Here is a 52819-nt window from a genome sequence, read left to right as displayed (position 1 = left end):
CCAACAACGACGACCCGACACCGTTCGTATGGACCGCAACCGCCGAATCGATCCTGGCCAAGGTCACCCGAGCCCGCCACAAGCTCAACGAAGTAGTTAATCAATGACGAGACGGACCACTAGTGAGTGCCTGGTGCACTCGTGTCAAGACACCCGATCGATCACCAAAGGCACTGTCCCGCCCGCTGATTCACCGATCTCCCAGGATCCCTTCAACGCCTGCCTGGCCCGCTCGAACCGCTCCGGAGTGTCCGTGTGCAGCGTCAGCAGCGGCTGCCCCTCCGTCACCCGGTCGCCCGGCTTGGCGTGTATGACGACACCGGCGCCTGCCTGCACCGGGTCCTCCTTGCGAGCGCGTCCCGCCCCGAGCCGCCACGCCGCCACGCCGACCGCGAGCGCGTCCAGCCGCCGCAGGACGCCGCTGCGGTCCGCGGTGATCACCTCGTGCTCGGCCGCCACGGGCAGCGGTGCGTCGGGGTCACCACCTTGCGCCGAGATCATCCGGCGCCATACGTCCATCGCACGACCGTCCCGCAAGGCATCCGCCGGGTCGATGTCGGATCTGCCTGCTGCGGAAAGCAGCTCGCGCGCGAGCGCGACGGTCAGCTCGACCACGTCCGCAGGTCCGCCGCCGGCCAGCACGTCGACCGACTCCTGGACCTCGAGGGCGTTGCCGGCGGTCAGTCCGAGCGGCGTCGACATGTCGGTGAGCAGCGCGACCGTCGTGACGCCGGCGTCCGTGCCGAGGTCGACCATCGTCCGCGCGAGCTCACGCGCCTGCTCCGTGCTCTTCATGAACGCCCCGCTGCCCACCTTGACGTCGAGCACCAGCGAGCCGGTGCCTTCGGCGATCTTCTTGCTCATGATCGAGCTCGCGATGAGCGGGATCGACTCCACCGTGCCGGTGACGTCGCGCAGCGCGTAGAGCTTCTTGTCCGCCGGCGCCAGGCCGGTGCCGGCCGCGCAGATGACGGCGCCGATCTCATCGAGTTGCCGCAGCATCGCGTCGTTCGAGAGGGACGCCTGCCAGCCGGGGATCGACTCGAGCTTGTCGAGCGTGCCGCCGGTGTGCCCGAGGCCACGGCCGGACAATTGCGGCACGGCAACGTCATACACCGCCACGAGCGGAGCGAGCGGGAGGGTGATCTTGTCGCCCACTCCCCCGGTCGAGTGCTTGTCCGCCGTCGGGCGGGACAGCGAGCCGAAGTCCATCCGTTCCCCCGAGGCGATCATCGCCGCGGTCCAGTGACTGATCTCCTCGCGGGTCATCCCGTTGAGGAAGATCGCCATCGCGAGCGCCGACATCTGCTCCTCGGCCACGACGCCTCGCGTGTAGGCATCGATCACCCAGTCGATCTGCTCCTTGCCGAGGACCTGCCGGTCCCGCTTGGTCGCAATGACGTCGACGGCGTCGAATTTCTCGGTCATCCTGCAGATCCTGCCAGTCGGCCGGTCTCTGCACGCGCCGACCCGGAACCGTCCTCGTCAATCGCGCGTCAATGCTCCGGTGACCACACCACGCACAGCCCACCCCCCAGGGAGGAACACCCATGAAGACGATGACCCGCACCGCCGGAGCCGCTCTGCTGCTCAGCCTGCCGATGGCGCTCGGAGCATGCAGCAGCAGCGGTGGCAGCAAGCCGGCCAAGCCGGACGTCGAAGCCGGTTTCACCAAGGCCATGAAGCAGCAGAGCCAGGCAGCCAGCGTGCCGGACGCGATGCTGAAGAAGATGTCGAGCTGCACCATCGACAAGGTCTACGACAAGGTCAGCAACAAGACGTTGAACGCCATCAAGAGCGGTGACACGTCGAAGAAGATCAGCTCGGGCGACGAGTCGAAGCTGCAGGACGCGACGCAGAGCTGCAGCAAGTCGCTGGTCAGCGCAGCGGGCTGACCCCCGCTTCGGAGAGGACATCATGCGCTCGCTTCACGCCACACGCGCCGCGGCGGCGGCCGCACTGCTCGCCCTGCCCCTGAGCCTGGCTGCGTGCAGCTCCGGTTCGTCCGCCCGGGCGACGAGTTCCGCTCCGAGCTCCACCAGCGTGGCGACGTCGACGGCTGCGCCGTCGACCGGCACCAGCAGCTCGTCCGGCAGCGAGACCGGGAAGCCGACCAAGGCGCAGGTGGCGGCCGGTATGACGAGCTACTTCGTGAGCAAGGGCGTGCCGCGATCGCTCGTCGGTGACGTGTCGAAGTGCGTTGCCGACAAAGGCTATTCGCAGTTCTCCGAGGCGACGCTGCGTGCGCTGAAGAACGGCCGGATCCAGGAGCTCAACCCGTTGGACACCGGCAAGCTCACGAAGGTGACGACCAGCTGCCTGGCGGGCGGCCACCTGCCGACCAGCGCCGGCTGAGCCGCCGCTGTCCGCGGTCAGGCTTCCGGTGCCGCCACGTGTTCCAGGTCGCCCAGGCCGAAGGCCTGTGGCAGCACGTCCTCCATGGTGCGCACGCCCCGGGGGGTCAGCAGCAGACAGGACGGCCCGCCGTGCTCCCAGAGCAACTGCCGGCACCGGCCGCACGGCATCAGTGACTCGCCCAGGGTGTTGACGCACGAGACCGCGACCAGCCGGCCGCCGCCGCTGCGGACCAGGTCGCTGACCATGCCGCACTCGGCGCACAGCGTGACGCCGTACGCGGCGTTCTCCACGTTGCAGCCCGACACGATCCGTCCGTCGTCGACGAGCCCGGCGACACCGACCGGGAACTTGCTGTAGGGCACGTAGGCGTGGCGCATCGCCTCCACCGCTTCCGCGGTCAGCATCTCCCAGTCCACCTGATCCATCCGGTCAGTCGCCCTTCACGTAGGGCTCGCCGTCGGCGGCGGGTGCCCGCACGCGGCCGACCAGTCCGGCGACCGCGAAGATGGTCGCGAGGTAGGGCAGCATCTGCAACAGATTGGAGTCGATCTTCACCGGGGTCGACAGCAGCGACAGGGCGGTCTGCAGAGCGCTGAAGAAGCCGAAGAAGAGCGACGCGCCGAGGGCGCCGCGCGGCGTCCACCGACCGAAGATCAGCGCCGCCAGCGCGATGAAGCCCTGCCCGGAGGTCATGTTCTTGTTGAACTGCCCCACGGACCCGATCGTCAGCGCCGCACCGGCCAGCCCGGCGATGCCGCCACCGATGATGACGTTCTTGTAGCGCAGCCGCAGCACGTTGATGCCGACCGTGTCCGCCGCCTTCGGGTGCTCGCCGACGGCGCGGGTCCGCAAACCCCAGCGGGAGCGCAGCAGCATGACGTCGATGATGATCACGATGGCGTACATCAGGTAGGTGATGATCGTCTGGTCGAACAGCAGCGAGCCGATCACCGGGATGTCGCCGAGCAACGGAATCTTGATCGCCGAGAAGATCGCCGGCTGGTTGGTGCCGGTGCCGTTGTTGGCCATGATCGCGTCATACAGATAGCCGGTGAGACCGAGCGCGAACGCGTTGATGACCACGCCCAGGATCACCTGGTTGACGGTGAACTTGATCGCGAAGACCGCCAGCAGCGCGCCGACCACCGCGCCGATCAGCACCGCCGCGGCCAGCCCGATCCAGCTGCTGGCGATCGTGCCGAACAGCGCGCCCGCGAACGCGCCGAAGAGCATCTGCCCCTCGATCGCCACGTTGATGACACCGGTCTTCTCACACATCACGCCGGCCATCGAGCCGAGGATCAGCGGGGTGGCCAGGAAGAGCGTCTGGTAGAGCAGCGAGCCCACCTGGACCGACTGTTTGCCCTCCGTGCCCGCCCAGGTGAGGAAGGCGACCAGGAAGAGCACGCCGGCGGCAATCCCGACCCAGCGCAGCGTGCGCCGGTTGAAGCCGCGCACCAGCTGGGCGGCACCGAGCAGCACGATGAGCACGCCGCACGCGACGATGACACCGACACCCGGCACCGAGAACTGCGGCACCGTGACACCCGGGTTGTTGCCGTTGACGTCGAAGCTGGTCGACTGCGAGCCGGCCGACATACCGAGCACGACTGCGGCGATCAGGCCCAGCAGCACGATCGCGGCCCCGGTGCCGATCCGCTTCGCGGTCGTCTGGCGCAGCTCGACGACGTGCTGCTCGACGACCTCCCCAGGAGCGACCTCGACCTTCGCGACCGACGAGTCGACCACGCCGACCGAGTCGTCGTTCAGCTCGGGGCTCATCCGTTCCATCCCTTCGCGAGAACCGCCGAGCCGGCGGACTTGCTGCGCCGCAGGCGGAAGATCAACCGGATCAGGCCGGGCGCCGCGATGAAGATGACGACGAGCGCCTGCAGCACCTGCACCAGGTCCGGCGGCGTCGGCGTCGACGCCTGCAACTGGCCGCTGCCCGCCGTCAGTGCACCGAACAGCAGACCCGCGGCGAACGTGCCCCACGCGGTGCCGCGACCCAGCAGCGCGACGGTGATGGCGGTGAAGCCCACACCGCCGTCCACACTGGCGGTGATCTGGTAATTGTTGGCGTCGCCGAGGACCTGCGCCGCACCGGCCAGACCACAGAGCGCCCCGACGATGACCATCACCCCGATGTACGTGGTGGCGACGCTCATCCCGGCGGTGCGCGCGGCGTCCTGATTGGCGCCGACCGCGCGGATGCGGAAGCCGAACGTGCCGTACTTCAGCAGCCACCACACGAAGACCGTCGCCGCGATGGCCAGGACGAAGGAGAAGTTGACCCGCAGGTTGGCCTCGAACCAGCCGAACAGATGCCAGAACTGTGCGTTGCCGTCGACGGTGCGCGACACCGCCTGGTTGTATGGCGGCGCCTGGAACCACGTCTCCGTGAGCAACCAGTTGATGAAGAACACGGCGACGTAGTTGAGCATGATCGTGGTGATGACCTCGTGCGCGCCGGTCTTCGCCTTCAGCACACCCGCGAGTGCCGCCCAGATGGCACCGCCGATGATGCCGCCGACGATCGCCACGATGATGTGGATGCCGGCCGGCAGGTGCCAGGCGAAACCGATGTAGCCGGCCAGCGCCGCCGACATCAGGATCTGGCCCTGCGCGCCGATGTTGAACAGGCCGGCGCGGAACGCCAGGGTGACCGACAGGCCGGCGAGGATCAACGGGGTCGCGTAGACGAGCGTCTCCGAGATCGGCGCCAGCGCCTGCTGTCCCTGCGGGTTGTAGATCGCACCCTCGAAGAGCGCGACGTAGGCGTTCTTGATGGCGCTCCACCCGGCGCTGAACGTGTCGCCCGGTGCGGCGGTGAAGTAGCTCGCCGCGTTGCGGGTGGCCGCGTCCGACGCGACGATCAGGATCGCGCCGACGATCATCGCGCAGATCACCGCGAGCAGCGTGACGACCGCGGGGTGGTCACTGCGCAGGATCTCGCCGAAGGTCTCGCGGGTCCGGTCGTTGCCGGTCTCCTGCTGCGCCAGCAGCGTGTCGCCCTCGGCGCCCGACTCGTGCGCGACCTCCGCGCGCTCCTCGCGCTTGCTCAGGTCGGGCTTGCCCTCATCAGGCGTCATGTGCTCTGTCGCTCCTCTGTCCTCGGCTCCGGGCCCCGCTTCGCTCGTGTCCTCGCCTCGGTCGGAGCTCATGATGCCGCTTCCTTCGTGTCCGAGGTCTGACCGGCCATCAGCAGGCCGAACTCCTCTGCTGTTGCGGTCGGAGGCAATTCGCCGATGATCTTGCCGGCATACATGACACCGACCCGGTCGGCGAGGCCGATGACCTCGTCGAGCTCCGTGCTCACCAGCAGCACGGCGGTGCCGCGGTCGCGCTCGGCGACGATCCGCTTGTGGACGAACTCCTGCGAGCCGACGTCCACGCCGCGGGTCGGCTGCGAGACGACGAGCAGACGCAGCGGCCGGCTCATCTCGCGCGCGAGCACGACCTTCTGCTGGTTGCCGCCGGACAGGGTGGACGCGGACGCCTCCGCGCTCTGCGTGCGGACGTCGAACTCGCTCACGCGCTCGTCGGCGTTGTGTGCGATGGCGGACAGGTTCAGCCACAGGGGGTTGCCGAACGGCGCCTCGTCATACGTGTCGAGCACGAGGTTCTCGGCGATGCTGAAGCTGCCGACCAGCCCGTCGTGCATCCGGTCCTCGGGCACATAGCCGACCCCGCGCGCCAGGATCGCGTCGGTGGTGGCGTCGGTGATGTCCGCGCCCTCCAGCCGGATCCGTCCGGCCGTCGGCTCGAGGAGTCCGACGATCGCCTCGGTCAGCTCCGACTGGCCGTTGCCCTGCACGCCGGCGATCGCGTAGATCTCGCCCGCGTGCACCTCGAGCGACACGTCGTCGACGAGCACCTGGCCGGTGGGCGCGGTCACGCTCAGCCCGTCGATGTCCAGCACGACGTCGCCCGGCTCGGCGGGCTCCTTGTCGACCTGCAACTGCACCGGGCGGCCGACCATCATGGCGGCGAGTTCGGCCGGGCTGGCGCTGGGCTCGGCCTGGCCGACGACCTTGCCACGCCGTATGACGGTGATGGTGTCGGCGATCGCGCGGACCTCGCGAAGCTTGTGGCTGATGAAGACGATCGACGTGCCGTTCTTCTTCAGGGACCGCATGACGTCCATCAGGTGGTCGGTCTCCTGCGGGGTCAGCACGGCCGTCGGCTCGTCGAGGATCAGCACCTTCGCTTCACGGGCGAGCGCCTTGAGGATCTCGACGCGTTGCTGGATGCCGACCGGCAACTCCTCCACCAGGACGTCGGGGTTGACCTCCAGGTGGTAGTCGCGCGAGAGATTGCGCACGACGTCGCGGGCCTTCTTCTGGTCCAGCATCCCGGCGGACCGGGTGTATTCGTCGCCGAGCATGACGTTCTCGGCAACGCTCAGCACGGGGACGAGCATGAAGTGCTGGTGGACCATGCCGATGCCGGCGCGCATGGCGTCCCCGGGGCCGTTGAACTTCTGCGGCTGTCCGTCGATGAGGATCTCGCCGGCCGTCGGCTCGTAGAGGCCGTAGAGCACATTCATCAGCGTCGACTTGCCCGCGCCGTTCTCACCGAGCAGAGCATGGATCTGCCCCGGCTCGACCACCAGGTCGATGTGATCGTTCGCTGTGAACGAGCCGAATTGCTTGGTGATTCCACGCAGTTCGAGCTTCACGCAGAGACTCCCTTGTCTTGTTGCGTCATACGCCGTCAGTAACTCTAGGCGTTGCTGAGGTCCCCCAACGACAGATTCGGGGTGGGCGGCCGTTGTGCGCCGCCCACCCCGTCCGTCGTTCGTGCGGTTACTTCGGCTGGCTCGGCGACGTGATCTTGATCTTGCCGGAGACGATGTCCGCCTTGACCTGCGTGATCTCGGTCTTCAGGGCCGCGGGGACCTTGGAGTCGAAGTCGTGGTAAGGCGCGATGCCAACACCGTTGTTCTTCAGCGTGCCGATGTAGTTGCCGGTCGGGAAGGTGCCGTCCGCTGCCTGCTTCAGGTAGGCCTGCACACCACCGGCGAGGTTCTTGGTGGCGCTGGAGATGAAGTACTTGCAGTAGTTGGCGGCGCTCTCGCAGCCGTCGGTGTCGACCCAGATCAGGTTGAGCTTGCCGCCCGAGGCCTGCGCCGCGGCGCCCGCACCGAGGCCCGACGCGCCGGCGACCGGGAAGACGATGTCGGCACCCTGGCTGACCATCGCCTGGGTGATCGACTTGCCCTTGTTCTGGTCGGTGAACGAGCCGGAGAAGGTGCCGCCCTTCTGGTTCTTCTCGTTCCAGCCGAGGACCTTGACGTTCTTGCCCTTGGCCTTGTTGTAGTACTGCACGCCCTCCCAGAAGCCGTCCATGTAGATGGTCACCGGCGGAATGGCGAGACCGCCCCAGGTGCCGACAGTGCCGGTCTTCGTCATACCAGCAGCGAGGTAGCCGGCCAGGAACGCGCCCTGCGCGGTGTTGAACTCGATGCCGTAGATGTTGGACGCGTTCTGGTTGCCGTTGTCGATCTCGGCGAAGTGCACCTTCGGGTACTGCTGCGCGACCTTCTTCAGCGCGTCACCCATCAGGCCGCCGACCGCGATCACCGTGTTGCAGTTGCCCTGCGCGTACTTGGTGAGGTTGGGGGTGTAGTCGCTGCCCGAGTTGGACGGGACGTACTTGATCGAGATGTTCGGGTTGGCCTTGTTGGCCGCCTGCATGCCCGCCCAGGAGTTCTCGTTGAACGACTTGTCGTCGACACCACCGGTGTCGAGCACCATGCACGCGCTGAACTTCTTGCCGGCCGCGGTGTTGCTCGCGGTCTGCGATCCGGTGCTGCCGTTGCCGGCGTTGCTCGAACTGTTGGTCTTGGCTGGCTTGCTGCCACAACCGGCCAGGGCCATCGCGGCAATGGCCGAAACGGCCGCAATCTTCATCACCGAACGCACGGTGTCTCCTTTTTGTTGTGCAACTTCTTGGAACTGAGTCGGGGTATGACGGGCTCCGCGGCTGCGGGTGCTCTTGGCATGACTTGCCAGGGGCGGGTGCACCCGGCTGTGGGGCAAGTCGGCAGCCTAGCGCCGCGTTGGTGGCTCCGCCCGCCGATCGCGGCGATGGGACCGAACCGTTACCTCCCGGTAGCGATCATTCCCCACGGAGTGCTGCTACGGCCAGCAGGCGCGCCCCGATTCCGATCGCCGCCTCGTCGACGACCAGGTCACCCTGGTGCAACTCGTAGGTCGCGCCGCCGGGCGTGCGAGTGCCGAGCCGGGCGAGGGCTCCTGGCGTCGTCTGCAGCAACCAGGAGAAGTCCTCGCCGCCCAGCGACTGCCGCGTCGGCACGATCGCGTGGTCACCCGCGGTGGCGCGGACGGCCAGGGCGAGGGTGGCGACACAATCGCGATCGTTGACCACCGGTGGCACACCGCGAACGTGGTTGACCTTGGCGGCCACTCGGTACGGCGCCACGACGTCGCGCACCGCCTGCTCGACCAGGCCGTCGACGCGCCGCCATTCGTCGGCGTCGAGCATGCGCAGGGTCCCGACCACCCGCCCGGTTGCGGGGATCACGTTGGCGGCATTGCCCGCCTCGACCTGCCCCCAGACGAGAGCGGCGCCGGCGCGCGGGTCGAGCCGTCGGCTGAGCACGGCGGGCACATCGGTGAGGACCTTGCCGAGCGCGAAGGTGAGGTCGGCGCTCAGGTGCGGACGAGACGTGTGGCCGCCGGGTCCGGTGAGTGTCACCTCGACGGCGTCGCAGGCTGCGGTGATCGGTCCGGCGGTCAGGCCGACGGTGCCGACGTCGATGCTCGGGTCGCAATGGACGGCGTAGGCACGGTCGACGCCGTCGACTGCGCCGGCGTCGAGCACCTCGTGCGCTCCGCCGGGCACGACCTCCTCGGCCGGTTGGAAGATGCAGCGCACGGCCAGTCCGCGCTCGACCAGTGCGGGCTCGACGGCCTTGAGCGCCAGCGCCGCCCCCAGCACGACGGTGGTGTGCACGTCATGCCCGCAGGCGTGACAGACGCCGGTGACGGTGGAGCTGAACGGCAGACCGCTGTGTTCCGGCACCGGCAGTGCGTCCAGGTCGGCGCGCAGGGCGATCCGCTGGGTCGGCCGGCCGGCGCCGATGTCGGCGATGAGGCCGGTGCGTGGGAGGGCGGTGACTCGCGCGCCGGCCGCGGAGAGGGTGTCGCGCAGGAAGCGCGTGGTGCGGTGTTCCTGCCAGGCGATCTCCGGGTGGGCGTGCAGGTCGCGACGCCAGGTGACCAGTTGGGGCAGCAGACGATCGATCTCTGCGACCGCGGGCGCGACGGGGTCGGCTGCGGTGCGCGATGCGGCTAGGTCACTCACAAGTCGTTCATGCTACGACCACCGCTCCGTGCGTCGCCGACCAGCACCAGGAAAGCGCCGAAACCGCGGCCGGCCTGCGCCGCTCGCCCGGCGAAGATCTCGGCCGCCGTCTCGCGGACGGTTGCCTCCAGCGTGCCTGCACCGCGCCAGAGGACGAGGGTCCCCGGCGTGTGGTCCACGTCGGTCAGGCTGTCGGCGAGAGCGTCCCAGTTCCGGCCGAACCAGTCCGGCAGGTCGAATGCGCGGCGGCATACCTCCAGGAAGTAGGGCTTGTCGGTGCCGTGGGAGCTGTCCAGCTCGACGATCCGCCACCCGTGCTCGCGCGCTGCGGCGCGCGCCCCCGGGAAGTCCTCGCTCGGGTGCAGGCCGGACCCGCCCTGCGCGATCAGGTTGGCGACTGAGGTCACACTTTCGGTCGCGTCACTGCCATCGGCGGCGCGCCTCGCTCGTACCTCGCTCGTGTGCTCGCCTCGGTCGGCGCTCATGAGACGATCCTCTGGAAGCTGTCGTAGTGGTCCGCTGTGTAGTACATGGTGCCGTCCCGCGCCCGGATGATGCGGCGTGCGCCCCGGTCCGGCGACCCGGGCGTCTCGACGGTGTATTCGTGGTAGAAGCCGGTCGGCTCACGCGGCAGCAGGTGCTCGCGGTTCTGGAAGACCACCCCGTCCTGTCGGTAGGGGAAAGGTCCGCCGGTCCGGATCAGCCCGATCGTGGTGCGTGCCTCGGGCGGCAGTTGCTGCACCGAGATCGTCGGTATGCCGTGGTCGGACTGCCTGATCGGCGGCGCACTGGTGCTGCCGCTCGCGGTGGAGGCGGCGACGGCCGGCGTGCCGGTGCTGCTTCCGCACCCGGCCAGCACACAGACGACCGTGATGACCACGAGCAACCCGAAGACGCCCGGGATGAACAGATCCCGAAACCGCCGCATCCGATCGAGCACCCCGCCAGGCTATCCGCGCGCGCGACGAACCTGATTGAGCGGCATACCTCCGCATTGAGCGGCGTAGCGAAACAGCCCGAATCCGGGTGCCGGTCAATCCGTCGGTATGCCGGTCAATCGAGGGCTGTGGATAACGCTAGCGGCGCGGTTGCGTTCCGGCAGGCTTCGATGGATGTCACTCGCATACTTCGTCACGTCGGACCCTCCTGTCGCCAGCCCTGCCGAGGTCGAGAGCGCACGTCAGGAACACCTGGCTCGCTGCGCCGAGAACGTTCGTCGTCTGCGCGAACAACTCGCAGCGACGTCCGCCGACCGGCTTAGGCTGATCGGTGCGTCCCCGGATCCATCGTGGGCACGACTCCGACAGGGAGCATTCGCGACCTGCGACCCCAACGCCCTGGACCGCGACGAGCGGCTCATCCTGATGGCTCTCGCCATGCAGAGCGTCGCAACGGCGCCACGCATCCATGTCCACGGTACGGCGAGGGCGATCTGGCAGCTGCCGTCGATCGGCCAGCAGACCGAGCTCGTCGAATTTGCCCGACCACCCGACGCAACCGGTCGATCACCGCAGGCGCGACGCCGGCGTACTGCAATCGCGCCCGATTCAGTGTATGTCGGTGGCCTGTCGGTCACCGGCCTGGACCGGACGATCGTCGACCGCGCTCGCTACGAGAGTCTGGAGTCGGCTGTTGCAATGTGCGATGCGGCGCTTCGACAAACTCTCGCTCGGGAAGGCGACATTCTTCAGCAAGTTCAGGCGCTACCGAAGCGAGCGCGGGGATGCCGGATGGCCGAGCTCGCCGTGCTGCTCTCCCACCCGGCGGCAGAGTCTCCACTTGAGTCGTTGAGTCGCGTACGCATGTTCCAGCTGGGACTCCCGATGCCTGAGCTTCAGGTCGAGTTCTACGACCACGATGGTTTCATCGGACGGGTGGACTTCTTCTGGCCGCAACTCGGCATCATCGGAGAAGCCGACGGCCGGCTCAAGTATCGCGTGCCCGACGGATCGTCGGGTAAGGAGGCCGAGGAGGCGCTGTGGAAGGAGAAGCGCCGGGAGGATCGGCTATGGCGTCACCCCGATGTCAAGCAGGTCGGTCATTGGTGCTGGAGTGAAGCGATCAGCACATTCCGATTCGCCTCGATCATGGCGAACCTCGGAGTACGAACCTTCCGGGACAATCTCGCCTGGCCAGTCCCGGACGGGCCGTTGCCTCGCAAGTCCCGCCATATCTCTCTGATCGAGCGGCATACCGGGTGATTGACCGGCATACGGATTCACCGCGATTCCGTATGCCGCTCAATGCGTGGGTATGCCGCTCGATCAGAAGGAGAGGGCGCGGTTGAGGTCGGCGACCAGCGCCGGGCCGCGGTAGATGAAACCGCTGTAGACCTGCACCAGCGACGCACCGGCATCGATCAGAGCGCGGCCGTCGTCCGCGGTCATCACTCCGCCGACCCCGATGACGGGCAACGGCGAACGCGCCGCGATGCGGGAGACGACATACCGGGCCCGGCGGGTCAGTGGGGCACCGCTCAGCCCACCGGCCTCCGCCGCGAGCGGCAGGTCGGCGGCGGCGATGCCCTCCCGCGACAGCGTGGTGTTGGTCGCGATCACGCCGCTGGCATCGGCGCGCTGCGCGACCTCCAGCACGTCGTCGATCGCGCCGTCGGTCAGGTCGGGCGCGATCTTGACGAAGATCGGCGTGCGGGACCGCTCGGCCGTCGCATTCACCAGTGACGCGAGCAATTCGGCGAGCGGCTCCTTGTCCTGCAGCGTGCGCAGACCCGGCGTGTTGGGGCTGGACACGTTGACCGCGAAGTAGTCGGCGTGCGCGTCGAGCGCTGCCAGACTGGCGAGGTAGTCACCGATCGCATCCTCGACGGGCGTCACCTTGGTCTTGCCGATGCTCACGCCGATGGGTATGCCGATCGGGACCGCCGCCTGGAGCCGGTCCGCGAGAGCCTGAGCACCGCTGTTGTTGAAGCCCATCCGGTTGATGATCCCCTCGCTGGCGCGCAGCCGGAAGAGTCGCGGTTGTGGGTTGCCGGGTTGTCCCTGCGCGGTGACGGTGCCGAGCTCGATGTGCCCGAACCCTAGGTGCTCCCAGGCCTTCACGCCGAGACCGTCTTTGTCGACACCCGCTGCCAGCCCGACACGACCGGGGAATCGAATCCCTGCGACGTCGACGGGAGCCGACGGCTTGGGCAGCGCCAGGCCAAGAACGTGTATGGCGCCCGGGTGCTCCCCCAGCCACGCCATCCGACGCAACGTGGCGTGGTGCGCGGCTTCCGCGTCACCGTTGCCGACACGGAACAGCAACGGGCGCAGGGCTTTTCGGTATCCGGCGTCGAGCGCCCAGGTCGGCAGAGCCATGATCAGGTGAGCTCGCTCCGGCCGCCCGTCTTCAGCCGCTCCACGACGCTCTTGACGTCCTGGGCGCGGTCCCGCGTCGTGACGAGCAGCGCGTCGGGCGTGTCCACGACGATGATGTCGCGTACGCCGAGGGTCACCACGACCCGTCCGGATCGTGGTGCGATCACCCCGCTGGTGTCCTCCGCCACGACATCTCCCGCGTTGCCGAGGACCTTGACCCCGTCCTCGCTGTCGGCGAGCAACGCGCCGAGCGAGTCGAAATCGCCGACGTCGTCCCAGTCGAATTCACCTGGTATGACGGCGACACGACCGTCGGCCGCTGCCGGCTCGGCCAGCGCGTTGTCGATCGAGATCTCGGTCAGCCGCGGCCACAGCTCCGTCAGCCGCAACGGGTTGTTGGCGATCGAGCGCAGATCGCCGGCCAGTCCGGGCTGGTAGAGGTCCAGCATGTCGAGCAGCACGCTGGCTCGAAAGACGAACATGCCAGCGTTCCAACGGTATTCGCCGCTCTCAAGGTACTTCCGCGCGGTTTCCGCGTCGGGTTTCTCGACGAAGGACTCGACACCCCGGGCGTTCGGCGCGCCTTCGACGTCCAGCGCCGAGCCGAGCTTGATGTAACCGAAACCCGTTGCGGGGCTTGTGGGCTCGATGCCAATGGTGACGAGCTGGCCGGTCCGCGCGACGGCGACCGCTTCCCGGACACTGCACCGGAAGGACTCGTCGTCGCGGATCACGTGGTCGGCAGCGAAGGAGCCGATGATCGCGTCGTGGTCACGCTGCTCCAGGATGGCGGCGGCCAGGCCGATGGCCGGCATGGACTCACGCGGCGACGGCTCGACCAGCAACGAGTCGATGCCGAGCTCGGGCAACTGCTGCCGCACCTCCGGCGCGTGCCGCAGGCCGGTGGCGATGAGCAATCGGTCCTCCGACAGCGGCGCCAGCCGGTCCACCGTCCCCTGGAGCAGCGACCAACCGGAACCGGTCAGGTCGTGGAGAAACTTCGGCGAGTCCGACCGGGAGAGCGGCCACAGCCGCGTCCCCGAGCCTCCCGCGGGAATGACCGTCCAGAACCCNCCTGGAGCAGCGACCAACCGGAACCGGTCAGGTCGTGGAGAAACTTCGGCGAGTCCGACCGGGAGAGCGGCCACAGCCGCGTCCCCGAGCCTCCCGCGGGAATGACCGTCCAGAACCCCTCAATGGGGCCGCTCTCCTGCCTCGACATGGGCCTGAGGCTAATGCACCAGGTTGGGGCCGGAGCCGCCACACCTCGAAACCGGCGTCATACCGGACGGGGCCGGCACGGGAGAACTCCCGTGCCGGCCCCGTTCAGGTGGGACGTCAGCGCTTGGCGTGCATGAAGTCCCGGTTGAGCTGGTTGATGACGTCCAGCGGGATCTCCTTGGGGCACGCCGCTGAGCACTCACCGAGGTTCTGGCACCCGCCGAAGTCCTCGGCATCGTGCTGGTTGAGCATCCGGACGACGCGGGCGTCGCGCTCGGCCTGGCCCTGTGGCAGCTCAGCCAGGTGGGTGATCTTCGCGCCCAGGAAGAGCATGCCGGAGGCGTTCGGGCACGCGGCGACGCAGGCCCCGCAGCTGATGCAGGTCGCCGCGTCGAAGGCCCGGTCGGCCTTGTGCTTCTGCACCTGCAGGTTGTTGGCCTCGGGAGCGGCACCGGTGTTGACCGAGATGTAGCCGCCGGCCTGGATGATCCGGTCGAACGCCGACCGGTCCACGATCAGGTCCCGGATCAGCGGGAACGCCTCGGCGCGCCACGGCTCGATGGTGATGGTGTCGCCGTCGGAGAAGGACCGCATGTGCAGCTGGCAGGTCGTGGTGACCTCGGGGCCGTGCGCCTGACCGTTGATCATCAGCGAGCACATGCCGCAGATGCCCTCACGACAGTCGGAGTCGAACGCGACCGGGTCCTCGCCATTGCCGATGAGCTGCTCGTTGAGCACGTCCAGCATCTCCAGGAACGACATGTCCTCGGAGATGTCCGTCACCGGGTAGGTCACCAGCTCGCCCTGAGTGTCGGGCCCGGCCTGGCGCCAGATTTTCAGTGTGAGATTCATTTACTTGTAGCTCCGTTGCTTGAGCTCGATGAAGTTGAAGATGAGGTCCTCCTTGTGCAGCACGGGCGGCTCGAAGCTGCCCTCGCTGCCGCCGGCGAACTCCCACGCGGCGACATACGCGAACTTCTCGTCGTCCCGCAGTGCCTCGCCGTCCTCGGTCTGCGACTCGGACCGGAAGTGGCAACCGCAGGACTCGGTGCGGTGCAGCGCGTCGATGCACATCAGCTCGGCCAGCTCGAAGAAGTCGGCCACCCGGCCGGCCTTCTCCAGCGACTGGTTGAGCGTCGCCGCGGAGCCCGGCACCCGCACGTTGCGCCAGAACTCCTCGCGCAGCGACCGGATCAGCCCGATGGCCTTGCGCAGCCCGGCGTCGTTGCGCTCCATGCCGCAGTACTCCCAGACGATCTGGCCGAGCTCCTTGTGGAAGGAGTCGACGGTCCGCTCCCCGTTGATCGACAGCAGCTTGTTGATGCGGTCCTCGACCGACTTGCGGGCCTCCAGCACCTCCGGTGCGTCCTCGGCGACCGGCTCGAACGGGCCGCGCGCGAGGTAGTCGCGGATCGTGTTGGGCAACACGAAGTAGCCGTCGGAGAGGCACTGCATCAGCGACGACGCACCCAGCCGGTTGGCGCCGTGGTCGGAGAAGTTGGCCTCACCGGCCGCGAACAGACCGGGGATCGTGGTCTCCAGGTCGTAGTCGACCCACAACCCGCCCATGGTGTAGTGCACCGCGGGGTAGATGCGCATCGGCACCTCGTAGGGGTTCTCCCCCGTGATCCGCTGGTACATGTCGAAGAGGTTGCCGTACTTGGCGGCCACCGCCTCGCGGCCCATCCGCTTGATGGCATCGGCGAAGTCCAGGTAGACGCCGCGGCGGAAGTCGCCGACCTTGGGGCCGACACCGCGGCCCTCGTCGCACACCACCTTGGCCTGCCGGCTGCCGATGTCACGCGGCACCAGGTTGCCGAAGGCGGGGTATTTGCGCTCCAGGTAGTAGTCCCGGTCCTCTTCGGGTATGTCGCGGGGGTCCTTCTCGACGTCGTCGCGGCTCTTGGGCACCCAGATGCGGCCGTCGTTGCGCAGCGATTCGCTCATCAGCGTCAGCTTCGACTGGTAGTCGCCCGAGACGGGAATGCACGTCGGGTGGATCTGCGTGTAGCACGGGTTGGCGAAGTAGGCGCCCTTGCGGTGCGCGCGCCAGGTCGCGGTGACGTTGCAGCCCATCGCGTTGGTCGACAGGTAGAACACGTTGCCGTAGCCGCCGCTCGCGAGCACCACCACGTCCGCGAGGTGGGTCTCGATCTCGCCGGTCACCATGTCGCGGGCGATGATGCCCCGCGCCTTGCCGTCCACGATGATCAGCTCGAGCATCTCGTGCCGGGTGAACTGCTCGACCGTGCCGGCCGCCACCTGCCGCTCCATCGCCTGGTAGGCGCCGATCAGCAGCTGCTGACCGGTCTGACCGCGTGCATAGAAGGTCCGGGCGACCTGCACACCACCGAACGAGCGGTTGTCGAGCAGACCGCCGTAGTCCCGGGCGAACGGCACGCCCTGCGCCACGCACTGGTCGATGATGTTGGCGCTGACCTCGGCCAGCCGGTAGGAGTTGGACTCCCGCGAGCGGTAGTCGCCGCCCTTCACCGTGTCGTAGAACAGCCGGTAGATCGAGTCGCCGTCGTCGTTGTAGTTCTTCGCGGCGTTGATGCCGCCCTGCGCGGCGACCGAGTGGGCGCGGCGCGGCGAGTCCTGGTAGCAGAACGACTTCACGTGGTAGCCGGCCTCGCCGAGCGTGGCAGCGGCCGCGCCACCGGCCAGGCCGGTGCCGACGATGATGATCGAGAGCTTGCGTCGGTTGGTCGGGTTGACCAGCTTGTTCTCGAACTTCGCCGTGGTCCACATCTCCGCGACGGGAACCTTGGGGGCCTTGGTGTCCTCGATCTGGTCGCCGACCGAGTAGAGGTTGTCGATGAGTTCAGGCATCTGGCAGTCCTTACTTGATTCCGCCGAAGGCGATCGCGAGCGGAGGTATGACGAAGCCGATCGCCACGATCAGTGCCACCACAATGGCCACGGTGTTGGCGATGACCCGGGCGCGGGGCGTCGGCGTGAAACCGAGCGTCTGGGACGCACTCCAGATGCCGTGCCGCAGGTGCATGCCCAGGGCGATCATCGCCAGCACGTAGATCAGGGTCAGCCACCAGACGTTGAAGGCGTGCACGGTCAGCTCATAGGGATCGTGCGTGATCGCCGCGCCCTGCCCGCCGCTGCCGACGTTGATCTTGACGATGGTGAACTCCAGCAGGTGCCAGATCACGAAGAGCAGCAGGAACACGCCGCCCCACCGCATCCACCGGCTCGAGAAAGACTGCGCGATCGACTTCTTCACGACATACCGCTGCGGGCGGGCCGCCTTCGCGCGCCTCCACAACGCCGCAGCGCTGTAGACGTGCAGCACCAGGCAGATCCCCAGCACGATCTCCATGATCGTGAGGAACCCGTGCCGCGGCAGGATCGGCGAACCGATCGTGCGCAGATGCTCGGAATACTCGTTGAAGGCGAGGTGCCCCGCGAAAAGCTTGTAGAGATTGCCGTACATGTGGGCAATCACGAAAAGCACGAAAATGAAGCCGGTCACAGCCATCAGGACCTTCAGGAAGATCGAGCTTCCTGGTTTGCCGGTGCGGGCTCGAGGCGGCTTGGAGACGGTTGAGGTAGCCACGGCCCTCAGGGTACGCCGCAAAGTACCTTGATATCGAAATAAGGTCTACCTAAGATCCGGTCAGCCGCCAGGCGAGGACCGAGCGCCATACCTGGTCGGCACCGTGCTCGTAGAGGTCGAAGCCGCCGACCTCGAAACTGCGCTCGTAAGACGAGAGCCCGTCGTACGCCTGGTCGAGCGACGCCTCCGGCACACCGTGCGCAATGGTGACGTGCGGGTGGTAGGGGAAGTCGAGCGTGCGTTCGACGGGGCCGGAGCGGACGGCGCGTTCGAGTTGCCCGCAGTTGGCGATGCCCTGCGCGATCGCGACGAAGACGACCGGTGAGATGGGCCGGAAGGTGCCGGTGCCGCGCAGTGTCATCCGGAACGGCGGCATCGAGCCGGCGACCTTGGCGAGGTGGTCGCGCAGGGCGGTCTCCGACTCCGGGTCGACCGGCGTGGGCGGCATCAGCGTCACGTGCGGCGGCACCGCTTGGGCGAGCGGGTCGCCGGCGTCCAGCCGCGCACGCTGCAGCTCCCCGGCATACGGCGACGGGATCGGGATGGAGACACCGATGGTCTTCATGACAGCTTGGCCGCCGAGGGGATGAATCCGACAGCGTCGTAAGCCTTTTCGAGCACCACGGAGGCGACCGACCGGGCGCGCTCGGCGCCGCGGGCAAGGATGCGGTCCAGCTCGGCGGGGTCGGCGAGCAGCTCGTCCACGCGCGCCTTGAACGGCGCCTGAACCTCGGCGACCAGCGCCGCGACGTCGGTCTTGAGCGCGCCGTACTTGTTCTCCCCGGCGTAACGCTCGACGAGCGTGTCGATCGAGTCACCCGAGAGCGCGGAGTGGATGCGCAACAGGTTGGCAATGCCCGGCTTGTTCTCGACGTCGTAGCGGACGGCGTTGTCGGTGTCCGTCACCGCTGACTTGATCTTCTTGGTGTTGACCTTGACCTCGTCGAGCATCATCAGGTTGCCGTTCTGATTGTCCGCCGACTTGCTCATCTTGGCGGTCGGCTCCTGCAAGGACATGACCTTGGCGGTGCCCTCGGGGATGTGCGCGTCGGGGACGACGAACGTCTCGCCATAGCGACTGTTGAAGCGCTGGGCGAGGTCGCGGGTCAGCTCCAGGTGCTGGCGCTGGTCCTCGCCGACCGGCACTGCGGTCGCGTCATACAGGAGGATGTCGGCGGCCATCAACATCGGGTAGGTGAAGAGGCCGACATTGGTGCCCTCGGAGCCGCGCTTGGCGGACTTGTCCTTGAACTGGGTCATCCGGGCCGCCTCGCCGTACCCGGTGATGCAGTTGAGCACCCAGGCCAGCTGCGAGTGCTCGGGCACGTGGGACTGCACGAAAACGGTCGACACCTCGGGGTCAATGCCGCCGGCGAGGTACTGCGCCGCGGTGACCCGGGTGCGGGCCCGCAGGTCCGCGGGCTCGGGGTTGACCGTCAGCGCGTGCTGGTCGACGACGCAGAAGAACGCGTCGAAGTCCTGCTGCATGCGTACCCAGTTGACCTGCGCGCCCAGGTAGTTCCCCAGATGCAGGGAGTCGTGCGTGGGCTGCATGCCGGACAGGATCCGGGGGGTGCGCGCGTTGTCGCTCATGGACGGAACGGGTGCCTTTCGTTGCACAGGGGCGGGATGGCGTGGTCGGCGGCCAGTCTCTCACCACCGATCGGTGGCTTCCCGGTCGGTCACCGCGATCGACAGCAGGCAGCAAGTGTTTGATCGTGTTTAGATATGATGGAAAGCTGGTTCCGAAGGGAGATGGGCGATGCTCGCGCGGCAACGGCAGGAGCTGATCGCGCACGCCGTGGAGGAACACGGCGGCATCCGGGTGTCCGAGCTGGTCGCCGAGTTGCACGTCAGCGACATGACGATCCGCCGCGACATCGAGGCGTTGGCGCGCAAGGGTGTGGTCCGCAAGGTGCACGGTGGCGCGACGCGTGCCGACCGCAGCGCCGACGAGCCCGGTTTCACCGCGAAGTCGGAGATGCATCCGCTCCAGAAGTCGGAGATCGCCCGCACGACCGCCGGCCTGATCGCCCCTGGGTCGTCGGTCGCCATCTCCGCCGGGACCACTGCGTATGCCGTGGCGCAGGAGCTGCGGACCGTTCAGCGGCTCACGGTGGTGACCAACTCGCCACGTGTCGCGGAGTTGCTCTTCGACCCCGAGGACAAGGACCGGCTGGTCGTGCTCACCGGCGGGGTCCGCACCCCCTCGGACGCCCTCGTCGGGCCGGTCGCCAACGAGATGCTGCGCACGGTCCACGTCGACACCCTCATCCTCGGCGTGCACGGCATCGACGTCGACGCGGGCCTGACGACGCCCAATCTGCAAGAAGCGCAAACCAATCGAGCGCTCATCCGGTCGGCGAAGCGCGTCGTGGTGGTCGCCGACCACAGCAAGTGGGGCATCGTCGGGTTGTCGACGATCGCCACCCTGGACAAGGTCCACACCCTGGTCACCGACGTTGAGCTGGACGAGCCGGCCCGACGGGCGATCAGCAAGCACGGCGTCAACCTGATCGTGGCGTCTCCGGACGGCGCGGCAGCCTCCGACTGAGCGTCAGCCGGCGTTCACCCGCCATACCTCGAAGATGTGCTGGGTCTCGGCGGCGCCGGCGTAGCTGGCGTACGCGATGTTGAGCTCCGGGTTGCGTGCCGCGATGCCGCGCTGCGACGTCGGGTCGGTCACCAGCATCACGAAGCCGATCTGGTCGGGGCCGAGGTAGCTGTCTTCGAAGATCAGGTCGCCGGGACGCGCATCGGCCGGACTGACCCGGGTGCCGTGCCCGGAAGCGAGCCAGCTGCGTTGCTCCTGAGCGGTGCGCGGCATGCTCACACCGGCGTGTGCGTATGCCGCCTGCACGAACGACGAGCTGTCCCAGGCATCCGGGCCGTTGGCGCCGAACCGGAACGCGCGCCCGACCCGGTCACGCGCCCAGCGCACCGCGCTCGCGGCCTGGGGCGTCGTCGTGGTCGCGGATGCGTCGGTGCACGCGACGCCGGTCGCTCCCCCGGCATACGCGGCCGCGTAGTGCAGCACGTCGTTGACGTACCAGTCCGCGTGGTTGTAGCTGTACAACGCCCGCCGCGCCCCGGCGGCACCGTTGCCCACGCCCCACGCCCGCAGCGCGTTGGCGGCCGAGTAGACGCTGTCGGCGTCGCTGCGTATGTCGATGCGGCCGTCCCCGTTGCCGTCGACGCCGTAGCGGGCGAAGGTGCTCGGCAGGAACTGCATGAGGCCCAGCGCCCCGGCCGACGACGTGTGGTTGTTACGGCCCTGCGCGGTCTCCTCCATGCCGACGCCGGCGAGCAGCGGCCAGGGCACGCCATACTTCGCGCTGGCCCCGAGGTAGAGCTTCATCAGGTCCGCGGGCACCGGCAGCGCGGCCTGCTTGACGCTGTCCTTGCGGGGCGAACCCGCAGCGGGCAGTGCGAAACCCGTCGACCTGGCCGGGACCTGACCGGTCAGCGGCGCGTCGTGGGCGGTCATGAACGGCACCGGATCGACCGGCGTGCCGTTGACGTGCACCTCGAAGTGCAGGTGCGGTCCGGTGCTGGCGCCGGTCGAGCCTTCCTCCCCCAGCACTTGACCGGCCTCGACGTGCGTACCGGGCGCGATGCCGGCGGCGATGTTCGCCATGTGCCCGTAGAGCGTCTGCACACCGTCGGCGTGCTGCAGGGTCACCTCGTTGCCGAGGCCACCGTAGGGGCCGGAACGCACCACGGTGCCGGCATCCGCGGCGACCACCGGTCCCGGACCGGGCAGCATGGCGAGGTCGACGCCCGCGTGCAGCCGGTAGACGTGGGTGATCGGGTCCGTGCGGTCGCCGAAGGGCGAGGTGATCGCATAGCGCTGTTCGACCGGAACACGCCAACCTGTGCCTCCCACGACGCAGCTGCTGCTCGACGAGCTGGTCGCCGCCGTCGCTGCCGGGGTCGGGATGAGGAAGACGAGCGCCGCCGCGGGCAGCATCGCGATTCGTCGTAACCACGACCGACCGGTCGTCAACCCTGCGCCCATGCCCTGTCCCGTTCTCCCGCAAATCATCGTAAGAGCACCGGGGACTGCTCCGCCCTGAAATTGCCGCGGCCGCTCGGTCGTGGAATTGCGCCGGCCGGGCCGAGCTGCGTCGCCGCTGACTAGCATCGGCTCGGTGAGCACCGAGTCGAAGACGCCTGCGACCGAACAACCGGAGTCAGCAACAACCCCGACCGACACCTTGGTCCGCCGATCGCACACGCTGTCGACGCCGTCCGGCCAGCTCAGTTACACCAGCGAAGCCGGCACCGTGGTGCTGCGCGCCGACGACCTGAAGGACGGGGTGTGGCAGGGCCGCAAGCCGGTCGCGGAGGTCGCCGTCACGGCGTACACGCTCGATGATGTCGACACACGCGAGCGGGCGGTGACCTTCGCGTTCAACGGCGGGCCGGGCAGTTCCAGCTTGTGGTTGCACCTCGGCCTGCTCGGACCGCGACGAGTCGAGATGGGCGATGCGGGTGACCTCCTGCCGCCGCCGTACGACCTGGTGGACAACCCGGAGACCTTGCTCGCGACCAGCGACCTGGTCTTCATCGACCCGGTGTCGACCGGACTGTCCCGGGTGGTCTCGGGCGGCAAGCCGAAGGACTTCCATGGATTCACCGCCGACATCGAGTCGGTCGGCGAGGTGATCCGTGCGTGGGTCACCCGTGAAAAGCGCTGGCTGTCCCCGAAGTTCGTCGCCGGGGAGTCGTACGGCACGACGCGTGCTGCTGCGCTCGCGCAGCATCTGCAGGAGAAGCTCGGCATGTATCTCAACGGACTGATCATGATCAGCAGCGTGCTCGACTTCGGCACTGCCAACTTCGAGCACGGCAACGATCGGGCGCACGCGCTCTACCTACCGTTCTACGCGCCGACCGCTCATTTCCACGGCAAGCACGGCGACCGGCCGTTGCGCGAGGTGCTGGACGACGCGGAGGACTACGCCGCGCGCGACTATCCCTGGGTGTTGTCGCGCGGGAACCGCCTCACCGAACCCGAACGCGCAGAAGCGGTTTCCCGCCTCGCGCGGCTGACCGGCCTGTCGGAGGAGTATGTCGAGCGCGCGGACCTGCGGATCGAGCACTGGCGCTTCTTCGGGGAACTGCTGCGCGATCAGGGTATGACGGTGGGGCGCCTCGACTCCCGGTTCACCGGTCTGGCCGCGAGCCGGATTGCCGAGCACATGGACGCGGACCCGTCGATGGACGCCATCAGCGGGCCCTACTCGGCAGCGTTCCAGCACTACCTCGGGACCGAGCTCGGCGTGACGAGCGAGGAGGTCTACCAGACGATCAGCGGGGACGTCGGTAACGACTGGAGCTTCAAGGAGTTCGAGAACTCCGCCGTCTACGTGATCGACCGCTTGTCGCGGGCGATGCGCCAGAACCCTCATCTTGCAGTGCATTTCGCCTACGGCTACTACGACGGCGCCACACCGTACTTCTGCGCGATGGACGACGTCGCGCGGCTCGCACCGGCGCTGCTGCCACGACTGGAGCATCGCTTCTACGAGTCCGGCCACATGACCTACGTGCACCAGCCCACCCGACTGCGGCAGAGCGCCGACCTCGCCGAGTTCGTGCGACGGCACAGCGGCCGCGGTTGAAGTACGAATGTTTGAACGCCGTCAACACGGGCATGGTTCGATGAGGCGGCAGTGCGGCACGGTTCATGACGTTTCGGCGAAAGGCGAGGATTCGTGGCGGATCGACGAGTGTTGGTCACCGGAGGCGCCGGGTTCATCGGGTCGCACCTGGTGGAGCGCCTGCTCGACCGCGGGGACGAGGTGCTGGTCGCGGACAACTTCTACTCCGGGATGCGATCCAACGTGCACCATTTGCTCGGCAACCCGGCCTTCGAGCTGATCCGGCACGACGTCACCTTCCCGCTGTATGTCGAGATCGACGAGATCTTCCATCTGGCCTGCCCGGCGAGCCCGGTGTATTACCAACGGGACCCGGTCCAGACGACCAAGACGAGCGTGCATGGATCGATCAACATGCTCGGCCTCGCCAAACGCACCGGCGCGAAGATTCTGCTGGCCTCCACCTCCGAGGTCTACGGCGACCCGGAGGTCCATCCACAACGCGAGGACTACTGGGGGCACGTCAACCCAACCGGCATCCGCTCGTGTTACGACGAGGGCAAGCGGTGCGCGGAGACGCTGTTCTTCGACTACCGGCGCCAGCACGACCTGCCGATCAAGGTGGCGCGCATCTTCAACACCTACGGCCCGCGGATGCGACCCGACGACGGCCGGGTGGTCTCGAACTTCATCATGCTCGCGCTGCGTGGCGAGCCGATCACCATCTACGGCGACGGACAGCAGACCCGTTCGTTCTGTTACGTCGACGATCTCGTCGACGGCCTGCTTGCGCTGATGGGTTCCGAGCCTGACTTCACCGGACCGGTCAACCTCGGCAACACCGGCGAGTTCACCATGATCGAGCTCGCCGAGCAGGTCATCCGGCTCACCGGAAGTAGTTCGCGGATCGTCCACGAGCCGCTGCCGGAGGACGACCCGACGAGGCGGCGACCGGACCTGTCACTCGCCAAGAAGGCGCTCGGCTGGGAGCCGGTCACGGCCCTGCCCGAGGGGCTGGCTCGCACGATCGAGCACTTCCGGAGCAGCGGAGTCGGCTGAGCCAGGAGCCGGTGCTCAGCTGGGTGGCGCGAACTCGTCCACCAGAGGGACGACGTCGGCGATCGACTCGACCACCCGGGTCGGCACGAACGGGTGCCGGGCCACCGCATCGCGTCCGGTGGAACCGGTGAGGACGAGGATCGTGCGCAGACCCGCCTCCAGGCCGCTGACGACGTCGGTGTCCATCCGGTCGCCGATCATCACGGTCGTCTCGGAGTGCGCCTCGATCCGGTTGAGCGCACTGCGCATCATCAGCGGGTTCGGCTTGCCGACGTAATAGGGCTCCACACCAGTGGCTCGAGTGATCAGGGCCGCGATGGCGCCCGTGGCGGGCAGCAGCCCGTCCTGGGAGGGGCCGCTGGGGTCGGGGTTGGTGGCGATGAAACGCGCGCCGCCGGCGACCAGCCGGATGGCCCGCGTGATCGCCTCGAACGAGTAGGTGCGGGTCTCCCCCAGCACGACGTAGTCCGGGTCGCGCGACGTCATGATGTAGCCGATGTCGTGCAACGCCGTGGTGAGACCCGCCTCGCCCACGACATAGGCGGAGCCATTGGGCCGCTGATCGTCGAGGAACTGCGCGGTCGCGAGCGCCGACGTCCAGATCGCCGCCTCCGGGATGTCCAGCCCGCTCGCGCTGAGTCGCGCCCGCAGGTCCCGCGGCGTGTAGATCGAGTTGTTCGTGAGCACCAGGAAGCTGAGGTCCAGCGCCTGCAGTCGGGCGAGAAACTCGGCGGCGCCCGGTATGGCGCGCTCCTCGTGCACCAGCACCCCGTCCATGTCAGTGAGCCAGCTGCGAACCTCGCGCTTCTCGGTCATGGGGCAAGTATTGCGGGTCGTGCGCCGCCATACCGACAGGGCGGAGCCGGCGAGACATGCTCGCCGGCTCCGCCCTGTGTCGAGTGGTGCGGGGTCAGGCGGCCTGCGCCATCGCCTTCTGCAGGTTCTCGTCGATTGCCGCGAGGAACTCCTCGGTGCTCAGGTAGCTCTGGTCGGGACCGACCAGCAACGCCAGGTCCTTGGTCATCTGCCCGCCTTCGACGGTCTCGATGCAGACGCGCTCCAGGGTCTCGGCGAACTGGGTGACCTCCGGGGTCTCGTCCAGCTTGCCGCGGTGCGCGATGCCCCGGGTCCAGGCGAAGATCGAGGCGATCGGGTTGGTGGAGGTGGCCTTGCCCTGCTGGTGCTGCCGGTAGTGGCGGGTGACGGTGCCGTGCGCGGCCTCGGCCTCGACGGTCTTGCCGTCGGGGCTCATCAGCACCGACGTCATCAGGCCGAGCGAGCCGAAGCCCTGTGCCACGGTGTCGGACTGGACGTCGCCGTCGTAGTTCTTGCAGGCCCAGACGTAGCCGCCCTCCCACTTCAGCGAGGACGCGACCATGTCGTCGATCAGCCGGTGCTCGTAGGTGATGCCGGCCGCGTCGAACTGCTCCTTGAACTCGTCCTCGTAGATGCGCTGGAAGATGTCCTTGAACTGCCCGTCATACGCCTTGAGGATGGTGTTCTTCGTCGACAGGTAGCACGGCACCTTGCGCTGCAGCGCGTAGTTGAGCGAGGCCCGGGCGAAGTCCTCGATCGACTTGTTGTAGTTGTACATGCCCATCGCGACGCCACCGTCGTCGCCATACTCCGCGACCTCGAGCTCCAGCGGCTCGGACCCGTCGGCGGGCTCGTAGGTGATCTTCACCTTGCCGGCGCCCGGCACCTTGAAGTTCTGCGCCTTGTACTGGTCGGCGTGCGCGTGACGGCCGATGATGATCGGCTTGGTCCAGCCCGGCACCAGCCGCGGCACGTTGGAGATGATGATCGGCTCGCGGAAGATCACGCCGCCGAGAATGTTGCGGATCGTGCCGTTGGGGCTCTTCCACATCTCTTTGAGGCCGAACTCCTCGACGCGGGCCTCGTCCGGCGTGATCGTCGCGCACTTGACGCCGACGCCGTACTGCTTGATCGCATTCGCCGCGTCGACGGTGACCTGGTCGTCGGTGACGTCGCGGTTCTCGATGCCGAGGTCGAAGTACTTCAGGTCGACGTCGAGGTAGGGGTGGATCAACCGGTCCTTGATGAACTGCCAGATGATGCGCGTCATCTCGTCGCCGTCGAGTTCGACGATCGGGTTCTTGACCTTGATCTTCTCCATGACCTGCCTAAGGCTTCTCGGGGGGTGTAACCGGTGGATCCGGGTGCTCATGGCGCTGTTCGGCGCCATAACAGGCTAGCCGGGAGCTGACAACACCTCGGTGCCAGGCCTGCGTATGGCGCTGCTAGCGTCATACGGGAAAGACCACCATCTCGCCCAACTGGGAGTTCTCGTGAGTGCAACGCCAGTCAAGGTCGCCGTTACCGGCGCCGCCGGCAACATCGGTTACAGCCTGCTTTTCCGGATCGCCGCGGGCGACCTCTTCGGTCCGGAGACACCCGTCGAGCTTCGCCTGCTGGAGGTCACTCCCGCCCTCAAGACGCTCGAGGGCGTCGTGATGGAGCTGGACGACAGTGCGTTCCCGCTGCTGGCCGGAGTCCAGATCGGCGACGACCCGAAGAAGGTCTTCGACGGCGTCAACCACGCGCTCCTCGTCGGCGCGAAGCCGCGCGGCCCGGGCATGGAGCGCGGCGACCTGCTCAAGGACAACGGCGGCATCTTCGGCCCCCAGGGCAAGGCGCTCAACGAGGTGGCGGCCGACGACATCAAGGTCACGGTGACCGGCAACCCGGCCAACACCAACGCGCTCATCGCGATGAGCAACGCTCCCGACATCCCGCGCGAGCGCTTCACCGCGCTGACCCGGCTGGACCACAACCGGGCGCTCGCGCAGCTGGCCGCGAAGCTCGGTGTGCGGGTCACCGACATCTCGCAGATGTCGATCTGGGGCAACCACTCCGCGACCCAGTACCCCGACGTCTTCCACGCCCAGGTCGGCGGCAAGTCGGCGGCCGAGGCGGTCGACCAGGACTGGATCGAGAACACTTACATCCCGACCGTCGCCAAGCGCGGCGCCGCGATCATCGAGGCACGCGGTGCGTCGTCGGCCGCCTCTGCGGCGTCCGCGACCATCGACCACGCCCGCGACTGGCAGCAGGGCACCAACGGCGCCTGGGTGTCGATGTCGGTGCCCAGCGACGGCTCCTACGACGTGCCGGAGGGCATCATCAGCTCCTTCCCCGTCACGGTCGCCGACGGCAAGTGGTCGATCGTGCAGGGTCTGGAGATCAACGACTTCTCGCGGGGCAAGATCGACGCGTCGGTCCAGGAGCTGCTGGGCGAGCGCGACACCGTCAAGGAGCTCGGCCTGATCTGAGGCGCGTTCCGTCATCCAGAAGGCGGGCACCGGTCGTGTCGACCGGCGCCCGCCTTCTGTGTCTCCGCAAAAGGTTCAGGCCGGGAGCGGGGTCAGCTTCACCACGGTGAAGATCACCGTGAGTGCGCACGCGAGCAGCAGGAACGCGGCGCCGTCGACGCCGCGGGAGCGTATGACGAGCGCCCCGAGCAGCCGTTCCGAGAGCACGAGCCGCCCGATGCCGGCACAGCCGAGAACCGCGGCGAGGACATATCCCCCGGCCCGCACCCCACCGGCCGCGATGATGCCCAGTGCCACCAGGCTGCCGAGTATGACGAACCACCACAGCGGTCCGAGACTGAAGCGCGTCACGCGTGCGCGACCTGCCGCTCCGCCGCGGCCACGACGTTGGTCAGCAGCATGGCGCGCGTCATCGGTCCGACACCGCCGGGGTTGGGCGTGAGGTGGCCGGCGACCTCCGCCACGTCCGCCGCCACGTCGCCGGCGATCTTGCCGTCCACGCGCGACACGCCGACGTCGAGCACAGCCGCACCCGGCTTCACCATGTCAGCGGTGATCAGCCCCGGCACACCGGCCGCCGCGACGATCACATCCGCATTCCGGGTGTGCGCCGCCAGGTCCCGTGTGCCGGTGTGGCAGAGCGTCACTGTCGCGTTCTCGCTGCGCCGCGTCAGCAACAACCCGAGCGGCCGGCCGACGGTCAATCCGCGTCCCACCACCACGACCTCCGCGCCGGCCAGCGGCACGTCATACCGGCGCAGCAACTCGATGGCACCGATCGGCGTGCACGGCAGCGGTCCCTGCTCCCCCAGCACCAGCTTCCCGAGGTTGAACGGGTGCAGGCCGTCGACGTCCTTGTCCGGGGAAACTCTTGACAGCAAAGCGAATTCGTCCAGACCGGTCGGCTGCTGCACCAGAAAGCCGGTGCACGCCGGGTCGGCGTTCAGCTCGTCGATGACCACCTCCACCTCGGCCTGCGTCGCGGTCGCCGGCAGGTCGCGCCGGATCGAGTTGATGCCGATGCTCGCGCAATCCTTGTGCTTGGCACCGACATACCAGTGCGAGGCTGGGTCGTCACCGACCAGCACGGTGCCGAGCCCGGGCACGATCCCGTGCTCGGCGAGCGCCGCCACCCGGGCGCGCAGTTCGTCCTTGATCGCCACCAATGTGGCCTTGCCGTCCAGGAGAGTTGCGGTCACGGCGCTCATCTTTTCACGCCGGGATCATCGACAACCGCACCGTCCGCACCGGGTTGTCGACGTTGAGGTCCACCAGGCAGATGCTCTGCCAGGTGCCGAGTGCGAGCCGCCCGTCGACCACCGGCACCGTCGCGTATGGCGGGACGAGCGCCGGCATCACGTGTGACCGCCCGTGCCCGCGCGAGCCGTGCGCGTGCTGCCAGCGGTCGTCCGCCGGCAACAGATCGGACAGCGCGGCCAGGAGGTCGTCGTCGCTGCCGGCGCCGGTCTCGATGATCGCGATCCCGGCCGTGGCGTGCGGCACGAACACGTGCAACAAACCGTCCGGCCCGACGCGCGCGAACTCCGCGCACTCCCGGGTGATGTCGAGCACGGATTCCGCTGTCCCGGTGCGGAACGAGAGTGTCTCGGTGCGCATGATCACTTCCTCCTCAGGTGCCCGGCGGCGGTCAGCCAGTCATCGACGTGGTCGGCCATGATGTCGGCGCCCTTGCGCCGATAGGCGTGCCGCGCCCGCTCGGCCGCCGCCGCGGACGCCGCATCGTCGCCCACGATCAGGTGGGTGACCGCCTGGTCGATCGCCTGCTCGGCGACCATGATCGGCATCGACATGCCGGCGATGGCTGCCCTCGCCTGCTCCACCCGTTTCAGCGCCAACTCCGAATTCCCTGTCGCGGCAAGCAATTGCGCGACAACGGAATTACGTAAGCCGGGGTTGTAGCCGTCGTCCTCGAGGGTCGGCGCCTCCAGGTCGCCGTCGAAGGCCTCCAACGCCGCGTCGAGATCGCCGGTCCGTAGCAGCAACCGCACGATCCACATGCCGTTGTCCAACTGCATGACCGGGGCCAACTCGGGCAGCGTCTCCTGCAACGCCGCCGCGGCGCCACGGGCGTCGCCGAAGCTGTAGAGGGCCATCGCCCACCGGTCGGTCTCCCGCGCCAGGTAGTCCGGGCCGCTGGACAGCTCGCGCACACGTTCCCAGTCGGCCGTGGCACCGGCCCGGTCGCCCTGCATCGCTCGCAACCACACCCGCAGCGGCAGCAGGCTGAGGATGCGGTCGCGCTGCGCTCCACCGGACGCGATCGCCTGGTCGACGTCCTGCAGCACCAACCCGACCGGTTCGTCGCTCCACATGGCGTATTCGACCCGCGCGAACGTCAGCCGCCGGCGCACCGGCCGGTCGTCCACCTGCTCGGCGAGCGCGGTCAGGCGGCTCACCTCACCGAGTCCCTCGGTCATCCGTCCGGCGAGGCCGTAGGCGAGCACCCGCGCCCACCCCACGTCGAACCCGATCGACGACAGGTCGGCGAAGCCCGCTGCGGCGCCGACGAGTTCGGTGCTGACGGCGATGCCTTCGAGCGGTGTGGTCGCCGCCGTCTGGAGCCGGCTGGCGAGCAGCATGCCCTCGCGGTGCACCAGCCACGCCGGCGACTCGTCGAGCTTCTTGTCGAAGAGTTGGACGATCTCCTCGACCTCGGCGAAGTTCATGTGATCCGAGCGCATGAACGCGCGGTGCGCGACGTCGTGCAGCCGGGGGTCGTCGTCGGCATACAGCTCGACGAGCCGCAGGTATGCAGCACGCGCGCCCGGCTCCCCGCGCAGGTCCAGCTCCTCGGCCGCCTCGAACGACGCCGTCGCCGCCCGGTCTCGCACCTGGGCCACGAGTTCGGCGTCCGAGGAGACCGCTGCGATCTCGGCATACGCCTGCCGGACGTGCTCGGCGATCGCCATACGCTGTGAACCTTCAAGTTTTTCAGCGTTTTTCGCCAGCCAGTCGGCTGCGCGCAGGTGGCGCTCCGAGCGCACCTGACGAGCCTGCGTCCGGTAGGCGGTCTCCATCAGCATCGACTGCGCGAACTGATAGCGCGTGAAGCCGGAGTTGTCCTGATCGCCCAGCTCCAGGATGTTGAGCTGGCGCAGCCGGCTCGCGACATCGTTGCCGGTGTCCTCAGGGTCGGGGTCGGCCGTGCGTACCGGTCCCACTGCTTCGGCGTAGAACTCACGGCCGAGCACCGAACCCACCTCACAGAAGGCGCGTTCCATCGGGGTCAGCCGGTCGAGGGTGGCCTCGAAGAGGGTGTGCACCGACACCGGCAGCTCCTCGCCGTCGCACATCGAGTCGAGCAGCACCTCGAACACCTGCGGGTTGCCGTCACTGCGCCGGATCAGCGCGTCCAGGGCGACGTCTGGCGAGCGCCCGGATCCCGCTGCAACCGCTTCGAGTTCGGGCTGTCGCCCGGTCGCCATCTGGCGTAAGTCATCACCGGTCAACGGGTCGACCGGCTCCACGCGGGACTGCTGGCCACCGCCCCACATCGGCCGGCGCTCGAAGAGCTCCGGGCGGGTGGTGCAGATGGTGAGCACCGGGTAGGTGAGCAACGGCTCGATGAGCTGTTCGATGAGGTCGAGCATCGGCTCGCTCGCCCAGTGGATGTCCTTCCACCACACCGCGATCGGGCCGCTCAGCGCGAGTCGCGAGATGACCTTGCGCGCGGCCCACACGATGTCCTCGGTGGAGGTTGTCTCCTCCGACCGCGCGGTGGCGGACTCCAACCGCCGGATGATCGCTGTGGCCGTGCGTTCGGGGAACATGCCTTTGACCGTCTCGGTCCAGTCCTCGCTGACGCCGGAGAGCAGCTTGGCGAGCGGGCCGTAGTTGCCATCGGTGCCCAACGGTTGGGCGACGCCGCGCAGCACGCGCAATCCGTCCCGCTCCTCGGCGAAATGCCCTACCAGCCGGTTCTTTCCGATGCCCGGCTCACCGACGTAGGTGAGGAACCAGCCCTGTCCCAGCCGTCGGGAGCGGTCGGCGATCGCGTTGAGGTCGCGAAGTTCCGCCTCCCGGCCGACGAACGGCGTGCGCCGGATCTCGCCGAGCCGGGTGCCGGAGCGGCTGACCTGGTAGACGTCCTGGGGCTCGGTCTTGCCACGGTGGGTGATCGGACCGACGAAGTCGAGGGGCACCTCGTGGCCGACCAGCGCCGCGACAGTGTCTCCGACATACGTCTCGTCCGGCCCGGCGGCGGCCTCCAGCCGGGCCGCGACATTGACCGCGTCGCCGGTGACCGAGAACTGCCCGTCCGGCTGGTGGGTGACGAAGACCTCGCCGGAGTTGACACCGATGCGCACGCGCATCCGCTGCCCGAGTTGCGCCTGCATCCGGCCGGACAGCTCGCGGACCGCCGCATGGATGTCGGTGGCTGCCCGGACGGCACGCAGTGCGTCGTCCTCACGGGTCGCCGGCACCCCGAAGACCGCCATGACGGCGTCACCGATGAACTTCTCGACCGTGCCGCCGTACTTCCAGACAATGCGGGAGACGGTGTCGAAGTAGCGGGCCAGCCCGGCGCGCAACGCCTCCGGGTCGACCGACTCACCCAGTCCGGTGGACCCGACGATGTCCACGAAGAGGATCACGACGTGCTTGCGCACCGGTGCCTGGAGCGCGCCGGTCGCGAGCGCGGCACCGCAGTTGGGACAGAACTTCGTCCCGGCGGGTGACTCGAATCCACAACGCCAACAGGTGATCACGAGGCTTGATTCTTCCAGGTGGCGGTTCCCAGCTTGTCCGCGTTGCGCACCCACACCTCTACCTGGGACACGAGCGCCGTCGCGCCCTTGGCGGTCAGCGCTGCACGGGCTCGGTCGGCGGCGCCGGTCGATGCGTCGTCGTTGCCGAGCAGGCGCTCCACGATGGCGATCATCGTGTGCATGAACGCCGCGTTGACCGGGCTCTCGTCGGGCCGGTCCATGCGGGCGTTGACGTCGATCTGATGCAGCGCCCCGACGCGGTCACCGCGCAGAGCGCACTGCACGGCGATCATGTATGCCGTGTTGGCCTCCTCGAGGAAGGCGAGCGTCGGGGGCAACTCCACCGTCACCAACCGGCGACAGCATTCGACCGCGAACTCGAGGTCGCCGGCGAAGATGGCGTCGCGCGCGCCGGCACCGAGCATGCTGGTCGCGAACACCGGTATGGCGGTCTCCGCCGCGCGGGCCGCCCAGTAGCGCGCCGACTGCGTGAGTGCTCCGGTGGCGAGCAGCAGTCGCGGATAGTGCTGCAGGTCATAGGCGTGCAGCCGCACCGGCACGTCCTCCAGTGCGGTCCGCAGCTGCACCCACAACACCTCGGCCTCGTCGAGATCCCCTCGCATTGCCAGTGCACTGGCCAGCACGGCCGTCGTGGTGCGCCACATATTCCGTTGGCCGGAGACCATCTCCTGGACCGCTCGTGCGTCGGCGATGACCTCGGTCAGCGGCGTCGATCCGGCATAGGCGATCTGCAGGTCGAAGTTGCGCCACATGCGCTCGAGGAACACCACGCCGTTCTGCTCCGCCCGCGCGATGCCCGCTGCGCAGAGCTGGTGACAGGCCGCGAAGTTGTCGAGGTCGGCCTCCGCCTGCGCGAGATAGACCGACACCAGGTCGAGCGCGAACGCCGGCAGAACGGGGAGTTCGTCGAGGCGGCTCATCAGCTCGCGGCCCTCGGTGCGCATCTCCTCCAAGGTGAGTTCGCCGCCGCGCATCGCCGCCCAGTGTCGCGTCGCGTTGCGCACCACCTGCCAGCAGCGATCGGTGACCATCGCGACATCGAGGCGGTCCAGCCAGGCGTTCGGGCGGGCGGGGTCCGCGAGGTCGGTGCGTTCGAGCATGACCGCGTGCGCCACCTCGAAGTGACGCTCGTCGCCGGCCGGGAGCACCTCCAGCAGTCGGTCGATGGCCTCCGGCAGGCCGGGGTCGCCGCGCAGGCGCATCGCCCGCATCGACGCCATGGCGGCGTCGGCCGCCTTGCTCTGCAACGCCGTGCGCTCGGCCGGGGACCCACCGATCTCCTGCAGGAGGTCGAACGCGCGTTGCCGGTGCGACGCGACGAGGGCGACCGGGTCGGTGCGCACCGCGCTCCGATGCTCGTCCACCCAGTCCGCGAGTGCCGAATGTCGAGAGATGCGAGTGCGTTTGGGCATGGTCCGGTAGGCCGTCTGCATGAAGACCGTTTGCGCGAAGCGGTAGTCGCCGTCACTGGCCAGCTCCAGCACGTTGCGGTCGCGCAGTCGGTCGAGCGCCGCCTCCGGTTCTGCGACTCCCGCGACAACTGCCACCGGTGCTGCCGGGAAATGCCGGCCGTAGATCGCCGCCGCCTCCACGACGGCACGCTCGTCAGAGCTCAACCGGTCGAGCGCGGCCTCGTAGAGCTGAGTGACCGAGACCGGCAGGGTGCCGCTCGCCGCGGCCGATTGGGCCAGCAGCTGGACGACCTGCGGGTTGCCGTCGGCCCGCTCGACCAGATCCTCGGCGGTGATGTTCGCGTCACCGGCGTCCAGCGCGATGCGTTCGGCGGCGACCGCCAGCATGTCGTCGTAGTCGAGTGGTTCGACGTCCTCGACGCGTGCCTTGCGGCCGCCACCCCAGGTGGCGCTCACCTCGAACAGCTCCGGCCGGGCGAGGCAGATGGTGAGGACCGGCAGGGTCCGGCAGGCCGCGGCGAGCCGGCCGATGAAGTCCAGCTGGGCCGCGGTCGCCCAGTGCAGGTCGTCCCACACCGACGCCACCGGCGTCGTCTCGCAGATGGCGCCGAGCACGGCACGCACCGCCCACACCACGTCGTCGGTGGAGGTCTGGGCGGTGGACCGACCCACGGCAGACCGCAGTCGTTGCAGGACCGGAGCAGCGTTGTCAGCGAGCAGCTGCTCGACATACGCCTCCCAATCGCCGTCCAGACTGCCCAGCCAGCTCGCGAGCGGCGCGAAGGCGCCGGTGCTCATCGCGTCGCAGCCACCTGCCACGACACGCAACCGGTCGCGTCGACCGGCGGCGAACTGCCGGATCAACCGGGATTTTCCGATGCCCGGATCGCCGACATACGTGAGCAGCCAACCTTGCCGACGGGCCGCGGACCGATCCGCCAGCGTGGCCAGGTCGGCCAGCTCGACCTCGCGACCGACGAAGGCGGGATCGCGCACTTCCACCACCCGGTCCTGGTCGGCCGCAACGCGAAAAACATGCTGCGGCACCGCTTTTCCCTTGTGCAGGATCTCACCGACGTCGTCGAGAGCGATCTCACCGACGATCAGCTCCGCCACCGTGTCGCCGAGGTAGGTTTCGTCCGTGCCTGCGGCGGCTTCCAGTCGTTGCGCGGTGTTGACCGCGTCGCCGGTGACCGAGAACTGCCCGTCCGGCTGGTGCGTGACGAAGACCTCGCCGGAGTTGACACCGACCCGCACGTGCAGCCCGACACCGATCTCGGACTCGAACTCCTGCGACAGCTCCGCGACTGCGTCATGTATGGCGATCGCCGCCCGCGCCGCGCGGACCGCATCGTCCTCGCGCGTGTGCGGGACGCCGAAGACTGCCATCACCGCGTCGCCGATGAACTTCTCCACGGTCCCGCCGTGGTCCCAGATGACCTTCGACACCGCGGCGAAATAGCGCGCGAGCCGCTCCCGCAACGCCTCCGGGTCCGCCGCCTCACCCAGGGTCGTCGAGCCGACGATGTCGCAGAACAGGATCACGACGTGCTTGCGCACCGGCGCCTGCAGACCGCCCTGGGTCACCGCCGCGCCGCACGACGCGCAGAAGCGTGCGGCGACGGGGAGCCGGGCTCCGCACCGAGCACACGTCGTCACAGACGCCATCTTGCCTTGCGGGTCAACCTGTTACCGCCCCTCGCCCGGCTCGGCCCCGCATCGGGCGCATGTCGTCACGGGACGGGAATCTACTCGCGAGCACCGACAAGTCTCGGAAAGATGACAGTGCAGCGAATCCGGGCGGCGGGGGTGGCCCCGCGCTGCTAGGTTGGCCCGGTTACCGCACTGGTGTTCATTTCCGAAGGGGTTCGTCCATGGCAAGCGCCCAGCTGAAGCAGATCCTCGCGGGCATCGACTTGTTCGCCGGTCTCAGCCCGGCCGCGATCTCGCAGATCGCGGAGAGCGGCTCGACCTTCCGCAGCGGACCGGGCTCCAAGGTGATCACCGAGGGTGCTCAGGACAGCGGTCTGCGGGTCGTGCTGGCCGGCTCGGCCGACATCGTCGTCGGTGGCGAGGACCGGGGCCAGATCGGCGTCGGCGACTACGTCGGCGAACTCTCCATGATCGACGGGGCGCCGCGCTCGGCGACCATCACTGCCGGGCCGGACGGCGTCGAGACGTTCGCGCTGTCACCGATGGCGTTCATGCCGCTGGTGCGCGGTGACGCCGAGATCGCCACCGCTCTGCTGAAGACCCTCGTCGCACGCCTGCGCAAGGTGGAGGCTGCCGCGCACAAGTAGGAGTACTTGGTCTCGATACACCTCCCCCGCTGCGCTCCTCCGGCACTCGACCAGCGTGCTTGTCCGGCGCGAAGGGGCTCAGTGGGCGAAGTGCCGGGTGCCGGTGAAGTACATCGTGATCCCGGCGTCGTCGGCCGCGTCCACCACCGCCTGGTCCCGCATCGAACCGCCAGGAGCGACAACGGCTTTCACGCCCGCGTCGATCAACACCTGCAAACCGTCCGGAAACGGGAAGAACGCGTCCGAGGCGGCGACCGATCCGCGCGCCCGCTCCTCGCCGGCGCGGTTCACCGCGAGGTGACAGGAGTCGACGCGGTTGACCTGGCCCATGCCGACGCCGACCGATGCGCCGTCGGAAGCCAGCAGGATCGCGTTGGACTTCACGGCACGGATCGCACGCCAGGCGAACTGCAGGTCGGCCAGCGTCGCGTCATCTGCCGCATCGCCGGACACGAGTCGCCAGTTGGCGGCGTCGTCGCCACCGACCACGTTGCCGTCCTCATCCCGCACGACGGCGTCGACCCGGTCGCTGCGCTGCATCAGCATGCCGCCACTGATCGGCCGGATCTCGACCGGGTCACGCTGCAGGGCCGCCTCGGACGGCAGCTTGAGCAGCCGAATCGCCTTGCGCTTGCTGAGAATCTCGACGACTCCCGGCTCGAAATCCGGTGCGACGACGACCTCGGTGAAGATGTCCTTGACCGTCTCGGCCATCTCGACGGTCACCGGCCGGTTCGTCGCGATCACGCCGCCGAAGGCGGACATCGGGTCGCACGCGTGCGCCTTGCGGTGCGCGTCAGCGATGTCCGAGCCGACTGCGATGCCACAGGGATTCGCGTGCTTGATCACCGCGACGGTCGGCTGGTCGCCGTGGTCGTATGCCGCGCGCACGGCCGCGTCCGCGTCCACGTAGTTGTTGTAGGACATGGCCTTGCCGAAGAGCTGCTCGGCGGAGGCGATGCCAGGACGCCAGTGCCGGTAGAGCGCGGCACTCTGGTGGGGGTTCTCGCCATACCGCAGGTCCTGCGCCTTGCTGAAGGTCGCTCCGGACCAGTTGGGGAAGCCGGTGCCGTCACTGGTGTCGACATACACGTTGCTGATCCAGTTGGCGACGGTGTTGTCGTAGTCGGCGGTGTGCTGGAACGCCCGTGCTGCCAATAGCTTTCGCTGGTCGAGCGTGAATCCGCCGGCGGCCACGGCTTCGAGGGTCGCCGGATAGGCGTCGGGCGAGGTGACGATGGCGACGCTCGGGTGGTTCTTCGCGGCGGCGCGGACCATCGACGGACCGCCGATGTCGATCTGCTCGATGCACTCGTCCGGTGTGGCACCGGAGGCGACGGTGGCGCGGAACGGGTAGAGGTTGGACACGACGAGCTCGAACGGCTCGATATCCAACTTCTCCAATTGGGAGATGTGTTCGGGGATGCGAGTATCGGCCAGGATGCCGGCGTGGATCTTCGGGTGCAGGGTCTTCACTCGGCCGTCGAGGCACTCGGGGAAGCCGGTGAGGTCCTCGACCCGGGTCACCGGGATCCCGAGGCCGGTGATCAGCGCGGCGGAGCCGCCGGTGGAGACCAGCTCCACGCCTGCTTCGTGCAGGCCACGGGCCAGGTCCTCCAGTCCCGTCTTGTCATAGACGGAGACGAGGGCGCGCTTGATCGGACGTCGGTCGTCTGGCTGAGACATGACTCTCCTCGTGAAGGTTCATGCGCGCACCCAGGCGGGCGATGCACGCGACTCCACTCCCTGGTGGTGACCCACCTGCGCCAGTCGTGTGGCTCGATTTTACGTCACCCCACGAAGTTCCTCCCCCGCTCCGCTCCTCCGGATACTTCGCGAGGACCCCGACTGCCGATGCGGACGCGGCGCCCGTCGACCGTGAAACCTTCTCGCGCCATCCGCCCGACCCACTCCACCAGCTGCGGGCGCTCCGCTTCCTTGATCCGCTCGGTGAGCGACTCGACCGTGTCGTCGTCCTGTACCGGGACGACGCACTGCGCCACGATGGCGCCGGTGTCCACACCCGCGTCGACGACGAAAAGCGTTGCGCCGGAGACCTTCACGCCATACTCCACGGCATCCCGCGGTCCATGTATGCCGGGGAAGCTCGGCAGCAGCGCGTTGTGGCTGTTGAGGTAGCGACCACCGAATTCCGCCAGGAAGCGCTCCCCCACCAGTTTCAGGAAGCCCGCCGAGATCACCAGGGCCGGTTCGTATGCCGCCACCTGCTCGGTCAGCGCGGCATCCCAGGCGGCGCGGTCGGGGTAATCCTTGACGCGGCAGACGAAGGTCGGCACACCGGCACGCTCTGCGCGCGCGAGGCCCTCGATGCCGGGACGGTCGGCGCCCACAGCGGCGACGCGCACGCCATACGCAGGATCCTGCGTGGCATCGAGCAGGGCCTGGAGCAGCGTTCCGGAGCCCGAAACGAGCACGACCACCGGCACAGGTTGCGAGTCCACCACGGCCCGCACGCTAGCGCAGGTGCTCTCGGCGGCGTCTCAATGGTGCCAAGCGCGCTCCATGGAGCACGTTCGGCACCGCCGAAACGAGCGGGTGTGGGTTCAGTGGCGGAGCGCGTCGTACATCCGCCGAACCTGCAGCAGGAACTCTTGTGGCTTCAGTCGCAATCCGATGACCGGGATCCGCAGCACGCGCTCTCCGGCGACGACGCGATCGTTCTGCCGCAGCGCGTCGTCGATCGGGTTGAGCGCCAGTGCGTGATGTCCACCGTCGATCTCCACCACCAGGCCGACGTCTTCCCAGCTGACGTCGAGGTAAACCCGGCCGTGTGGCCCCTCCCGTACGGCCTGATGTGTCGGCGAAGGTAGGCCGACCTGGCGAGCCAGGCGCGCAAAGTCGAGTTCGCCGAGGGAGTGTGCGCCATCGGTCACATCGGCGATCACCGCATCCAGCAATGACCGCCGCGCCGAGCGGGTCACGCCGCGCCAGGCAAGTCCCAACCGCGCCGGACTCGCCAACCGCTGCTGGATGGGCAAACAGATCAGCAATGCCGCCTGCCGATCCGACACCGCCCACTGGGCAGCGTGGATCGTCGCGATCTCGGGCGCTACTCGCGGGATCCCCGCTCTGCTGATGGAAGGCGGGGCGGCCATCCTGTGTAGGCGGACACCCTCAACCATGTGGTGTCGATTGTCGACCGGCAGCGATACGTCGATCACAGCTGGGGTGAAGCTGGCCAAGCCATCCGCGATCAGCGCCGATGCACCGTCCAGCCGGGACCCGGATCCGCTCTCCCACACTGCACGCCACAACAGTGCTTCGGCGCCGAGCTCGGGCCCGGTGACTGCCACAGTGTGCCGCCCGGCGCGGAACCATCGGCCGGCCTCCATCTCGTGCCGTATGCCGTGCCGGTCGACGCCGTGCTGCGCCAGCGTCCGGCGATGCACGACCCCACCGTGCTCGGTGGCGAGCTCACGGGCGACTGCACGGCGGTCCACGCCATACCGCAGCGGCCGACCGACGACGGTGTGCCTGATGACGGAAGTGGGTGCTGCAGCCATTGGCCGAGCTTGACCCACATCAGCGATTGCCCGCAGAGGTCCTGTGGATAAGCAGTTGCATCGTGCCAAGCGCGCTCCATGGAGCACCTTCGGCACCACCGAAGCCGTTGCGAGCAACCAAATGGGGCCAAGCGCGCTCCCTACAGCACCTTCGGCACCACCGAAGCCAGTGGAAGGCGGTCAAAACGTCTACCGGCGCAGAGCGCGCCTCCAGTGCAGGAAGAGCGTGGTGACGAGCGCACCGAGCAGCAGCTCCACTACCAGCAGCGGGACGATCAGCAACGACGGGCCGATGTAGTCCAAGGAGCCACCGCTGACACCGGCGGTGGAGAGCCAGCTGAGCACCAGCACGATGAGCGCCGTCATGCCGGCGGCCTGGGCGGCCGTGATCGCCTTGGTGCGCAGCGACGCGTAGGTCGTCAGTTTGCTCAGCGACCGGTGCCCGACGAAACACCCGAGCAGGACCGGCAGCAGGAACGCCAGGTCGATCCCGGTCGGCAGCGGCCCGGCACCGGGCACCGCGCCGAGCAGCGGGATCATCGGCAACAGGCCACCGTGCACCGACGTGCTGCTCACGCTGACCGCGCCGAGTTGCACCGGAGCACCGGTGGTCCAGCCGGCCGCCCACAGCATCAGGTTGGGCAGCGCCGCGAGCTGACCGGACCACAGGACGACTCCCCCGAGCACACCCGGCCGCAGCTGCCCGCTCACGTCACCGATCTGCGCCGCGTGCGTCACCGCCAGCAGCAGCACGATCGCGAAACCGATCGCCAGGTAGCCGAGCACGCCCTGCGTCGCCGGGCGCAGGGCCCGCCGCGTGGACAGCGAGACGTGTTCGTCGACGAACCCTTTCGCCTGCTGCGCGACGGGTTCGTCGCTGCGCAGCAGCGCCCACGCGCAACCGGCGAAGCCGATGACGACCGCACCGGGGAGGACGGTGAGCAGGTGGGGATGGGCGGGCCCGGTCAGCGAGAGGCCGCTGATGACGAGACCGGCCACGACATACCCGAGCAGGTATGACGCGGGCCCCTCCCACCACGCGCCGGACCGGCCGGACAGGTGGGTGAGCATCGCCTTGGCCGCCATCCGCGCCAGCAGTACGGCGAGTGCGGTCACCAGCAGCGGCGCGAACGCCACCGTGTGCGCGGCACCCGCGGCCACGCCCACGTGCCCGCGGTGTGCCAGTGCCCAGCCGTCCCCGCTGAAGCTCAGCGCGTCCGTCCACGAGGTGGTGCTGTGCGGGTCGGCGGCCCACGCGGCCATCACCGGCACGATCAGCACCAGGCCGAGCATCACCGCACCCACCGCGCCATAACCGGCGGCGATGGCGAGCTGACGCACGTCGCGTGGCTCTCGGGGGCTGACCAGCGTGGGCAGGCTGCTGCGGGCGCGATCCAGGAGGCTCATGTCGCTTGCCATGGTCGCTCCCCCGGCGGCTCACGTCGTGCAGACTCGCCGGGAGTGGACAGAATGCGACGCAGCGCACGAATCAGGCCTGCGGACCCAGCCCTGGCCGCCCGTCGGCGGATACCCTCACGGTGCGCACCCGTCATACCGAGAGGAGAGGGACATCGTGGGCACCAAGACGTTCGGTCCCGGACCGCACCGCCTGCTGCGCAACGGCCGGCCGGTCGGCGCATGCGCGATCGCGGACACCGCCCGCTCCCGCCGCAAGGGCCTGCTCGGCACCGACGCGGTGGCCGGCGCCCTGTGGCTCACCAAGTGCCCCTCGGTCCACATGGTCGGCATGCGCTACCCGATCGACGTCGCCGTCCTCGACAAGGAGGGCATCGTGCTGCAGGTGACGACCCTGCGCCCCTGGGTCGGTATGACCCGGCCACGGCTGCGCGCCTCCGCGACCGTCGAGGCCGCGGCGGGTGCGTTCGAGGCGTGGGGCGTCCGGCCCGGCGACCGTCTGTCGATCGGCCCCGCATGAGCCCCTGGCTGGTCGGCGGCATCGCCGGTTGCGTCGCCGTCCCCGTCGCCGTGGGGCTGCGGACCCGGCTGCGCACTGCCGCGCACCGCCGCGACGACGAACTCGACACCGCGACCCGCAGTCACGCGTGGGTGCTGGCCGTCCTGCCGCTCGTCGCGCTGCTCGTGGGGCACGCGCTGGCGGCGACCCATGACGCCGGCGTCAGCTTCGCCTACTGCGTGAGCCTGCCGGTGCTCGCGGCACTCACCGCGATCGACCTGGACGTACACCGCCTGCCGGACGCGCTCACCTTCCCCCTGGCCCCTCTCGCTGCGGTGATCGCCGCGTTGGCAAGCCTTTTCACCGGTGACTGGTTCGCGCTGGTGCGCGCGCTCATCGCCGGAGTGGCGCTCGGGGCTGCGTACTTCATGCTCCTGCTGGTCTCCCGCGGCGGCGCCGGACTCGGCTTCGGCGACGTCAAGCTCGCCGTCGGCCTCGGCGTACTGCTCGGCTGGTTCTCCTGGTCCGCCGTCCTGAGCGGCACACTCCTCGGCTTCGTCCTCGGCGGCGTGTGGGCGGCCGCGCTACTGATCAGCCGTCGGGCGACCCGCCAGTCCTACATCGCCTTCGGCCCGTTCATGATCGGTGGCACCGTTCTGGCACTTCTCGCGTCCTAGCCCCGGGCACGCGGCACCTCCTGCGCCGGCGGGTCCTGCAGGAGCGCACCCAGAGAGGCAGAGATGAACCAGCACACGGGACCAATCCTCGGAGTGATCGCGCGTGGCGGCCCAACCGGGCGCTCGCCCCTCAGCACCATCGATCCGGCCTCCCCGACCTGGGCCACCGAACTCTTCCGCAGCCGGCCCGCTCCCACTGCCATCGTGTTCGTGCCGCAACTGGAAAGCACTCCACGCATCGGGCAGGGCACCCAGCTCGACGAACTGCTGCCGGAGCACAGCCCGCAGGTCGCCGTGGTGCCGATGCCCACCCACGTGACCGGCGTGCTCGCCGCCGTGCAGGACTGCCTGCCACTCCTGGGCAGCCGCGCGGAGTTCATCGCGGCCGTTCGCGCCCACGCCGCGCGATCGTATGCCGGGACCTGGCTCAAGCGGGTCGCGAAGCTCGACACTCCGTCGCCCTCACTGCTCCAGCACCTGCGCTCCTGGCTGCCGTTCACCCGTGGCCAGTTCGTCGGAATCCACCCGGCGCTGACCGTGCAAGGCCGCCCCGAGCGCCCGCCGCAGCCGCTGTCGACGCCCGTGCTGCGTACCAGCGCCGAGCCGTCCGGGCGGGTCAGCGACGTGCTGGGCGAGGCATACGCACCGCAGCACCGGGAGGTGCTCCCCACCGCGCACCGACTCGCCACCCGCTGGGGCACCGACCACGCGGTGGAGTATGTCGTCACGCCCGAACCCACCACGCTCCAGCTGGCGCCGCCGCAGGGACGCTGCCCCACCTGCGGCGACCCGCTGTGGGGACAGTGCGCCTTCTGTCATCTCACGACACCGAACCTCGACCACTGGAGATCGGTCAGCGTCCCCGGCGTCGCGCCCGTCTGGCCCGCCGAGCCGGAACCCGAGCTCGTGCCGAAGCGCGCCTTCCAGTTGCCGCGGCACCGGCCCGCGGCGGACAACAGATGCTCACTACGCGGCTGATCTCCGGCCGGGGCGAATCACCAGCCCCACCAACGCGAAAACCGTCGCAAGCAGCGCCGCCGCGCCGGTCACACCCGCCATGATCAGCGTCGGTCCCGTGTCCTCGACGGTCAGCAGACCCGGTCCGGTGATCCCGCTGCAGACCACTTTCGTGTTCCCCGCCCATCCTTTCGGCTGCCGCAGCACGCTGCTGTAGGACGTGCCACCGTGGGTCGCCGACGGCCCCCCGAAATCGACCGCGAACCAGGGCCGCCCACCGACCGGTGTGCACCGTGGCTCGTTCGCCGGCAGCTTGCCGGCGGTCTCGTCGGGAAGCAGCAGATAGAGCGTCCGGCCGTGACCCGAGGCGGGTGTGCTGAAGGCCGACACGTCGGCAACCGGTGTGTATGCCGGGTGCGTGTGGGTGGCGCGCCATACGAAGAATCCGCACGCGACGGCGAAGCAGACCGCCGCGATCGCGAAGAACCACCACAGCGACCCCAGCAGTCTGCTTCCCGCGCCGAACACCCGTCCTCCTTCAGCCGCCGCAGCCCGGCCAAGGCACGAACTGCGTGCCGTCCCAGTACTTTCCGCCGGTCGCGGTCAGCGTGTTCGTGTTGACCTCGACCGAGCCTCCGACCTCGGCCAGCAACTTCGCGTCGAAGTCAGCACCATAGCTGTGGTTCTCCTGGTCGAAGTCCTGCTGGGTCACGTAGCCGTGGTCCCGGGCGGCGTCCGCGAACGCCAGGGTGGCCGGGATGCTGGTGATCACACCTGCGGTCGAGAGGGGCGGGTAGATCAGCGAGCCGCCGAGCGCGAGGCCTTGGGAGAGAAGGAAGTTGTCGGCCACCGCGGCGTCCTGGCCGTTCTTGATCGGCAGGGTGATGGTTGTCTCCCGGTAGCCCGATGCGTCCGGCTTGCCTCCGCCATACCCGTCGGTTGTGGCGTCGGCGTTGCCCGCCATCACCGTCTTGACCGTCACCTGGGTGATCTTGCCGTTCCTGTCGCGGGAGACCTGGGTCAGCAGCTTCACCTTGCCGTCGGCGGAGGCCTTCGCCTGCTTGACGGCGTTGCTGTCGTCGCCGTACAGCATCTGCGCCTGGGCGCTGCCGCTCACCTCGGCCTGGTAGTAGCTGACCGTCGTGCCGTCGCTGTTCTTCTGGTAACCCAGGCCTTCGGCGACACTGACCTTGGCGGCGGCACCGTCGTAGAGCGCGGTCGCGTTCGCGGCTGCGCCGCCCTCGATGCCGCCCTCGACGAACACCGACGTGGGCGGCGGGAGGGTCTTCTTCTGACCGACCAGCTCGAGGGTCTTGTCGGTGAGCCAGCGGATCGGGCCGCCGCCCATCAGGTGGTCCTCCATGTCGTTCTGCAGGGAGGCGCTGAGGATGCGGTCCAGCTCTGCCTTGGAGTCGGCGGTGTAGACGTTGCCGCCGGTGAAGTCCAGCCCGATGTGGGCATTTGCGGCTGCGCTGGCGCCGTACTTGTTGCCGTCCCACGTGCCGGTGACATCGAATCCGACGCCGACCCCGACAGACGCACCACCGCTCGAGGCGTCGGTGATCCGATAGGTGCCGTCGCTCATCCGGTCGACCCGCAGCTTCTGCCCCTCGCTGCCGGTCACGATGAAACTCACCGAGACCTTGGCGTCCGACGCCTGCGAGTTGACGACGCACGGGTCGGTGGGCAGGTGCGAAATCGCCTGGGGCAACGTCGCATTGCAGCTGCCCTGACCGAGCGTGACCACCTTGCAGATGGCCGCTCGTGCCTGGCTGGCCAGCGCCGGCGCGCCGGTAGTCATGGAGGCGACGAGAGCGAGCACCAGCAGCGCCGCAAGCGCCAGCATCCCGGTCGTCTCGAGAGTCGCCTGACCCCGCTCGCTCCGACCGTGAATCACCTTGCTGCGACTCATGACCGCCACCCCTCGCTCACGTAGCTGTTGTCACGGAGCGAGCTGCGTCTCGCGGGCGTCACCAACCGGGCGCCGAGCGTCACTGCCAGCAGACCGGTCAAGGCCAACAGCAGCAGCACGTCGACCACCGCGGCGAGCGGGCCGGTGCCGAGGACCAGCTGCGCGGCATACGCGTGGCCGCCCCAGGTCGCCGGATCCAGCACGAAACCGACTGCCGCGCCGCTCATCACCGATCCGGCGAAGGCCGAGCGGCGGTCCAGGCGGACGCTGCGTCCGGCGCAGACCACCACGACAGCCACCACCACGGCCGACAGCACCACGATCCGCATGACATAGCCACGCCCGACGTCGTTCGCCGACCCCGACGCGATCAGCGCCCCCGAAATCGCGGCGACGGTCCCACCCACCGCCGTGATGGCGGCGGCCCTCCACATCGTCCCGAGCTCAACGTCCATCGTCATCTCCTCCGTGAACTGCCGGCCGTCCGCCGGCAGCAGCACCATGCTTCCCGTGGCGGACGTCCCGCCGATGGGCCTGCGACCCCCAATACGGACCCATCCGCAGTGGGACCGGAAGTAGGCCCACGGTCCCTGTCGTGACCGGCCGAAGCGCGCAACCCTGAGGTGGTATGACGCGCGAGATGCGCTGGAAACGCTCACTGTCCGAGACCCGGGCCAGCACCGCGCCGATCAGGGATGGAACCGAATCTGCACCCGCTGCATCGACATTCGAGTGGCCCTCGCAAGGCGGTGCCGCGCCAGGGAGAGCGATCAGACCGGGCCACGGTCGGAAGGGAACGAGCAGCGATGAACCCGCGTCAGCGCAGGGGCATGGTGTTGATCATCATCGCGGTCCTCGGAGCCATTGCGGTCTTCGCCGGGGTCTCGTCATACGTGAGCAACGTCAACTCGCAGGTCGGCTCGAAAGTGACGGTGCTGGCGATGAACACCTCGCGGCCGGCATACAGCGTCATACGGCAGAGCGACCTGAAAACCGTTGAGGTTCCTGCGCGTTGGAAAGATCCCAACGCCATTACCGATCCGCAGGACGTCGTCGGCCACAAGCTCGCGGTGAGTGTCGCCCAGGGGTCGACGCTGACCACCGACCTGCTGGTCGACCCCACGGACCAGACGCAGCACGAGCGCTACATCACCATCAAGGTCGATGCGGTGACCGGCGGCGCCACCGGGCTGCGTGCGGGGGACACGGTCGACGTCTACGCGGTCTATTCGGATGTGAGCGGGCTGCCCAAGCAGGTCCGCGTGCTGGTGCACGACGTGAAGGTCGTGGCGGTCAGCTCGGTGCAGAACGGCACCGGCGCCAGCAGTTCGGGCAACCACAACTCCCCGTCGAGCTACATCGCCGTCACGCTGGCGCTGTCGACCGACGACTCGCTCGCGATGACCTATGCGTCGGCCTTCGCGTCGGAGCTGCGGGTGGTCAAGCTGCCGCCCGTCGCCGAGCAGGACTCGAACGGCGACAACACCTACGACGCAACGAAGCTCGGCGGCAAGGCAGTGCCGGAGAAATCGAAATGAGCAACACCGTCGTCATCGGCTGCGCGGACCAGGCACTCGGCTACGAGCTGCGGTCTCAACTCGCGGAGATCGGTGGTCTCGAGATCGGCTACATCGCCGAGACGACCAGTGAGTTCAGCTCCGCCGTCATCCGGCTCGAGCCGGACGTCGCCGTCCTGCACGACGGCATCGGGCCGCAGCCGGTGCTCGACGTCGTCCGGGAGCTCTCCCTGCGCCGGCCGACCATGTCGACCATCGTCGTGTGCACGGACCCGTCCCCCGAGGCGCTGATGCCGCTGGTGGAAGCCGGCGCCCGCGGCATCCTCACCTACCCGCTCGCGTTCGAGGAGGTGCAGGCCCGCCTGCACGCGGCGATCGAGTGGTCGCGTGCGATGAGCGACATGGTGGCCGCGCCGCACGATCCGGTGGGTGTCGGCGCGCGGGTCATCTGCTTCACCGGGTCCAAGGGCGGCGTCGGCACCTCGACCGTCGCCACGCACATCGCTCTCGACGTGGCCCGCGAAGTACCCGGGTTCCGGGTCGCGCTGCTCGACCTGGACCTGGAGAAGGGCGACGTCTCCAGCCTGATCGACGTCCGCTATCGCAGCTCCATCGCCGACGTCGCCCGGGTGTCGGACGACCTCACCGTCCGTACCGTCGCCGACGCGGTGGTGCCGCACGAGTCGGGTCTGCACCTGCTGCTGACCCCGCACCAGGTGCAGGACGTCGAATACATCACCCCGCAGTCGGTGCGGGTCATCATCGCCACGCTCCGTCAGGCGTACGACCTGGTCATCGTCGACGGCGGCTCCCACGTCACTCCGACGCAGGTGGCCGCAGTCGAACTCGCCGACGAGGTCGTCGTGGTCACGACCCCGGATGTGCTCTCGCTGCGCGGCGTCCGCCGCAACCTCGACTCGTGGGACGGCCTCGGCGTGCGCAAGGCCGACACGACCCGTGTGCTGGTCAACAACAGCAGCAAGCACAACGCGATCCAGGCAGACCTGGTGCACCGGTTGGCCCAGGCCCCGGTCATCTCGGTCGCGCTGCCGTCGATGCACAAGCAGCTGGAGGCCGCAGTCAACTCGCGCGATCCGCTGACCCTGCGCGAGAGCTCCTGGTGGAAGGCGCTGCGCGCCATCGGCAAGGAGATCGAGCTGGTGCGTGTGTCACCGCGCACCGACGTCGCGGCGGAGGAGATCAAGGCGGAGATCGTGTCGCGGCGCACCGGTCGCAAACCGGGCCGGCGCGGCCGCCGCCGCGCCAAGGCGGCCGGCTCGGAGGCCGGGCAGATCAGCATCGAGACCGTGGGTCTGCTGCCGACGATCCTGCTGGTCTGCGTCTTCATCTGGCAGATCGCACTGGTCGGTATGTCGGCGATCTACGCCTCGCACGCCGCCGATGCGGCCGCCCGGCAGGCGTCGATCGGCCTCGCTCCCGGACCGACCGCCTATCAGCAGGTGCCCGGCTTCTTCCGGGACGGCATGTCCGTCGTCCCCGCCGACCACGCCCCCGCCGACGGTGTCGTGACCGTCCATGTCAACGTGCCGATCCTGGTGCCCGGCGTGCTCACCGGGCCCTGGTCGATCGACTCGACCCGGACGGTGGTGCAGGAACCATGAGGAGAGACCGCGGCGTCGCCAGTCTCGAGGTCGTCGGGCTGCTGCCGCTGGTCGCCCTCGTCGTCTCGATGATCCTGCAACTGGTCGCCGCGACCTACACGGCCAACGAGACCGAGTCCGCGGCGCGCGCCGCGGCACGCGCCTACTCCCTGGGCGAGGATCCGGCCGCGGCCGCCCGGCACTCGCTCCCGTCCGCGCTCCGGCCGGTCGACGTCGAGGTGCACGGACCGCGGCACGCCGCGACGGTGACGGTGCGCATTCCGCGCACCAGCATCCTGCCGCTGCACGACGTCACCAAGACGGTGGTCATGCCATGAGAGGCCACTTCTCGACCGCCACTCAGCACGAGTTCTCCGTGCCGAGCGCCACCCGGCACGGCCGCTCCGCACTCGACGAGGCCGACGAGGCGGTGATCCGCCGCTTCAAGTCGATCCTGCTCGACGAGATCGACCTCGGCGAGCTGAGCCGCATGGACGCCTCCCAGCGCCGGGTCCGGCTCGAGCGGGTGATGGCCCACCTGGTCTCCCGTGAGGGCCTCATCCTCAGCTCCCGGCAGCGCAACCAGCTGGTCCGCCGGGTCGTCGACGAAGCCGTCGGGCTCGGTGTGCTGGAGCCGTTGCTCGCCGACGACACGATCAGCGAGATCATGATCAACGGGCACCAGGAGCTATATGTCGAGCGCTTCGGCACCCTGCAGCGCCTGCCGTCCGCCTTCTCCAGCGAGGAGCAGCTGGTGCAGACGATCGACCGCATCGTCTCCACGGTGAACCGGCGCGTCGACGAGTCCAATCCGATGGTGGACGCCCGGCTGCCGCCCGACTCCCGGATGCCGCGCGGCGCTCGGGTGCACGTCGTCCTGCCGCCGCTGGCGCTGAACGGGCCGGTCGTCACGATCCGGCTCTTCCCGAAGGCCTACGGCCTCGGCGAGCTGCTGGCCCGTGGCACGCTCGACACGACGACCGCCGAGTTCCTGCGCCGCTGCGTGCGCGCGCGGCTCAACGTGATCGTGTCCGGCGGCACCGCCTCCGGCAAGACCACGATGCTCAACGCGCTGTCGGCGTTCATCCCGGACCACGAGCGGATCATCACGATCGAGGACGCGGCCGAGCTGTCCCTGGAGCAGGAGCACGTCATACGGCTCGAGACCCGGCCGGCCAACGTGGAAGGCACCGGCGCCGTGCCGATCCGCGAACTGGTCCGCAACTCCTTGCGCATGCGTCCCGACCGCATCGTCGTCGGTGAGTGCCGTGGCGGTGAGGCGCTGGACATGCTGCAGGCGATGAACACCGGGCACGAGGGCTCACTCACCACCGTGCACGCCAACAGCGCCGGCGACGCGCTGACCCGCCTGCAGACCCTCGCCTCGATGAGCGACGTCGAGATCCCGTTCCGGGCGCTGCACGAGCAGGTCAACCAGGCCGTCGACATCATCGTGCAACTCCAGCGCGGCACCGACGGCACCCGCCGGGTCGTGTCCTGCGACTTCGTCGCGTCCTCGTATGACGAGCCGTTTCGCCTGCACTCGTTGATGCGGTGGGACCCACGCGCTCCGGGCACCGGCAAGACGCCGGGGGCGTTCGTCGTCGGTTCCGCGCCGGCCCGGCTCGCCGACCGCCTCGCAGTCACCGGCGAAGCAGTCCCGGACGGCATGGCTGTCGAGGAGGACTGATGAACAACCCACTCGTCCTGTTGCTCGGAACCCTCCTGGTCGCAGCCGTTTTCATCGCCGGGGTGCGCGACATCGCCGGTGCGCTCGGTGAGCGTGCGCGGTTGCAGGACCTGATCTTCGCGGAGAACGACACTCCGGCGCGCAGCGGCTTCGACCGGCTCGACGCACGGTTCCGGCATACCCGCCCGGGCCGGTGGGTCGAGACACATCTCGTGCTTGCTGGCGTCAAGCGGCCGCCGCTGCAGGTCGTGCTGCTCACCGCCGCGCTCGCGGTCGTGGCCGCGATGATCCTGGACAAACTGCTCGCACCGGTCTTCGCGCTCGCGGGGCTCGCGCTCGCCATACAGGGCCTGCGAGTCTTCCTGCGGCGCGCCCGGGACCGTCGCCGCGAGGCGTTCATCCAGCAGATGCCCGAGCTGGCCAGGGTCCTCGCCAACGCGACCGGCGCCGGACTGTCGATCCGCACCGCGGTGTCGCTCGCCTCCGACGAGCTCGCCGAACCCGCTTCCGAGGAACTGTCCCGGGTGGCGCGGGCCATGCAGTTCGGCGACTCGCTGGAGAACGGTCTGCTCGGCATCTACGACCGGCTGCCGTCCCGCGAGATCCAGGTGCTCGTGTCGACGCTGCTCGTCTCGTCCCGCAGCGGCGGCTCGCTGGTGACCTCGTTGCGTGACATCGCCGACACGCTGGAGGCGCGCAAGGAGACGCGCCGGGAGATCCGCACCACGCTCGCGCAGGCCACCCTGACCGGCTACCTGGTCGCCGCCATGGGGTTGCTGATGCTGGTCATGCTCAACACGATTCACCCCGGCACGGTCGAGAAGATGACCACCTCCATCGCGGGTCAGATCGCGCTCGTCGTGGCCGGCGGGCTCTACGCGCTCGGCCTGTTCCTCATCCGCCGCATCACCCGGATCGAACCATGACGACTCTGCTGCCCGTCGCCGCCGGACTGGCTGTCACCGGCTGCTTCGTCCTCTTCCTCGTCGGTTACCGGCGGCTGCGGTCGGACGCCGCCGACGGACTCGCCGTGGAGGACCTGGTGCTGCTCCGCACGGCCCAGCGCGAAGAGGCCACGGGCCTGCGGCCGATGGAGAAGCTGGCGTCCCGGTTCGTGCCGGTGGTCCGCCGGGCGCTCGGCCCCAAGCGGATCAGCGACCTGCAACGCCGGATCAACGAGGCCGGCCGCCCGGACGGTATGACGGTCGACTCCTTCCTGCGCCGGCTCGTCATGTGGTACCTGCTGACCGTTCCGCTGTGCCTCGTCTTCCTCGGGCAGGGCAACCTGGTGCTGGCCGTGCTGCCGCTCGCCGTCCCGCTGCTGATCACGTTCGGCAAACTCACCGGTGCACGGCGCAAGCGGCACGACGCCATCGACAACGACCTGCCCGACTTCCTCGACATCCTGGCCGTCACGGTGAAGGCCGGGGTCGCGTTCCGGCCCGCGCTCGCGCGGGTGAGCAGCCGTTTCCAGGGACCGCTCGGCGACGAGATCAAGATCGTGCTCGGTCAGCTGCAGAACGGCGCCAGCATCCGGCAGGCGTTCACCGGCCTGAAAGAACGCAACTCCGCCGCGTTCGTCAACCAGTTCGTCGCCGCCTTCCTGCAATCCGAGGAACTGGGTGCGCCGCTCGCCGACACCCTCAACACCATCGCGACCGACATGCGGCGCGAAGCCGCGCAACGGATGCGGCGCAAGGCGGCCCGGGCGGCGCCGCAGATCACCCTCGTCACCTCGCTGATCCTGGTGCCGGCCGTGCTGATCCTGGTCATCGTCGGCATCGTCATCGGCTCGAACGCGGACCTGGGTGGTCTCCTTGGGTGACCAGCTGAGCACCGCGGCACCGCTGTCCAACCGGCTGTTCCGGACCGTGGTGCGCAGCGCGCTGCTCATCCGGCTGATCGCCCTGCTGCTGGCCCTCGCCGCCTCGGTGTCCGGGCGTAGCAACGCGACCTTCTGGATCTGGGCGGCCCTGCTCGCGGTGCTCAGCTTCGCCGGGATCACCGACCGGGTCGACGGCATCGGCTGGCTGCAGCGGCATCCGGCGCTCGCCATGCTCGACGTCGGTGTCGTCGTCACGATGATCTCGGTGCGCGGCCCGGACAACGTGCTGCTGCTGGCGACCTTCCCGACCGCCCTGCTGATCGGGGCGTTGTTCCCCTGGTTCACCGGCCTGCTGTTGCTGTCCGTGCTCGAACTGGGCTACCTGAGTGCCGTGGCGGCACACGCCGGCCTCGCGGAGGCGCCATACATCGTCACCGTGGGGGTGCCGTTCGTCTACCTGGCGATGACCGGGATCGGCTTCACCATCAGCTATGGAACCCAGCAGCTGACGACGACCATCGTCGAGTTGCAGCGGGTCCAGCGCGAGCGAGCCGCCGCCGACGAACGCGCCCGCCTGGCGCGGGACATGCACGACTCGCTCGGGAAGACGATGCACGGCATCGCGCTGTCCGCGACATCGCTGCCGCACTGGATCGCCACCGACAGCGCGCACGCGAGCAGCCTGGCGTCGGAGCTGGCCTCGCACGCCGAGCGCGGCGCCCAGGAGGCTCGCGCCATTCTCGTCGGGCTGCGCACCCATCAAACTGACCGGCCGCTGCTCGAGGTGCTCATCGAACGCTGCCGGGAATGGTCGGAAGCCACCGGCATACCGGTCAACACGATCACCCAGGGCGTCGCCGACGTCGACGAGCGCGAACGCGAGGTGGTGCTCGCCGTGCTCGCCGAATCCCTGGAGAACGTCCTCCGGCACGCCCATGCGCAGGCGGTCGACGTGGAGTTCACCGGCGACGCACACCACGT

50 protein-coding genes and 1 riboswitch (1 of these 51 only partly in view) are annotated in these 52819 nt (G+C 68.6%); of the genes, 18 read left to right on the top strand and 32 right to left on the bottom strand.

Annotated features, from left to right (window positions below):
* Positions 1 to 144: 144 nt before the first annotated feature.
* A complete protein-coding gene (locus ACN8HC_RS15490; protein ID WP_490075738.1) occupies positions 145 to 1428 on the bottom strand; it encodes a thymidine phosphorylase in 1284 nt (427 codons plus the stop codon).
* Between the two features lie 122 nt (positions 1429 to 1550).
* Between ACN8HC_RS15490 and ACN8HC_RS15485 the strand changes: the two genes are divergently transcribed.
* On the top strand, positions 1551 to 1895 hold the full coding sequence (locus ACN8HC_RS15485; RefSeq protein ID WP_490075737.1) for a hypothetical protein: 345 nt from the start codon (positions 1551 to 1553) through the stop codon (positions 1893 to 1895).
* Between the two features lie 22 nt (positions 1896 to 1917).
* Positions 1918 to 2355: a hypothetical protein gene (locus ACN8HC_RS15480; protein ID WP_490075736.1), complete on the top strand. Its 438-nt coding sequence runs from the start codon at positions 1918 to 1920 to the stop codon at positions 2353 to 2355.
* A gap of 17 nt (positions 2356 to 2372) precedes the next feature.
* On the opposite strand, the gene ACN8HC_RS15475 is transcribed toward ACN8HC_RS15480, so the two are convergent.
* From ACN8HC_RS15475 to ACN8HC_RS15440, 8 genes are all read right to left on the bottom strand, one after another.
* On the bottom strand, positions 2373 to 2783 hold the full coding sequence (locus tag ACN8HC_RS15475; protein WP_490075735.1) for a cytidine deaminase: 411 nt from the start codon (positions 2781 to 2783) through the stop codon (positions 2373 to 2375).
* Positions 2784 to 2787: 4 nt separating this feature from the next.
* On the bottom strand, positions 2788 to 4140 hold the full coding sequence (locus tag ACN8HC_RS15470) for an ABC transporter permease (RefSeq protein WP_490075734.1): 1353 nt from the start codon (positions 4138 to 4140) through the stop codon (positions 2788 to 2790).
* Positions 4137 to 5450, bottom strand: coding sequence for an ABC transporter permease (locus ACN8HC_RS15465; protein ID WP_490075733.1), 1314 nt, complete (start codon positions 5448 to 5450; stop codon positions 4137 to 4139). The genes ACN8HC_RS15470 and ACN8HC_RS15465 overlap by 4 nt, the downstream gene beginning before the upstream one ends.
* A gap of 68 nt (positions 5451 to 5518) precedes the next feature.
* Positions 5519 to 7039: an ABC transporter ATP-binding protein gene (locus ACN8HC_RS15460; RefSeq protein ID WP_490075732.1), complete on the bottom strand. Its 1521-nt coding sequence runs from the start codon at positions 7037 to 7039 to the stop codon at positions 5519 to 5521.
* Positions 7040 to 7166: 127 nt separating this feature from the next.
* Complete coding sequence (locus ACN8HC_RS15455) at positions 7167 to 8285, bottom strand: BMP family lipoprotein (protein WP_490075731.1); 1119 nt, start codon at positions 8283 to 8285, stop codon at positions 7167 to 7169.
* A gap of 196 nt (positions 8286 to 8481) precedes the next feature.
* Entirely contained in the window at positions 8482 to 9690 is a 1209-nt protein-coding gene (locus ACN8HC_RS15450) for an amidohydrolase (RefSeq protein ID WP_490075730.1), read from the bottom strand.
* Complete coding sequence (locus ACN8HC_RS15445; protein WP_490075729.1) at positions 9687 to 10175, bottom strand: barstar family protein; 489 nt, start codon at positions 10173 to 10175, stop codon at positions 9687 to 9689. The genes ACN8HC_RS15450 and ACN8HC_RS15445 overlap by 4 nt, the downstream gene beginning before the upstream one ends.
* Positions 10172 to 10630 (bottom strand): guanyl-specific ribonuclease, encoded by a 459-nt coding sequence (locus ACN8HC_RS15440; RefSeq protein ID WP_490075728.1) that lies wholly within the window; start codon positions 10628 to 10630, stop codon positions 10172 to 10174. The genes ACN8HC_RS15445 and ACN8HC_RS15440 overlap by 4 nt, the downstream gene beginning before the upstream one ends.
* A 424-nt stretch (positions 10631 to 11054) precedes the next feature.
* Here ACN8HC_RS15440 and ACN8HC_RS15435 point away from each other — a divergent pair, with 424 nt between their 5' ends.
* Positions 11055 to 11891: a hypothetical protein gene (locus ACN8HC_RS15435; protein WP_490075727.1), complete on the top strand. Its 837-nt coding sequence runs from the start codon at positions 11055 to 11057 to the stop codon at positions 11889 to 11891.
* Between the two features lie 63 nt (positions 11892 to 11954).
* Here the strand turns inward: ACN8HC_RS15435 and ACN8HC_RS15430 are convergent, their stop codons facing one another.
* The 8 genes from ACN8HC_RS15430 to trpS all read right to left on the bottom strand — a co-directional run bounded on the left by ACN8HC_RS15430 (position 11955) and on the right by trpS (position 19392).
* The gene (locus ACN8HC_RS15430) at positions 11955 to 13007 is read right to left on the bottom strand and encodes a quinone-dependent dihydroorotate dehydrogenase (protein ID WP_490075726.1); all 1053 of its coding nucleotides are present in this window, start codon (positions 13005 to 13007) and stop codon (positions 11955 to 11957) included.
* Positions 13008 to 13009: 2 nt separating this feature from the next.
* Positions 13010 to 14098: a mannose-1-phosphate guanylyltransferase gene (locus ACN8HC_RS15425; RefSeq protein ID WP_490075725.1), complete on the bottom strand. Its 1089-nt coding sequence runs from the start codon at positions 14096 to 14098 to the stop codon at positions 13010 to 13012.
* Positions 13990 to 14229 (bottom strand): sugar phosphate nucleotidyltransferase, encoded by a 240-nt coding sequence (locus ACN8HC_RS15420; RefSeq protein WP_490075724.1) that lies wholly within the window; start codon positions 14227 to 14229, stop codon positions 13990 to 13992. Before ACN8HC_RS15420 ends, ACN8HC_RS15425 begins: the two co-directional genes overlap by 109 nt.
* Positions 14230 to 14345: 116 nt before the next feature.
* The gene (locus ACN8HC_RS15415; RefSeq protein WP_490075723.1) at positions 14346 to 15080 is read right to left on the bottom strand and encodes a succinate dehydrogenase/fumarate reductase iron-sulfur subunit; all 735 of its coding nucleotides are present in this window, start codon (positions 15078 to 15080) and stop codon (positions 14346 to 14348) included.
* Positions 15081 to 17060, bottom strand: a complete 1980-nt coding sequence (locus tag ACN8HC_RS15410) for a fumarate reductase/succinate dehydrogenase flavoprotein subunit (protein WP_490075722.1) — start codon at positions 17058 to 17060, stop codon at positions 15081 to 15083. It abuts the gene before it with no gap.
* A gap of 10 nt (positions 17061 to 17070) precedes the next feature.
* The gene (locus tag ACN8HC_RS15405; protein ID WP_490075721.1) at positions 17071 to 17799 is read right to left on the bottom strand and encodes a succinate dehydrogenase cytochrome b subunit; all 729 of its coding nucleotides are present in this window, start codon (positions 17797 to 17799) and stop codon (positions 17071 to 17073) included.
* A gap of 49 nt (positions 17800 to 17848) precedes the next feature.
* Positions 17849 to 18364, bottom strand: coding sequence for a 2'-5' RNA ligase family protein (locus ACN8HC_RS15400; protein WP_490075720.1), 516 nt, complete (start codon positions 18362 to 18364; stop codon positions 17849 to 17851).
* Positions 18361 to 19392 (bottom strand): tryptophan--tRNA ligase, encoded by a 1032-nt coding sequence (gene trpS / locus ACN8HC_RS15395; RefSeq protein WP_490075719.1) that lies wholly within the window; start codon positions 19390 to 19392, stop codon positions 18361 to 18363. The genes ACN8HC_RS15400 and trpS overlap by 4 nt, the downstream gene beginning before the upstream one ends.
* Positions 19393 to 19561: 169 nt before the next feature.
* On the opposite strand from trpS, the gene ACN8HC_RS15390 reads away from it, so the two are divergent.
* Positions 19562 to 20353, top strand: a complete 792-nt coding sequence (locus ACN8HC_RS15390) for a DeoR/GlpR family DNA-binding transcription regulator (RefSeq protein ID WP_490075718.1) — start codon at positions 19562 to 19564, stop codon at positions 20351 to 20353.
* Between the two features lie 3 nt (positions 20354 to 20356).
* Here the strand turns inward: ACN8HC_RS15390 and ACN8HC_RS15385 are convergent, their stop codons facing one another.
* Entirely contained in the window at positions 20357 to 21817 is a 1461-nt protein-coding gene (locus ACN8HC_RS15385; protein ID WP_490075717.1) for a peptidoglycan DD-metalloendopeptidase family protein, read from the bottom strand.
* Positions 21818 to 21950: 133 nt separating this feature from the next.
* Here ACN8HC_RS15385 and ACN8HC_RS15380 point away from each other — a divergent pair, with 133 nt between their 5' ends.
* Positions 21951 to 23426, top strand: coding sequence for a S10 family peptidase (locus ACN8HC_RS15380; protein ID WP_490075716.1), 1476 nt, complete (start codon positions 21951 to 21953; stop codon positions 23424 to 23426).
* Between the two features lie 93 nt (positions 23427 to 23519).
* Positions 23520 to 24464 carry a UDP-glucuronic acid decarboxylase family protein gene (locus tag ACN8HC_RS15375; protein WP_490075715.1) on the top strand — a complete coding sequence of 315 codons (945 nt, stop codon included), beginning with the start codon at positions 23520 to 23522 and terminating at the stop codon, positions 24462 to 24464.
* Positions 24465 to 24479: 15 nt separating this feature from the next.
* Here the strand turns inward: ACN8HC_RS15375 and ACN8HC_RS15370 are convergent, their stop codons facing one another.
* Together ACN8HC_RS15370 and ACN8HC_RS15365 are read right to left on the bottom strand one after the other, a co-directional pair.
* A complete protein-coding gene (locus tag ACN8HC_RS15370; RefSeq protein WP_490075714.1) occupies positions 24480 to 25280 on the bottom strand; it encodes an HAD-IIA family hydrolase in 801 nt (266 codons plus the stop codon).
* 94 nt (positions 25281 to 25374) lie between these two features.
* Entirely contained in the window at positions 25375 to 26601 is a 1227-nt protein-coding gene (locus ACN8HC_RS15365) for an NADP-dependent isocitrate dehydrogenase (RefSeq protein WP_490075713.1), read from the bottom strand.
* A gap of 172 nt (positions 26602 to 26773) precedes the next feature.
* Between ACN8HC_RS15365 and ACN8HC_RS15360 the strand changes: the two genes are divergently transcribed.
* Entirely contained in the window at positions 26774 to 27757 is a 984-nt protein-coding gene (locus ACN8HC_RS15360) for a malate dehydrogenase (protein ID WP_490075712.1), read from the top strand.
* A gap of 75 nt (positions 27758 to 27832) precedes the next feature.
* Here ACN8HC_RS15360 and ACN8HC_RS15355 read toward each other — a convergent pair whose 3' ends face one another.
* The 5 genes from ACN8HC_RS15355 to ACN8HC_RS15335 are packed head-to-tail and all read right to left on the bottom strand — an operon-like array spanning position 27833 to position 35579.
* Positions 27833 to 28108 carry a DUF3017 domain-containing protein gene (locus ACN8HC_RS15355; protein WP_490075711.1) on the bottom strand — a complete coding sequence of 92 codons (276 nt, stop codon included), beginning with the start codon at positions 28106 to 28108 and terminating at the stop codon, positions 27833 to 27835.
* A complete protein-coding gene (locus ACN8HC_RS15350) occupies positions 28105 to 28956 on the bottom strand; it encodes a bifunctional methylenetetrahydrofolate dehydrogenase/methenyltetrahydrofolate cyclohydrolase (RefSeq protein WP_490075710.1) in 852 nt (283 codons plus the stop codon). Before ACN8HC_RS15350 ends, ACN8HC_RS15355 begins: the two co-directional genes overlap by 4 nt.
* A 13-nt stretch (positions 28957 to 28969) precedes the next feature.
* The gene (locus ACN8HC_RS15345; RefSeq protein WP_490075709.1) at positions 28970 to 29374 is read right to left on the bottom strand and encodes a secondary thiamine-phosphate synthase enzyme YjbQ; all 405 of its coding nucleotides are present in this window, start codon (positions 29372 to 29374) and stop codon (positions 28970 to 28972) included.
* A 2-nt stretch (positions 29375 to 29376) separates the two neighbouring features.
* Positions 29377 to 32487, bottom strand: coding sequence for an adenylate/guanylate cyclase domain-containing protein (locus tag ACN8HC_RS15340; RefSeq protein WP_490075708.1), 3111 nt, complete (start codon positions 32485 to 32487; stop codon positions 29377 to 29379).
* Positions 32484 to 35579: an adenylate/guanylate cyclase domain-containing protein gene (locus ACN8HC_RS15335; protein ID WP_490075707.1), complete on the bottom strand. Its 3096-nt coding sequence runs from the start codon at positions 35577 to 35579 to the stop codon at positions 32484 to 32486. Before ACN8HC_RS15335 ends, ACN8HC_RS15340 begins: the two co-directional genes overlap by 4 nt.
* Positions 35580 to 35794: 215 nt before the next feature.
* Here ACN8HC_RS15335 and ACN8HC_RS15330 point away from each other — a divergent pair, with 215 nt between their 5' ends.
* On the top strand, positions 35795 to 36220 hold the full coding sequence (locus ACN8HC_RS15330) for a cyclic nucleotide-binding domain-containing protein (protein WP_490075706.1): 426 nt from the start codon (positions 35795 to 35797) through the stop codon (positions 36218 to 36220).
* A gap of 78 nt (positions 36221 to 36298) precedes the next feature.
* On the opposite strand, the gene purH is transcribed toward ACN8HC_RS15330, so the two are convergent.
* The 4 genes from purH to ACN8HC_RS15310 form a co-directional block, all read right to left on the bottom strand.
* A complete protein-coding gene (purH, locus tag ACN8HC_RS15325; RefSeq protein ID WP_490075705.1) occupies positions 36299 to 37906 on the bottom strand; it encodes a bifunctional phosphoribosylaminoimidazolecarboxamide formyltransferase/IMP cyclohydrolase in 1608 nt (535 codons plus the stop codon).
* 21 nt (positions 37907 to 37927) lie between these two features.
* A riboswitch (ZMP/ZTP riboswitch) is annotated at positions 37928 to 38004 on the bottom strand.
* A 6-nt stretch (positions 38005 to 38010) separates the two neighbouring features.
* Entirely contained in the window at positions 38011 to 38685 is a 675-nt protein-coding gene (gene purN, locus ACN8HC_RS15320) for a phosphoribosylglycinamide formyltransferase (protein ID WP_490075704.1), read from the bottom strand.
* 99 nt (positions 38686 to 38784) lie between these two features.
* Positions 38785 to 39744: a hypothetical protein gene (locus ACN8HC_RS15315; protein WP_490075703.1), complete on the bottom strand. Its 960-nt coding sequence runs from the start codon at positions 39742 to 39744 to the stop codon at positions 38785 to 38787.
* A 189-nt stretch (positions 39745 to 39933) separates the two neighbouring features.
* On the bottom strand, positions 39934 to 41163 hold the full coding sequence (locus tag ACN8HC_RS15310; protein WP_490075702.1) for a cell division protein PerM: 1230 nt from the start codon (positions 41161 to 41163) through the stop codon (positions 39934 to 39936).
* A 154-nt stretch (positions 41164 to 41317) separates the two neighbouring features.
* On the opposite strand from ACN8HC_RS15310, the gene ACN8HC_RS15305 reads away from it, so the two are divergent.
* The 3 genes from ACN8HC_RS15305 to ACN8HC_RS15295 all read left to right on the top strand — a co-directional run bounded on the left by ACN8HC_RS15305 (position 41318) and on the right by ACN8HC_RS15295 (position 43314).
* Positions 41318 to 41680 (top strand): DUF192 domain-containing protein, encoded by a 363-nt coding sequence (locus ACN8HC_RS15305; RefSeq protein ID WP_490075701.1) that lies wholly within the window; start codon positions 41318 to 41320, stop codon positions 41678 to 41680.
* Positions 41677 to 42336 (top strand): prepilin peptidase, encoded by a 660-nt coding sequence (locus ACN8HC_RS15300; RefSeq protein WP_490075700.1) that lies wholly within the window; start codon positions 41677 to 41679, stop codon positions 42334 to 42336. Before ACN8HC_RS15305 ends, ACN8HC_RS15300 begins: the two co-directional genes overlap by 4 nt.
* 63 nt (positions 42337 to 42399) lie before the next feature.
* Positions 42400 to 43314 (top strand): hypothetical protein, encoded by a 915-nt coding sequence (locus tag ACN8HC_RS15295; protein WP_490075699.1) that lies wholly within the window; start codon positions 42400 to 42402, stop codon positions 43312 to 43314.
* Here ACN8HC_RS15295 and ACN8HC_RS15290 read toward each other — a convergent pair.
* From ACN8HC_RS15290 to ACN8HC_RS15280, 3 genes are read right to left on the bottom strand one after another with little or no spacing between them, the layout of a single operon-like run.
* A complete protein-coding gene (locus ACN8HC_RS15290; RefSeq protein ID WP_490075698.1) occupies positions 43303 to 43821 on the bottom strand; it encodes a hypothetical protein in 519 nt (172 codons plus the stop codon). The genes ACN8HC_RS15295 and ACN8HC_RS15290 overlap by 12 nt on opposite strands.
* A 10-nt stretch (positions 43822 to 43831) precedes the next feature.
* Positions 43832 to 45205, bottom strand: coding sequence for a hypothetical protein (locus ACN8HC_RS15285; RefSeq protein WP_490075697.1), 1374 nt, complete (start codon positions 45203 to 45205; stop codon positions 43832 to 43834).
* Positions 45202 to 45660: a hypothetical protein gene (locus tag ACN8HC_RS15280; protein ID WP_490075696.1), complete on the bottom strand. Its 459-nt coding sequence runs from the start codon at positions 45658 to 45660 to the stop codon at positions 45202 to 45204. The genes ACN8HC_RS15285 and ACN8HC_RS15280 overlap by 4 nt, the downstream gene beginning before the upstream one ends.
* Positions 45661 to 46011: 351 nt before the next feature.
* On the opposite strand from ACN8HC_RS15280, the gene cpaB reads away from it, so the two are divergent.
* The 7 genes in view from cpaB to ACN8HC_RS15245 are tightly spaced (each overlapping or abutting the next) and all read left to right on the top strand, a layout consistent with a single transcriptional unit that may run on beyond the window.
* Positions 46012 to 46743: a Flp pilus assembly protein CpaB gene (gene cpaB / locus ACN8HC_RS15275; protein ID WP_490075695.1), complete on the top strand. Its 732-nt coding sequence runs from the start codon at positions 46012 to 46014 to the stop codon at positions 46741 to 46743.
* The gene (locus ACN8HC_RS15270; RefSeq protein ID WP_490075694.1) at positions 46740 to 48344 is read left to right on the top strand and encodes a CpaE/TadZ family protein; all 1605 of its coding nucleotides are present in this window, start codon (positions 46740 to 46742) and stop codon (positions 48342 to 48344) included. The genes cpaB and ACN8HC_RS15270 overlap by 4 nt, the downstream gene beginning before the upstream one ends.
* Entirely contained in the window at positions 48341 to 48661 is a 321-nt protein-coding gene (locus tag ACN8HC_RS15265; protein WP_490075693.1) for a TadE/TadG family type IV pilus assembly protein, read from the top strand. Before ACN8HC_RS15270 ends, ACN8HC_RS15265 begins: the two co-directional genes overlap by 4 nt.
* Positions 48658 to 50013 carry a TadA family conjugal transfer-associated ATPase gene (locus tag ACN8HC_RS15260; RefSeq protein ID WP_490075692.1) on the top strand — a complete coding sequence of 452 codons (1356 nt, stop codon included), beginning with the start codon at positions 48658 to 48660 and terminating at the stop codon, positions 50011 to 50013. Before ACN8HC_RS15265 ends, ACN8HC_RS15260 begins: the two co-directional genes overlap by 4 nt.
* Positions 50013 to 50939: a type II secretion system F family protein gene (locus tag ACN8HC_RS15255; RefSeq protein WP_490075691.1), complete on the top strand. Its 927-nt coding sequence runs from the start codon at positions 50013 to 50015 to the stop codon at positions 50937 to 50939. The genes ACN8HC_RS15260 and ACN8HC_RS15255 overlap by 1 nt, the downstream gene beginning before the upstream one ends.
* Positions 50936 to 51838: a type II secretion system F family protein gene (locus tag ACN8HC_RS15250; protein WP_490075690.1), complete on the top strand. Its 903-nt coding sequence runs from the start codon at positions 50936 to 50938 to the stop codon at positions 51836 to 51838. The genes ACN8HC_RS15255 and ACN8HC_RS15250 overlap by 4 nt, the downstream gene beginning before the upstream one ends.
* Positions 51831 to 52819 carry the 5' portion of a sensor histidine kinase gene (locus ACN8HC_RS15245; RefSeq protein WP_490075689.1) on the top strand. Its footprint extends 178 nt past the window's final position, so the window shows 989 of its 1167 coding nt (coding positions 1-989); the start codon lies at positions 51831 to 51833; the stop codon falls past the right edge of the window. The genes ACN8HC_RS15250 and ACN8HC_RS15245 overlap by 8 nt, the downstream gene beginning before the upstream one ends.

Source organism: Flexivirga sp. YIM B11880 (assembly GCF_058148645.1).
This window is presented reverse-complemented; position numbering and strand designations above follow the sequence as displayed.

Excerpts from the sequence above, each read along its gene's own strand:
- ACN8HC_RS15370 (WP_490075714.1), bottom strand. The coding sequence starts at position 25,280 with ATGACCGAGAAGCGCGAGGTTCGCAGCTGGCTCACTGACATGGACGGG.
- ACN8HC_RS15485 (WP_490075737.1), top strand. The coding sequence starts at position 1,551 with ATGAAGACGATGACCCGCACCGCCGGAGCCGCTCTGCTGCTCAGCCTG.
- ACN8HC_RS15285 (WP_490075697.1), bottom strand. The coding sequence starts at position 45,205 with ATGAGTCGCAGCAAGGTGATTCACGGTCGGAGCGAGCGGGGTCAGGCG.
- ACN8HC_RS15300 (WP_490075700.1), top strand. The coding sequence starts at position 41,677 with ATGAGCCCCTGGCTGGTCGGCGGCATCGCCGGTTGCGTCGCCGTCCCC.
- ACN8HC_RS15345 (WP_490075709.1), bottom strand. The coding sequence starts at position 29,374 with ATGCGCACCGAGACACTCTCGTTCCGCACCGGGACAGCGGAATCCGTG.
- ACN8HC_RS15280 (WP_490075696.1), bottom strand. The coding sequence starts at position 45,660 with ATGGACGTTGAGCTCGGGACGATGTGGAGGGCCGCCGCCATCACGGCG.
- ACN8HC_RS15410 (WP_490075722.1), bottom strand. The coding sequence starts at position 17,060 with ATGCCTGAACTCATCGACAACCTCTACTCGGTCGGCGACCAGATCGAG.
- ACN8HC_RS15435 (WP_490075727.1), top strand. The coding sequence starts at position 11,055 with ATGGCTCTCGCCATGCAGAGCGTCGCAACGGCGCCACGCATCCATGTC.
- ACN8HC_RS15365 (WP_490075713.1), bottom strand. The coding sequence starts at position 26,601 with ATGGAGAAGATCAAGGTCAAGAACCCGATCGTCGAACTCGACGGCGAC.
- ACN8HC_RS15250 (WP_490075690.1), top strand. The coding sequence starts at position 50,936 with ATGACGACTCTGCTGCCCGTCGCCGCCGGACTGGCTGTCACCGGCTGC.
- ACN8HC_RS15430 (WP_490075726.1), bottom strand. The coding sequence starts at position 13,007 with ATGGCTCTGCCGACCTGGGCGCTCGACGCCGGATACCGAAAAGCCCTG.
- ACN8HC_RS15465 (WP_490075733.1), bottom strand. The coding sequence starts at position 5,450 with ATGACGCCTGATGAGGGCAAGCCCGACCTGAGCAAGCGCGAGGAGCGC.
- ACN8HC_RS15415 (WP_490075723.1), bottom strand. The coding sequence starts at position 15,080 with ATGAATCTCACACTGAAAATCTGGCGCCAGGCCGGGCCCGACACTCAG.
- ACN8HC_RS15315 (WP_490075703.1), bottom strand. The coding sequence starts at position 39,744 with ATGGCTGCAGCACCCACTTCCGTCATCAGGCACACCGTCGTCGGTCGG.
- ACN8HC_RS15385 (WP_490075717.1), bottom strand. The coding sequence starts at position 21,817 with ATGGGCGCAGGGTTGACGACCGGTCGGTCGTGGTTACGACGAATCGCG.
- ACN8HC_RS15310 (WP_490075702.1), bottom strand. The coding sequence starts at position 41,163 with ATGGCAAGCGACATGAGCCTCCTGGATCGCGCCCGCAGCAGCCTGCCC.
- ACN8HC_RS15475 (WP_490075735.1), bottom strand. The coding sequence starts at position 2,783 with ATGGATCAGGTGGACTGGGAGATGCTGACCGCGGAAGCGGTGGAGGCG.
- ACN8HC_RS15255 (WP_490075691.1), top strand. The coding sequence starts at position 50,013 with ATGAACAACCCACTCGTCCTGTTGCTCGGAACCCTCCTGGTCGCAGCC.
- ACN8HC_RS15390 (WP_490075718.1), top strand. The coding sequence starts at position 19,562 with ATGCTCGCGCGGCAACGGCAGGAGCTGATCGCGCACGCCGTGGAGGAA.
- ACN8HC_RS15270 (WP_490075694.1), top strand. The coding sequence starts at position 46,740 with ATGAGCAACACCGTCGTCATCGGCTGCGCGGACCAGGCACTCGGCTAC.
- ACN8HC_RS15330 (WP_490075706.1), top strand. The coding sequence starts at position 35,795 with ATGGCAAGCGCCCAGCTGAAGCAGATCCTCGCGGGCATCGACTTGTTC.
- ACN8HC_RS15400 (WP_490075720.1), bottom strand. The coding sequence starts at position 18,364 with ATGAAGACCATCGGTGTCTCCATCCCGATCCCGTCGCCGTATGCCGGG.
- ACN8HC_RS15480 (WP_490075736.1), top strand. The coding sequence starts at position 1,918 with ATGCGCTCGCTTCACGCCACACGCGCCGCGGCGGCGGCCGCACTGCTC.
- cpaB (WP_490075695.1), top strand. The coding sequence starts at position 46,012 with ATGAACCCGCGTCAGCGCAGGGGCATGGTGTTGATCATCATCGCGGTC.
- trpS (WP_490075719.1), bottom strand. The coding sequence starts at position 19,392 with ATGAGCGACAACGCGCGCACCCCCCGGATCCTGTCCGGCATGCAGCCC.
- purH (WP_490075705.1), bottom strand. The coding sequence starts at position 37,906 with ATGTCTCAGCCAGACGACCGACGTCCGATCAAGCGCGCCCTCGTCTCC.
- ACN8HC_RS15295 (WP_490075699.1), top strand. The coding sequence starts at position 42,400 with ATGAACCAGCACACGGGACCAATCCTCGGAGTGATCGCGCGTGGCGGC.
- ACN8HC_RS15490 (WP_490075738.1), bottom strand. The coding sequence starts at position 1,428 with ATGACCGAGAAATTCGACGCCGTCGACGTCATTGCGACCAAGCGGGAC.
- ACN8HC_RS15470 (WP_490075734.1), bottom strand. The coding sequence starts at position 4,140 with ATGAGCCCCGAGCTGAACGACGACTCGGTCGGCGTGGTCGACTCGTCG.
- ACN8HC_RS15265 (WP_490075693.1), top strand. The coding sequence starts at position 48,341 with ATGAGGAGAGACCGCGGCGTCGCCAGTCTCGAGGTCGTCGGGCTGCTG.
- ACN8HC_RS15445 (WP_490075729.1), bottom strand. The coding sequence starts at position 10,175 with ATGAGCGCCGACCGAGGCGAGCACACGAGCGAGGTACGAGCGAGGCGC.
- ACN8HC_RS15260 (WP_490075692.1), top strand. The coding sequence starts at position 48,658 with ATGAGAGGCCACTTCTCGACCGCCACTCAGCACGAGTTCTCCGTGCCG.